Source organism: Mariprofundus sp. NF (assembly GCF_013387455.1).
Classification (GTDB): domain Bacteria; phylum Pseudomonadota; class Zetaproteobacteria; order Mariprofundales; family Mariprofundaceae; genus Mariprofundus.
On the sequence record NZ_VWNC01000003.1, the window covers coordinates 1 to 57,671 of the forward strand.

The 57,671-nt window shown below is 49.3% G+C and carries 51 protein-coding genes and 1 tRNA gene (1 of these 52 running past the window's edge); 16 read left to right on the top strand and 36 right to left on the bottom strand.

Features of this window, described 5'->3' with window-relative positions; genetic code table 11:
* From F3F96_RS05275 to F3F96_RS05285, 3 genes are all read left to right on the top strand, one after another.
* On the top strand, positions 1-116 hold a 116-nt coding region (locus F3F96_RS05275), incomplete at its 5' end, for an IS3 family transposase (protein ID WP_176962213.1).
* 63 nt (positions 117-179) lie between these two features.
* Positions 180-719 carry a serine protease gene (locus tag F3F96_RS05280; RefSeq protein ID WP_176962214.1) on the top strand — a complete coding sequence of 180 codons (540 nt, stop codon included), beginning with the start codon at positions 180-182 and terminating at the stop codon, positions 717-719.
* A gap of 414 nt (positions 720-1,133) precedes the next feature.
* Positions 1,134-1,322 (top strand): hypothetical protein, encoded by a 189-nt coding sequence (locus F3F96_RS05285; RefSeq protein ID WP_176962215.1) that lies wholly within the window; start codon positions 1,134-1,136, stop codon positions 1,320-1,322.
* 646 nt (positions 1,323-1,968) lie between these two features.
* On the opposite strand, the gene F3F96_RS05290 is transcribed toward F3F96_RS05285, so the two are convergent.
* The 3 genes from F3F96_RS05290 to F3F96_RS05300 form a co-directional block, all read right to left on the bottom strand.
* A complete protein-coding gene (locus F3F96_RS05290) occupies positions 1,969-3,681 on the bottom strand; it encodes an AAA family ATPase (protein ID WP_176962216.1) in 1,713 nt (570 codons plus the stop codon).
* A gap of 75 nt (positions 3,682-3,756) precedes the next feature.
* Positions 3,757-4,275 (bottom strand): hypothetical protein, encoded by a 519-nt coding sequence (locus F3F96_RS05295; RefSeq protein ID WP_176962217.1) that lies wholly within the window; start codon positions 4,273-4,275, stop codon positions 3,757-3,759.
* 230 nt (positions 4,276-4,505) lie between these two features.
* Entirely contained in the window at positions 4,506-4,694 is a 189-nt protein-coding gene (locus tag F3F96_RS05300; RefSeq protein ID WP_176962218.1) for a hypothetical protein, read from the bottom strand.
* 749 nt (positions 4,695-5,443) lie between these two features.
* Here F3F96_RS05300 and F3F96_RS05310 point away from each other — a divergent pair.
* Complete coding sequence (locus tag F3F96_RS05310; protein ID WP_176962220.1) at positions 5,444-6,910, top strand: DUF6602 domain-containing protein; 1,467 nt, start codon at positions 5,444-5,446, stop codon at positions 6,908-6,910.
* Between the two features lie 76 nt (positions 6,911-6,986).
* Here F3F96_RS05310 and F3F96_RS05315 read toward each other — a convergent pair whose 3' ends face one another.
* The 12 genes from F3F96_RS05315 to ccoN form a co-directional block, all read right to left on the bottom strand.
* Positions 6,987-7,919 (bottom strand): restriction endonuclease, encoded by a 933-nt coding sequence (locus tag F3F96_RS05315; RefSeq protein ID WP_176962221.1) that lies wholly within the window; start codon positions 7,917-7,919, stop codon positions 6,987-6,989.
* Positions 7,920-8,120: 201 nt separating this feature from the next.
* Positions 8,121-9,314 carry an integrase arm-type DNA-binding domain-containing protein gene (locus tag F3F96_RS05320; RefSeq protein ID WP_176962222.1) on the bottom strand — a complete coding sequence of 398 codons (1,194 nt, stop codon included), beginning with the start codon at positions 9,312-9,314 and terminating at the stop codon, positions 8,121-8,123.
* 181 nt (positions 9,315-9,495) lie between these two features.
* Positions 9,496-9,572, bottom strand: a tRNA-Met gene (locus tag F3F96_RS05325).
* Positions 9,573-9,604: 32 nt separating this feature from the next.
* Positions 9,605-9,784 carry a cbb3-type cytochrome oxidase assembly protein CcoS gene (gene ccoS / locus F3F96_RS05330; protein ID WP_176962223.1) on the bottom strand — a complete coding sequence of 60 codons (180 nt, stop codon included), beginning with the start codon at positions 9,782-9,784 and terminating at the stop codon, positions 9,605-9,607.
* Positions 9,785-9,788: 4 nt separating this feature from the next.
* Complete coding sequence (locus F3F96_RS05335; protein WP_176962224.1) at positions 9,789-10,316, bottom strand: hypothetical protein; 528 nt, start codon at positions 10,314-10,316, stop codon at positions 9,789-9,791.
* Positions 10,313-12,775, bottom strand: coding sequence for a heavy metal translocating P-type ATPase (locus F3F96_RS05340; RefSeq protein WP_176962225.1), 2,463 nt, complete (start codon positions 12,773-12,775; stop codon positions 10,313-10,315). Before F3F96_RS05340 ends, F3F96_RS05335 begins: the two co-directional genes overlap by 4 nt.
* 16 nt (positions 12,776-12,791) lie before the next feature.
* On the bottom strand, positions 12,792-13,289 hold the full coding sequence (locus F3F96_RS05345) for a FixH family protein (RefSeq protein WP_176962226.1): 498 nt from the start codon (positions 13,287-13,289) through the stop codon (positions 12,792-12,794).
* Between the two features lie 9 nt (positions 13,290-13,298).
* The gene (ccoG, locus tag F3F96_RS05350) at positions 13,299-14,723 is read right to left on the bottom strand and encodes a cytochrome c oxidase accessory protein CcoG (RefSeq protein ID WP_176962227.1); all 1,425 of its coding nucleotides are present in this window, start codon (positions 14,721-14,723) and stop codon (positions 13,299-13,301) included.
* Between the two features lie 276 nt (positions 14,724-14,999).
* Entirely contained in the window at positions 15,000-15,866 is an 867-nt protein-coding gene (gene ccoP, locus F3F96_RS05355) for a cytochrome-c oxidase, cbb3-type subunit III (RefSeq protein ID WP_176962228.1), read from the bottom strand.
* Positions 15,853-16,065: a CcoQ/FixQ family Cbb3-type cytochrome c oxidase assembly chaperone gene (locus F3F96_RS05360; protein WP_370465505.1), complete on the bottom strand. Its 213-nt coding sequence runs from the start codon at positions 16,063-16,065 to the stop codon at positions 15,853-15,855. The genes ccoP and F3F96_RS05360 overlap by 14 nt, the downstream gene beginning before the upstream one ends.
* Complete coding sequence (gene ccoO, locus F3F96_RS05365; RefSeq protein ID WP_176962229.1) at positions 16,058-16,699, bottom strand: cytochrome-c oxidase, cbb3-type subunit II; 642 nt, start codon at positions 16,697-16,699, stop codon at positions 16,058-16,060. The genes F3F96_RS05360 and ccoO overlap by 8 nt, the downstream gene beginning before the upstream one ends.
* Before the next feature lie 12 nt (positions 16,700-16,711).
* Positions 16,712-18,139: a cytochrome-c oxidase, cbb3-type subunit I gene (ccoN, locus tag F3F96_RS05370; protein ID WP_370465506.1), complete on the bottom strand. Its 1,428-nt coding sequence runs from the start codon at positions 18,137-18,139 to the stop codon at positions 16,712-16,714.
* A gap of 158 nt (positions 18,140-18,297) precedes the next feature.
* On the opposite strand from ccoN, the gene F3F96_RS05375 reads away from it, so the two are divergent.
* Positions 18,298-18,942 (top strand): hypothetical protein, encoded by a 645-nt coding sequence (locus tag F3F96_RS05375; RefSeq protein WP_176962231.1) that lies wholly within the window; start codon positions 18,298-18,300, stop codon positions 18,940-18,942.
* Positions 18,943-19,221: 279 nt separating this feature from the next.
* Here the strand turns inward: F3F96_RS05375 and F3F96_RS05380 are convergent, their stop codons facing one another.
* The 4 genes from F3F96_RS05380 to F3F96_RS05395 all read right to left on the bottom strand — a co-directional run bounded on the left by F3F96_RS05380 (position 19,222) and on the right by F3F96_RS05395 (position 21,291).
* Positions 19,222-19,404, bottom strand: a complete 183-nt coding sequence (locus tag F3F96_RS05380) for a hypothetical protein (RefSeq protein WP_176962232.1) — start codon at positions 19,402-19,404, stop codon at positions 19,222-19,224.
* Positions 19,405-19,482: 78 nt separating this feature from the next.
* Positions 19,483-20,229: a sensor histidine kinase gene (locus F3F96_RS05385; RefSeq protein WP_176962233.1), complete on the bottom strand. Its 747-nt coding sequence runs from the start codon at positions 20,227-20,229 to the stop codon at positions 19,483-19,485.
* A gap of 106 nt (positions 20,230-20,335) precedes the next feature.
* The gene (locus tag F3F96_RS05390) at positions 20,336-21,100 is read right to left on the bottom strand and encodes a sulfite exporter TauE/SafE family protein (RefSeq protein WP_176962234.1); all 765 of its coding nucleotides are present in this window, start codon (positions 21,098-21,100) and stop codon (positions 20,336-20,338) included.
* Positions 21,100-21,291: a hypothetical protein gene (locus F3F96_RS05395; RefSeq protein WP_176962235.1), complete on the bottom strand. Its 192-nt coding sequence runs from the start codon at positions 21,289-21,291 to the stop codon at positions 21,100-21,102. Before F3F96_RS05395 ends, F3F96_RS05390 begins: the two co-directional genes overlap by 1 nt.
* A 210-nt stretch (positions 21,292-21,501) precedes the next feature.
* Here F3F96_RS05395 and trpS point away from each other — a divergent pair, with 210 nt between their 5' ends.
* The 8 genes from trpS (at position 21,502) to F3F96_RS05435 (ending at position 30,899) form a co-directional block, all read left to right on the top strand.
* Positions 21,502-22,533: a tryptophan--tRNA ligase gene (gene trpS / locus F3F96_RS05400; protein ID WP_176962236.1), complete on the top strand. Its 1,032-nt coding sequence runs from the start codon at positions 21,502-21,504 to the stop codon at positions 22,531-22,533.
* Between the two features lie 8 nt (positions 22,534-22,541).
* Positions 22,542-23,291, top strand: a complete 750-nt coding sequence (locus tag F3F96_RS05405) for a ScpA family protein (protein ID WP_370465507.1) — start codon at positions 22,542-22,544, stop codon at positions 23,289-23,291.
* On the top strand, positions 23,288-23,914 hold the full coding sequence (gene scpB / locus F3F96_RS05410) for an SMC-Scp complex subunit ScpB (protein WP_176962238.1): 627 nt from the start codon (positions 23,288-23,290) through the stop codon (positions 23,912-23,914). Before F3F96_RS05405 ends, scpB begins: the two co-directional genes overlap by 4 nt.
* 214 nt (positions 23,915-24,128) lie before the next feature.
* On the top strand, positions 24,129-25,097 hold the full coding sequence (locus F3F96_RS05415; protein WP_176962239.1) for a pseudouridine synthase: 969 nt from the start codon (positions 24,129-24,131) through the stop codon (positions 25,095-25,097).
* A complete protein-coding gene (locus tag F3F96_RS05420) occupies positions 25,094-25,771 on the top strand; it encodes an endonuclease III domain-containing protein (RefSeq protein WP_206675278.1) in 678 nt (225 codons plus the stop codon). Before F3F96_RS05415 ends, F3F96_RS05420 begins: the two co-directional genes overlap by 4 nt.
* 56 nt (positions 25,772-25,827) lie before the next feature.
* The gene (gene uvrC, locus F3F96_RS05425) at positions 25,828-27,669 is read left to right on the top strand and encodes an excinuclease ABC subunit UvrC (RefSeq protein ID WP_176962240.1); all 1,842 of its coding nucleotides are present in this window, start codon (positions 25,828-25,830) and stop codon (positions 27,667-27,669) included.
* A 73-nt stretch (positions 27,670-27,742) separates the two neighbouring features.
* On the top strand, positions 27,743-29,248 hold the full coding sequence (locus F3F96_RS05430) for a phosphomannomutase (RefSeq protein WP_176962241.1): 1,506 nt from the start codon (positions 27,743-27,745) through the stop codon (positions 29,246-29,248).
* A gap of 142 nt (positions 29,249-29,390) precedes the next feature.
* Positions 29,391-30,899, top strand: a complete 1,509-nt coding sequence (locus F3F96_RS05435; RefSeq protein ID WP_176962242.1) for a DUF4080 domain-containing protein — start codon at positions 29,391-29,393, stop codon at positions 30,897-30,899.
* 149 nt (positions 30,900-31,048) lie between these two features.
* On the opposite strand, the gene F3F96_RS05440 is transcribed toward F3F96_RS05435, so the two are convergent.
* The 7 genes from F3F96_RS05440 to F3F96_RS05470 all read right to left on the bottom strand — a co-directional run bounded on the left by F3F96_RS05440 (position 31,049) and on the right by F3F96_RS05470 (position 42,072).
* Positions 31,049-31,900 (bottom strand): GNAT family N-acetyltransferase, encoded by an 852-nt coding sequence (locus F3F96_RS05440; protein ID WP_241697678.1) that lies wholly within the window; start codon positions 31,898-31,900, stop codon positions 31,049-31,051.
* Between the two features lie 42 nt (positions 31,901-31,942).
* The gene (locus F3F96_RS05445; RefSeq protein WP_176962243.1) at positions 31,943-32,956 is read right to left on the bottom strand and encodes a dihydroorotate dehydrogenase-like protein; all 1,014 of its coding nucleotides are present in this window, start codon (positions 32,954-32,956) and stop codon (positions 31,943-31,945) included.
* Positions 32,953-36,546: a pyruvate:ferredoxin (flavodoxin) oxidoreductase gene (gene nifJ / locus F3F96_RS05450; RefSeq protein WP_176962244.1), complete on the bottom strand. Its 3,594-nt coding sequence runs from the start codon at positions 36,544-36,546 to the stop codon at positions 32,953-32,955. The genes F3F96_RS05445 and nifJ overlap by 4 nt, the downstream gene beginning before the upstream one ends.
* A 124-nt stretch (positions 36,547-36,670) precedes the next feature.
* Complete coding sequence (locus F3F96_RS05455; RefSeq protein WP_176962245.1) at positions 36,671-37,414, bottom strand: hypothetical protein; 744 nt, start codon at positions 37,412-37,414, stop codon at positions 36,671-36,673.
* On the bottom strand, positions 37,411-37,974 hold the full coding sequence (locus F3F96_RS05460) for an RNA polymerase sigma factor (RefSeq protein ID WP_176962246.1): 564 nt from the start codon (positions 37,972-37,974) through the stop codon (positions 37,411-37,413). Before F3F96_RS05460 ends, F3F96_RS05455 begins: the two co-directional genes overlap by 4 nt.
* A gap of 100 nt (positions 37,975-38,074) precedes the next feature.
* Positions 38,075-39,889, bottom strand: a complete 1,815-nt coding sequence (locus tag F3F96_RS05465; RefSeq protein WP_176962247.1) for a VWA domain-containing protein — start codon at positions 39,887-39,889, stop codon at positions 38,075-38,077.
* Positions 39,890-40,086: 197 nt separating this feature from the next.
* Complete coding sequence (locus tag F3F96_RS05470) at positions 40,087-42,072, bottom strand: ATP-dependent helicase (protein ID WP_176962248.1); 1,986 nt, start codon at positions 42,070-42,072, stop codon at positions 40,087-40,089.
* 91 nt (positions 42,073-42,163) lie between these two features.
* Between F3F96_RS05470 and F3F96_RS05475 the strand changes: the two genes are divergently transcribed.
* Positions 42,164-43,525 carry a phosphomannomutase/phosphoglucomutase gene (locus F3F96_RS05475; protein ID WP_176962249.1) on the top strand — a complete coding sequence of 454 codons (1,362 nt, stop codon included), beginning with the start codon at positions 42,164-42,166 and terminating at the stop codon, positions 43,523-43,525.
* 7 nt (positions 43,526-43,532) lie between these two features.
* On the opposite strand, the gene fliS (F3F96_RS05480) is transcribed toward F3F96_RS05475, so the two are convergent.
* The 9 genes from fliS (F3F96_RS05480) to F3F96_RS12545 all read right to left on the bottom strand — a co-directional run bounded on the left by fliS (F3F96_RS05480) (position 43,533) and on the right by F3F96_RS12545 (position 53,435).
* Complete coding sequence (gene fliS / locus F3F96_RS05480; RefSeq protein ID WP_176962250.1) at positions 43,533-43,937, bottom strand: flagellar export chaperone FliS; 405 nt, start codon at positions 43,935-43,937, stop codon at positions 43,533-43,535.
* A gap of 126 nt (positions 43,938-44,063) precedes the next feature.
* Entirely contained in the window at positions 44,064-45,821 is a 1,758-nt protein-coding gene (locus tag F3F96_RS05485) for a tetratricopeptide repeat protein (RefSeq protein WP_176962251.1), read from the bottom strand.
* A 137-nt stretch (positions 45,822-45,958) separates the two neighbouring features.
* Positions 45,959-46,291 (bottom strand): hypothetical protein, encoded by a 333-nt coding sequence (locus tag F3F96_RS05490; protein WP_176962252.1) that lies wholly within the window; start codon positions 46,289-46,291, stop codon positions 45,959-45,961.
* Positions 46,288-46,731 carry a flagellar export chaperone FliS gene (gene fliS / locus F3F96_RS05495; protein ID WP_176962253.1) on the bottom strand — a complete coding sequence of 148 codons (444 nt, stop codon included), beginning with the start codon at positions 46,729-46,731 and terminating at the stop codon, positions 46,288-46,290. The genes F3F96_RS05490 and fliS (F3F96_RS05495) overlap by 4 nt, the downstream gene beginning before the upstream one ends.
* 111 nt (positions 46,732-46,842) lie before the next feature.
* Entirely contained in the window at positions 46,843-49,185 is a 2,343-nt protein-coding gene (gene fliD / locus F3F96_RS05500) for a flagellar filament capping protein FliD (RefSeq protein ID WP_176962254.1), read from the bottom strand.
* Between the two features lie 6 nt (positions 49,186-49,191).
* The gene (locus F3F96_RS05505) at positions 49,192-49,557 is read right to left on the bottom strand and encodes a flagellar protein FlaG (RefSeq protein WP_176962255.1); all 366 of its coding nucleotides are present in this window, start codon (positions 49,555-49,557) and stop codon (positions 49,192-49,194) included.
* 66 nt (positions 49,558-49,623) lie between these two features.
* Positions 49,624-50,790, bottom strand: a complete 1,167-nt coding sequence (locus tag F3F96_RS05510; protein ID WP_176962256.1) for a flagellin — start codon at positions 50,788-50,790, stop codon at positions 49,624-49,626.
* A gap of 154 nt (positions 50,791-50,944) precedes the next feature.
* Positions 50,945-53,026, bottom strand: a complete 2,082-nt coding sequence (locus F3F96_RS05515) for a glycosyltransferase family 41 protein (RefSeq protein WP_176962257.1) — start codon at positions 53,024-53,026, stop codon at positions 50,945-50,947.
* 277 nt (positions 53,027-53,303) lie between these two features.
* Positions 53,304-53,435: a hypothetical protein gene (locus F3F96_RS12545; protein ID WP_255461223.1), complete on the bottom strand. Its 132-nt coding sequence runs from the start codon at positions 53,433-53,435 to the stop codon at positions 53,304-53,306.
* A gap of 93 nt (positions 53,436-53,528) precedes the next feature.
* Here F3F96_RS12545 and F3F96_RS05520 point away from each other — a divergent pair, with 93 nt between their 5' ends.
* Positions 53,529-56,537, top strand: a complete 3,009-nt coding sequence (locus F3F96_RS05520) for an FkbM family methyltransferase (RefSeq protein ID WP_176962258.1) — start codon at positions 53,529-53,531, stop codon at positions 56,535-56,537.
* A gap of 289 nt (positions 56,538-56,826) precedes the next feature.
* Entirely contained in the window at positions 56,827-57,222 is a 396-nt protein-coding gene (locus F3F96_RS05525; RefSeq protein WP_176959212.1) for a hypothetical protein, read from the top strand.
* A gap of 62 nt (positions 57,223-57,284) precedes the next feature.
* Here F3F96_RS05525 and mnmA read toward each other — a convergent pair whose 3' ends face one another.
* Positions 57,285-57,671: the 3' end of a tRNA 2-thiouridine(34) synthase MnmA gene (gene mnmA / locus F3F96_RS05530; protein WP_176962259.1), read on the bottom strand. Its footprint extends 738 nt past the window's final position; only the last 387 of its 1,125 coding nucleotides appear in the window; its start codon lies off the right edge, out of view; the stop codon is at positions 57,285-57,287.

A 57,671-nucleotide genomic window follows, 5' to 3' on the forward strand; every position in this document is an offset into this window, starting at 1 on the left:
ACATCTTCGACTACATCGAAATGTTCTACAATTCAGTCAGGCAACATGGTTATAATGGCAACTTGTCGCCAATCGAGTTTGAACGGCGATATTATGAAGAGCTCAGAAGTGTCTAGAGAATCGGTAGCGATTCAGATGCATCAAATAGAAACAATATTGATGAATCTATAGTAAGAGTAGTGACACCTGAGGGTGGCGGAACTGGGTTTTACATTAATAAAGATGGATTACTCATCACTAATGCTCATGTCATTGAAAGCTACAATGAAGTAAGAGTTGAATCATTTGCTGGTGGACATTCGATATCATGCCCTGTGGTAAGAAAAGTAGATGACTATGACGTAGCACTAGTTAAATGTGATACTGTTTCTCTGCCAGTTCGCTTACCATGGAAAGGATGGGTGCAACGAGGAGAGTCCGTAAATGCTATTGGAGCGCCATTTGGTAAGCCAGCGATTCTCACTAAAGGTGTTGTTAGCAATCATTTGACAGAAGAAGAGTTAATTCGAAGTGATGTAGAAATTCATCCAGGGAATAGCGGCGGACCTCTGTTTAACTCAAAATGGGAAGCTATAGGCATTACTACGTCTAATTATGCAATCCCCGTAATGGGGCTAGAAGGGGAATCAGTAGATGTGACCGTACCAGGGATAACTAAAGCGATCCCAATACTGCGTGCCCTTAAAGTCTTAAATATAAAAGTCCATCACCGCAAATGAGCCGGCAGTGTAGAAATCCACAATGCTCTTGAGTGCTGGATTCGAGTGCAATCTGCACCAGCAAGTGTCTTCACAACATTTCCTAGTATTTATTGATGCCAGCAGCCTCAATGCTTATTTGCCAGCAATGATCTGAACATTGAAACAGGTGCATTAAAAATATCCCCTAGCTGCCATTTGCCAGTAAATTTAATCTGACATCATTTTCATAAACCGTTCTAGGCAGTACTACCCCAATCAAGGGTGAAGCCTGGCAATTCAGACCCATGGTTTTTTGAGCGTTTTCGGCGACCTTAAAAGGCACCTTCAATTGTTCGTTGTAAAACGACCCTATCCCTATCTTAACGGGTAAATAAAAAAGTACCCGTTACAATTACCCGTTAACTTTACCCGTTCCAGTTTGAAAAATTGGATATGGAAGCCATTCATGACTTTGCTGGCACCTTCAGACAAGCAGGTGCTGGCAAAGCCTCATACCCTCTAAACCCGTTGAAAAATAAAGTGCCAGCACTCGATCCACGACCGCTGGTAAAAAGTGCTGGCACTTTCAGACAAGCGGGTGCTGACAAAGCCTCCTGCCAGCTAATATTCGTTGAAAAATAAGGTGCCAGCACTCGATCCACGACTGTTGGTAAAAAGTGCTGGCACTTTCAGACAACCAGGTGCTGGCAAAGACTCCTGCCTGCTAATATTCGTTGGAAAATAAGGTGCCAGCACTCGATCCACGACTGCTGGTAAAAAGTGCTGGCACTTTCAGACAACCAGGTGCTGGCAAAGACTACTGCCTGCTAATATTCGTTGAAAAATAAGGTGCCAGCACTCGATCCACGACTGCTGGTAAAAAGTGCTGGCACTTTCAGACAAGCAGGCGCTGGCAAAGACTCCTGCCTGCTAATATTCGTTGGAAAATAAGGTGCCAGCACTCGATCCACGACTGCTGGTAAAAAGTGCTGGCACTTTCAGACAAGCAGGTGCTGGCAAAGCCTCCTGCCTGCTAATATTCGTTGGAAAATAAGGTGCCAGCACTCGATCCACGACTACTGGTAAAAAGTGCTGGCACTTTCAGACAAGCAGGTGCTGGCAAGGACTCCTGCCTGCTAATATTCGTTGGAAAATAAGGTGCCAGCACTTTGTTTGTGGCATTTGCTGGCACTATTTCTATTTGGCGCCCATTGAAAAGTCCTACAGCATCAAAAAACGTTGGGAAATGAGGTGCCAGCACATGATTATTGTAAAAAGTGCTGGCAGCTTAATTAAGAATAAACCCGATCCCATTTTGAGATTTAGAGTCGCCCTTCATGCCCAACATTTGAATGGCTGCCAACACATCTGTGTCTTTCAGCTCTAACTGTTCTGAAGTGACCTTTTGTCCTTCAACGCGATTAGCTACTAATGAAATGGACCTCATAATGATCTGCTGCATCCCTCTGATTGAGATCCCATCTACTGACGCAACTATAAAAGGGATATCACCACCTATTTCAGAAAAAAAACACTTGCCCCACCCCTGCTTATTTTCTGCCAGTAAATCTTCATACAAGATCGATGAAATCTGGATTCTTTGCTCTAAGCTTGGAGAAGAAACATTGATAACGTGTGCTCTATCTCTAATCGGTTCAGGCACTCTTTTAATGTTATTTGACGTAGCTGCCCAATTTATGAAACTCGCATCAATTTCAAAGTCGTAGAATTCATCCCTGAACCGTTTAGCACTCATCCGTTCCAGTAAAGTATACAGCGGTTGGGCTGGCGGAAAGTTGTTTGCCCCCTCAATCATTTTATCAATCTCATCCATTATAATTAAACAATTTGGCATCCGGTTTTCTATAAGAAGGTTTGCAACATGGCCCGGCTTTCCCGTCCCCCACCCGCGTGATTGACCAGAAATATCAAACCCATTTGTCAGCTCCGCAGCGCCGATGATCCTATGCTTAACTCCAAACTCTTTAGCCAAATAGTGTAGCGCCGCAGTCTTCCCTACCCCTGGTGGACCATCAAAGATATACATTGAATCAAAGAGTTTCAGAGGTGCTTTAGAACCACCCAACATAGATAGACATAAATTCATTTCGATTTCGTCGGCCAGAGTCGAAAGGTGCGGAAACCTTAATCTGAATTTGACCAACACATCTTTGTAGTTTTTTGGAACCGTTGCTAAAGAGGCCCTGCCGTTAGTGGTGAGCAGGTCTTCTAACAAAGGTATGTAGGCCTCATGATTTTTCTTTTGTGAGTTTCTCAATAAATCAACCAGCTTTTTAACTTCTTTTGAATCACAAAGCTGAATAGAGGGCTCTTTACATTTAACCTTCCTATGAGCAATTGAGGTATCCTTACGAGATCTGAACCCTCCCTGAAATTGCCTCTTATTTTTCACCTCGGATTTGCACCAAAGACATTCTAACTCATACATAAACAATTCATATTCTGATAATATCGCATCATAAATAAGGTCTGTTTTCCCCTTATATTCCGAATTCTTAATTTCTCTTACCAAAAATGATTTATAGCTTTCAAAATTATCTCTGAAAGCATCAAGCAAATTCATATAGGCTCTATCACCTTTAGACACAGTATCTGCAGTAATCCGTTTAGCTGAGATGCTAACTAATTCACTTGCTTGCATTACTACAAAAAGCGATGCAATGGGATAACATCCCTCACCGTCCCATAGAGTTTCTAGCCTCGTATTGAGCATATGCATCCGGTCTTTAAATATCTTTTGGCATAAAGCTTTTGAGGCTGAATCAAAATCATGTTTTAAACTGATATACAGACGGTTTGGAATCAGGGAGGGAAATTCATTCATAACCTGATCATTAACTAGGAATCCATCATCCATTTTAGCAATCTTCTTTATGAGCTGGTCCATGATTTTATTCTGCTTAATCACTGCAACTCGATTCACACGCCTCAGCCTTTCAACGTGTTTGATGAATTCATTTAATTCCTGCTCATAAGACATAACATCTCCCTTACGCAATTAAGGTACAATAAAGCATTAAATTACTACTGGTTGCAGGTGCCTCGGCTATAAAAATCAGCCTGATGTGGCTAGTCTGAAAATCTCCATCCGAATACGGACATCGTTATCCGCCTTATGCTCCGGTAAAATCACATTCCTTAAAGCCTCTTCCTTTAACTGTCGTCTCCACTCACCGCACTCCCAAGAAGTAGAGCTTGGTATTGAATCGGGCCTTTCCTCATTGATTCGAAGCCAAAAATCACGCCACTGTAGTTTTTCTTGAACTCCTGAAGCCTCGAATAACCGATGGCACCAAAAAGAGTCGTAGCTGACGGCATCTGAATAAACCAATCGCTCTGAGAGCTGCTCTAGCATCACAGAAGCCACATAAGACACATCATGACCATGCTCAATTAAAAATGCTCTAGGGATGCCATGAACCAACTCAGATTCCGAATTCCACCAGTCCCATCCCTCCGCAGTCTCAGGGTTAAGCAAAAATGAAGTGACTTTCTCTCCGATGTTCCAGGCCACCTGAATGGGATAACTTTCTTCCTCAAGACCTGATGCTTCAAAATCAAGAATAGTGATCACGCAATAACACCTCCGCCCATATCTTCCAAACAAGGAATAACCAAAATGATTTCTATGTTATTAATTAATGTTGGTAGAAACAGAAACTAGGCCATTGGTTCCTGTTAGATCAGTATATCAAACTAAGCGGGAATGTCAATCGTAAGTTATTAATATATAAAGTATTTTAAGGCACACAAACCATTCACTAGTTACCCACAATTTATCCAGAACTCAAACTGCATACTTAATCATAGCCATTGAAAACATTCTGAGTGCAACTGATATGCGGCATCATAAATTGAGTCAGCAACTTCATCCGAAATCAATTGATTTGCGTCAATTAAAACAGTGTCCAAATCAACCCCTTTACTTATAGCCACATCTAACAATAAAACGTCTGTATCCGGCATTAAGTCATCAAAATCAAAGTTGTTCATTTTGCTCCTTCACTCTCGCGATCAACGCCCGTATATCCTGAACTCTCCAAGCAGTAACTTTCCCATCAATCGTATCAGTCAATTTATATGGCCTTGGGTATTTCTTCGATTTCACCCCTGCCCACCATGTGGATTTTGAAACGGGAAAAACAAGAAGCACTTGTTTGAGCCGCATGAACCCTTCACTGGGCATCTCATACATTTTCCCACTCCATATCGATATGGGTGGCAAAAAGGCACTTCATGCTGAACAGCAACACCTCAAAATTAAGGGTTGATATTATATGCTGTGGATTATTGTGTGGATTCAAGCGGTCAATTAAGGAGAGGAACTCTCTAACCACTGCCAACACACAGGATGTATATCGCGCTTTTTTCATAACGCGCAGAAATATATACACTAATTTTGTAAAACCTCAACGGGATTAGGTTTTACAAAGCTGAAATGATATCTTTTCCTTTCAATTGCAGGTCGTAATGAATGTGACAGCCCATTGTGATAAAGTGGCAGGCTAGCGTAGCCCAAAGTGCACTCTGCTGTTACTGCTATCACCTCCACCGAATTCTTAATGTTCGCTTTCGCCAAATGGACAATCGGCAATCATTCAATATTGATTTATCATTTGCCTTCATGAGTAAGAAGTAATTACTTGCTTCAATTTTTATATAATAACGAAAAGAAGGTATATATAGTAGGGTATACTTGGAACTGCCAGTAGAGCCAGTATCAAAATACCTAAGGAGATCAGATGGCTTTTAAACCAAAGGAGGGAGATGTATTTATCTGTGAAAAGGGCAGCTATGCTAATGTTCGACTTTACCGGACATATAAGAACGCGGGGAAATTGATTGCGTATTATTATGCTCCCCCAAAAAAGCCTGATGATGATCGCTATATAGAATCCTTAATTGATGATCTCGACGGCCCATTTTTTCCAAGTTTTAGTGCTTATGCTATTAGAGGGAATATTCCTTGTGGACTTGATTCTGAACTAAATAGCTATATTAACATTGAAACCTGCCTAAAGAAGATTATTAATGACGCAAAATCTAACCGTATTGAGCTCACATTGGCGGAATCGCGAATTTCAGAATTGACAGGTGAAACCTCGCAAAGGATTTCTGTAGTGCTTAAACTACTGATTGCGGAGAAAATTCAATATCAATTCAGCTCCACCAAACAGAAAGAGTTCATTGAGTTTACAGAAATAAAAATCACTTCGGAAAACAGTAAGAGTTATTACGGATCGCTTGCAAAGGAAATTGCTGTCAAAAGTGAGCAAGTATCTCTCTTAACATCTCATGGCCAAACAGCGGGAAACTATAGGGAGCACATACTTCGGTCACTTCTCAAAAAACACCTTCCTTCGCGTTTTGGCATTGGTACAGGCTTCATTGAAGGTATATCGAGACAGCTTGATATCATTATATATGACAAGGCTAATTTCGCACCCGTTTTCCAAGAATCAGATTTGGTCGTTGTTCACAAAGAGGCTGTCAGAGGAATTATTGAAGTGAAAACCACTTTAGATAGTCAAAAGCTTAGAGATTCATTACAGCTTTTTTATGACATATTTAGATCTGGAACATTTCACCCTAAACTGCCAATATTTAAAGGAATTTATGCTTTCAACACGAATTATGAAAGTACGGAGAATGTTGCCAAGGCAATAAGACGATTTCATATACGACCATACTTTGAAAAAACTATACAAGCCAAAATAACTCGTGATATTCAATATCTATATCAGGAAATTTCGACTGTTTGCGTAATTAATAAGCACTTCTTGTTTACAAAATACTCCCGATTCGGGGAACGTGATAATGGAAACATTGTGCCCACATTATATTCAATTTCAGAAGAAAACGGATTGGATATCCAATCCGCTGCATTTATTGCTTCAATCTTTGACTATCTTGATGGAGATTTTTATTCAAAGAGAACGGCGCAAAAAGGTTTTAACCAATTGATGTCTACTGAATCGGTAAAACTTAAATTTGAGAATTATATTGCTAATCAAGATTGGGTTCCTCGAACTGCCACCCCTGGCGAACATGACTTTAGTCAAGGTGCAATCGCATCCAGGTTGGATAAACTTTCATTGTGGTTTGAGGGCGAAACATCTGCTTCTGAATACATTAAGGATATTGAAAGCAGTGGTTCTGGCGAGGCATTACGACCACCTCCATTCAGCTCCAAGCCAGCGGACAAATAAAGACATCAACAATCCAGTTCTGTCCGGAAGAGGACATTCGGTAAAATTATCTAACGATCCGGAAACTAGCTTCTTGTTAGTTTATTTCTTTAGATGCTCCCAACGAAATATGCATTTCACCAGTTTCATTGATTTTATGAAAAGCCATTTCAACAGGCAAACTCTCAATGTTGAAATTAAACCCTACTGAACTGGCTATATGTTCATCGTGCGAGGTATTCTCATAGTTGTTTATTGTTGAAATAGGCACTTCTTCTATCGTTACTGATAAATCACCAGTAAATAATATTTCTGCGATACGTATTCGACCGACTTCTGACTCCACCACGAAATGACTGTCGTCACTTTCAAATATTACTCTTAGATTTATTTCCTTTGATGCGCCATCCGTATTTAAATCATCGTATAGATTACCTGTTTTATTCACAGCAATTTGCATTGCTTCGCACACCGTTACATGTTGATCTGTCTCTGTTGAAATAAGAATCGGATCACTGGGTTCGACGGCGACTAATCTTTTTTCTAACGCGATCCTATATTTATCAGGAATATCTTTATCAACTAATAAAACCGCATTTTTTAGAATAGCCCCCCGTCTTGTAACCGTCATTTTGTTCGGTAAAAACCAATCACTTATATCTTCCAGATGTGATTCAGTAACGGTGCGTAGTTCTATGCCAGCCTCTTTAGCATATATCGTAGCACTATCTGCAAACCCAGTTGTAGAAACGGCTATAACCTTATTAAAGCCAAATCTATCTCTTCTACCTACTAGTTGTTCAATCCATGCACCAGGAGCGGCACCATGAGAAGGGCGATCTCTACACTCAATAAGCCATTTTAAATTGGTTGAGCCAACCTTCCCTTCTATTTCGATGTCAAACTCTGCTATTTGTACACCATCATCATTAAACACCTTTTCATTCGTTGAAACACTTATCCCCTGAGGTAGAAGAATCTTTTCAATTTGGGCGACAAATCCTTCAAGCAACTTTCCAGAATTCGACATTATCGCCCCCTTTTCTATTTTCAGATGAGTGAGTATCATACATAAATAGCCATTCGTTCCCATTTAACATCACCAATGACCGATTTTGGCTGCCTAAAGTGGTCATTCGTTTAACCACGGCAGGGTGTCACTTTGAATCACAGTTGGGCGCCAACTTTTAGGTTCAGTCTGCATTCAGTCTACGACTGGGCTTTGAGCTAATTAACTAGGCGTATCTCTCAGCTTATCAAGATAATCTGCCCAGAACTGCATCATCGTTTTTCTCTCCTCTAGATGCTCGGCATAATTATATGCTGCTTTTACTTGGTTTCGTTCCAAGTGTGCTAACTGGCGTTCAATCACATCACTAGGCCAGCCTTCTTCATGTAGACGTGTTGAGGCCATAGCTCTAAAACCATGGCCACAAATCTCATCCTTTTCATAACCCAATCTTCTCAAGGCGGCATTGACTGTGTTTTCTGACATAGGACGATCTTTAGTACGAATGCCTGGAAAAACATATTTGCAATGCCCTGTAACAACATGCAATTTACGCAGAACAATAATCACTTGTTCAGCTAATGGTACCAGGTGACGATCATCCATTTTCATCTTCTGACCAGGTATAGACCACATGCCTGCATCAAGATCAAATTCAGACCATTCAGCATGCCGTAACTCCCCTGGTCGCACAAATAAATACGGTGCCATACGCAATGCGCAAGTAACAACAAAGGTTCCTTCGTAACCTTCTATAACTCTAAGCAACTGCCCAATCTGCTTAGGCTCAATAATTGTGGCCATTTTTTTTGATTTTCTTGCAGTCAGAGCATCTATCAAATTAGTAGTTGGATCATATTCAATGCCATGTTTTTTTCCATACTTTACAACTGCGAATCGAAAAACTCGGCTACAAAGGCTTTTCACCTTATGCATAGTTTCAATATATGATTGTTTCTCAATCTTCTCTAGCATCTCTAAAACCATTGGAGAATCGACTTGAGCTATGGGGTAGCTCCCAATTACGGGAAAAACATACATCTCTAAACGACGCCAAATTTTTGCAGCATACTCGTCAGATAATTCGTTTGATTTCTTTTGATGCCATTTAGTTGCAACCTCCTTAAATGTAGGGCAATCAACTGGGCCATTCTTTTTTTTCAGAAGAACTGGGTCCTCACCATCATCAAGTTGCTTTCTTGCGGCGTCTTTTTTCTGCCGAGCTTCTTTTAAACTTACCTTCGGATACACGCCAAGTGCTAATGTCTTACGCCTTCCATTATAAGTGTAGTCCAAACGCCAATACTTACTTTTGAGGGTAACTAAGAGATACATGTTGTCACTATCGGCAAGTTTTATTTGTTTCTTGCCTGCAGGGACCTTTGATTTTTTACATTTAATATCTGTTAAAGCCATGATCACCCCCTAGTATGATAACGGTATAAATATCACCCTATCATCAAATACCGTTGGATATACCGTACAACTCAACGGTATTTGATTGGATTCAATTGGACTGCATTGGACACAATGTAATAAAAAAAGCCTGCAACCACAAGGGTTACAGGCTTATATTGGACCGTATTGGACACTAGTTTGGTGGCGCTTCAGGGACTCGAACCCCGGACACCCGGATTATGATTCCGGTGCTCTAACCAGCTGAGCTAAAGCGCCTTCTGATGAGGCGCGGATTATAGGAAGCCAATTCACTTTGGCAAGTCATCAACTCGATCTTTTTTCTCCGGCATATCATCATCATCGAGAATACGGTGGGCAGGCCCCTCCATATCATCATATTGACCACTTTTTACAGCCCAGAAAAAGACCAGGACACCAACTAGGCCCAATACAATCATGGCGGGAATCAATCCGAAAATCACATCCATAGCTCTATCCTGCAGTCTCCGGGTCTATTCGAATAGCCTCATATTTCTCCGGTGGTGTAAATTTAACTGCAAGCCAATCCGGTACTTTGCCACTGTTGATCAGGTGATAACCTCCTGCTTCGAGCACCACAGTTGCCATTACTGCCAGCAGTGTGGGCACAACGGCTACCCGTGAAATAGCCGTAAACATAATCTCGGCCATTTTTGCATCATTGGCACTTAAGCTGATCAGCCAGGCCACAGCCACCAGAAGTGCGGTCACAACGTAACCGATCATCAGAAACTGACAGCGCCTGAATGAGAGACGCCAGTGCATCTCGACAAACCAGTCGTCCTGTTTGCGGGAACGCCTGTAGATATAGGCTATGACAGCCAGAGAGCAGAGCAGCGGAATCAGAAATCCGTACATGCCCACATCCAGCACTATAGCTGCCGGTGTTAGCAGTAAATTAAAGAGCAGGATATTTAGTACAAACAGGTTATGCGGAACACGTGCTCGGCGCTTCTCCTCTTCGCTGATCTCAAAATTCATGTTGAAGAGCTCCCTACTCGCCTGCGAATCAGAATAGCGTTACCAATCACCAGCAGTGAGCTGATCGGCATGGCAATCGCTGCAAAGACCGGGGTCACCATCGCAGCCATGGCGGCCGGCACCAGAATCAGGTTATAGGTCAGTGAAATACCGATATTCTGACGAATCGTGGCGAGTGTTCTCTCTGCCAGCGATATGGCAAAACCGACACGACTCAGATCACTACCAACCAGCACGATATCGGAGCACTCCATCGAGACATCCATGCCCGACCCCATCGCCATGCTGACATCTGCACGTGCCAGTGCAGGCGCATCATTCACCCCATCACCGATCATCAACACCTTTTCTCCCTGCTGCTGCAGAGCACGGATCTCTGCCTCTTTATCTTCAGGCATCAGCTCCGCTTTTACCACCATCTCACCCAACTTCACTTTCAGACTATTACCCGCCTCTCTGGAGTCACCGGTCAAGACAGTAATACCAAACCCCTGCGCTCTAAGCAGTGCCACCAATTCAGGCGCCTGATCACGGATTCGATCCTGCATATGAATCAGTCCGGCCAGCACTCCATCCACGGCCACAAACAGGGCCACACCCATACCTGACTCAATCTGTTGCTGCTGGCTCTGCATAAACTCATCAATCTCGGCACCGGCACGTAACATCAAGCGAGCATTACCGATCACCACAGCCCGCCCATCCACCTCACCACTCACGCCCAGTCCCGATTCGGAGATAAATGATCTGCAGCTTAAGCGTGCAGTTTTGTGTTCAGCGCAAATTGCGGAAGCCAGCGGATGGCGCGAATGGCTTTCAACAGCGGCAGCCAGAGAGATCAATCGTTCAGGCTCAAAACCGTTGCTCGTTGAAATATTTGCCACCCGCATCCTGCCCTCGGTAAGTGTGCCGGTTTTATCAAACACCACATGTGTGATTGATGCCAGTGACTCCAGCGCCTGACCATGACGAACCAGTACACCGCGTTTGGCTCCAACTCCTACACCAACAGCGATACCCATCGGTGTCGCCAGCCCCAGGGCACATGGGCATGTGATAATCAGCACCGAGACTGCAGCCAGCAGAGCTGTATCAAAATCGTCTCTAAGCCAGTAGAGGAAGGTGATCAATGCCAACCCCAGGGTTATGGCAACAAACCATGGCACAATGCGATCTGCAAGCTGCTGCACCGCTGCCTTGGAGCCCTGAGCCTCCTCCACCAGAGCAACAATACGGGCAAGCGTGGTATCTGCACCAATCAAGCTGACTTCAACAGTCAGTGAGCCATCGACATTGATCGAACCGGCCACCACAGAAGCGCCCTTCTCTTTTTGCAATGGTCTGGACTCGCCACTGAGCATCGATTCATCGACATAGGATTCACCAGACAAAACAACACCATCAGCAGGCACCTTTTCTCCCGGCCGTACCAGTACCCGATCACCGACCTGCAATTTACGCACTGATATACGCTCTTCTCCCTCCCCACCATCCACCAATCCATCAAGCAGACGCGTAGCAAGTCTGGGTTGCAACTCCAGCAGACGCAGAGCGGCAGAAGATGCATTACGTTTGGAGAGCCCCTCCAGATATCGGCCAATGAGAATCACAAACAGGAATGTAACGACCGTATCAAAATAGACTTCACCGCTTGCCTGCACCAGAACCCAGCAGGAGTAGGCATAGGTGCTCAGTGAACCGATGCTGATCGGCAGATCCATGGTCAACCGCCACTGTTGCAGCCCCAGCAGTGCAGAGCGGAAAAATGGCCAACCGGAGTAGAGCAGCACCGGCGTGGCGATAAAGAAGCTAACCAGTTGGAAGAACGCTTTATGCCCCTGATCAATACCTGAGAAATCACCGGCATAGAGTGCAATAGAGATCCACATGATATTCATCGCACCGAAACCGGCAAAAGCCATGCGGAAGAGCAGTGAGCGGTTTCTACGCTGCAGCGATCCTTCAGCTGCTTCGGCATTAAACGGGGCAGCTGCATAACCCAAACTGCCCAGCCGTACCATGATGGCAGAGAGTTTCACGTTATTGCTATCCCAGCGCAGATTCAGACGCTGATGCGCCAGATTCACCTCGGCCAGATCAATACCGGGCATGGCTGCAAGCCCCTTCTCAATTAACCAGACACAGGCTGCGCAGTGAATACCCTCCACCAGCAGATGTGCCTGCTTTCTTCCCTCGCCAAAATCACGTACAAATTCGCTCTGCAACTCAGGCAGATCATACTGCTCAAGATCAGCGACCTGCTCAGGTGGTGGTTCCTCAGCGCTCTGGTAGTTCAGGCGGGAGTAAAAAGCGTCCAGACCCGATTCATGAATCACCTGACAGACTGTCAGGCAACCCACGCAGCAGAAGCTGTGCTTTTCTCCATTAATTTCGACCTCACATCCCGAATGTTCCGATACCGGCAGGCCACAGTGGAAACAGGGGGTTGTCTGACTCATAAGCGTGAGTTCTGGATCAGTTGCCTACAAATATGCGTTGCACCACATCAAACTGTTTTCCATCTGCCTGAATCTGGGCAATCAGATCCCAGGTTCCCGGCAGAGGAAAACTGGCAACGACACTAAAAGAGCCGGGATCACGCTGTTGCATGGTTAGCTTGAAATCAGCGTTGGCATCACTTGGACGGTAAGCGTAGAGAGTGACTGAAGCGCTGCTGACAGGTTTACCACTCTCCATCACCGCATAGAGGCGATAGGTCTGGGACTGCCCCACCACAGGCTTGTCCGGCGTCATCAGATTCAATCGCCACTGCGGCAGATTCTTCTGCTCAGGTGTTTTGTTAAAGTAGTTGCTGCCCTTCTCATAATAATCTTCAGAGACAAGACCCGGACTGGTTTGACCGGCAATCACCGCCATCCATATCGTGGCTGCCAGCGCAGCACCCACCAGCCCCAGAATACCGAGGAACCACGGGTTTCTGAAATCCTCTTTCAAATGCAGTTCTGCTGCCATAAAACGCTCCTATCTGCCTTTTGGACCGACGAACACCGAATCATAGGTTACGGTAATATCCGGCTGTGTGATACCCTGAATGGTTAACCGCACATCGCTGTTTTCCTGCTTCAGGCTGTCGCGATTCGCGAGCAGGAAGATACTGAACGGTACCAGTTTACCGGCTTTCAGGGTGATATCTCTGAAATATGCCTCATCCACCAGTCGGATATTTCCTGAAGCGCTCTGCACCGTCAGGCTGACGCGCTGATCGGTCTCAAGTTTATTCACAGCCTTGATGGTATACTTATTCTGAATCGAACCGTCAGACATACGCATAAACAGCGGCTGGCGAGAGTGTACGATAGATAGCTCAACCGGTGGAATGGTTGCCAGACCATAGATAATACCAGCTACGGCCAGCATGAAGATGGTGGTATATGTAATCACGCGTGGACGCCGGAACAGTGGCGGAAGCTTCTCCCCCTCCATCTCCTTCTGCGAGAGATAACGGATCAGGCCTCGGGGTTTACCCACCCTGTCCATAATCGAATCACAAGCATCTATGCACATGCCACAGGTGATGCAGCCTTCACTTAACCCTTCACGAATATCCACGCCGGTCGGGCATACTCCCACGCACACCTTGCAGTCGATACAGTCTCCATTGGCGCTCTGCTGCTTGCCTTTCACCTTACCGCGCGGCTCGCCACGGTGGTAATCATAGGTTGGCAGAATCGAGTCCTTATCCACCATCACGCTCTGAATGCGTGCATAGGGGCAGAGCCAGAAGCAGACCTGCTCGCGCATAAAACCGGCAAGAATGTAGGTGCCAGCAATAAACAGACCCAGCACAACCCAGCCGACAAGTGAAGCAGAGAGGGTGAGGTAGTCATGCCACAATGCAAATGCGTTGGTAAAATAGGCGGAAAAGGTGATGCCTGTAAGTGTTGCAATCAGAATCCACAAGCTATGTTTTATAACTTTTTTGCGAATTTTATCTGCTGACCACGGCGCCTTATCAAGCTTGCGACGCTGGATGGCATTGCCTTCGATCTTATCTTCAATAAAGGTGAAAATATCAGTCCAGACGGTCTGGAAACAGAAATAACCACAGAACAGACGCCCTGCCACTGCGGTTACACCAAACAGCGTAATCGCCAGCATGATCAACACGAGAGAGAGCATCCAGATATCCTGCGGCCAGATGGTGATGCCAAAGAGATAAAATTTACGCCCGGGAATATCAAACAAAAGCGCCTGATGACCATTCCACTGCAGATAAGGGCCGATAAAGAAGAGCAGCCAGCTACTCATGCTCAACCATTTCAGATTGCGAAAACGACCCGGCATACGCTTGGCATGGATTGTCTCGCCACCGGTGTTTACATGGTAGTGCAACGTGTCGGCATAGAGATCGTCGATGTTGTTACTGACCGGCTTGTTTTCGCTCATGATCTCCTCCGCAGAAGTTTCAGGTAGCACACCCCTCCTCACTGCAGGAGGGATGACTTACCTGTTTAGCAATAAACAAATAGTTTGCTTGTTACTGTTCATCTTTTGAGTTGATGATTTTATAAAACCAAACCATCCCGTAGATCAGAATAGCCAATACGAAGACCATGCTGATGAGTACACCAATTTCTACTGCATCCATGTGACTCTCCTCTGAATCGTTTCAATCAAGCCAGACAGTTGCAGGGGAGAGGGAACCCTCCCCTGCTTTGGCCATTATTTACCACCGCCCATTGCATGAACCTTGATGGCCAGTATCTTGATCTGCTCAGGCGTCAGTTTGACTCCAAAAGCAGGCATGATCGCACTGCGTGTCTCAGCCACATCCTCCTGATTCACACCGTAACGGATGGTTCTCAGCACCGCTTCACGACTGCCGCCGAAGCGCCACACCTGATCGGTAAGGTTGGCTGCACCTGAATATGTGTCGTCATTAAGTGCACCACCTTTGGCGTTATCACCATGACATCCCATGCATCCAGCCTCTTCGAAAAGTGCCCAACCCTCTTGCGTCGCTTCACCTTTGGGCAGCGCCACAACAAAATCAGTCAGCTTTTCGATCTGATCAGTTTCCAGCATATCGGCATGAGCAGGCATATCAGCCATTCGCCCATCAGTAATGGTCTCTATGATCGTGTCGATATCGCCACCAAAGAGCCAGTCATCATCCGCCAGCACAGGGAAGAGCCCTTCTGCACCCTCACCACCGGCACCATGACAGGCCGCACAGCTATCGCCGTAGACCGCCTTGGCCGCCGACTCGGCAAAATTACGCAGTTCAGCATCGGCCATAATCTCGCCAGCGCTCATCGCTTTGAGTTTGGCCATGTAAGGCGCTTTGATTGCCTCATTCTCGACCACCGCTTCCTTAAACTCTTTGATTTGAGTCCAGCCCAGCAGCCCTTCATTGGAGCCGTTGATCAGCGGAATGGATGGGTAGAGCAGGAAGTAGATGATGCACCAGATCCAGCCGATGTGGAACGAGATCAACCACCAGCGCGGAGGCGGATTGGTCAACTCGCGGATACCATCCCACTCATGTCCGGTATCCTGAGGTTTATTGGATTGATTATGCTTGTCCATGTCTCTCCTCCCGGTCGAGTTCCATATCATCTTCGTGATTGACGAAATCACGATGCTGTTCAAATTTATCGCGGTTAGCTGGCTTAAGAATGGTGAAATAAGCCGCTATCATGAGACCTGCAATGACCAAAAGAATGGTCAGTCCGGTCCAGTCGGTGGTGGTCATAGCAGACCAGTCGGTCGAGAAGAAATCACTCACGATAATCCCTCCCTTCCTGGAATTTCACCATCGTTCCGAGTACCTGCAGATAGGCGACAATGGCATCCATCTCGGTTTTGCCTTTCACCGCCTCAGCAGCACCGGCAAAATCAGCCTCTGTATAGGGCACTCCGACTGCAGCCAGTGCACGCAGTTTGCGCTCGGTCAGGCTATGATCGACAATGTTTTCAGCCAGGAACGGATAGCCGGGCATCACCGATTCAGGTACCAGCGAGCGTGGAGCTTTCAGATGCTGGATCTGCCACTCATCAGAGTATTTACCACCCACACGGGCCACATCAGGGCCAGTGCGTTTGGAACCCCACTGGAACGGATGATCAAATTTCGACTCCGCCGCCAGTGAGTAGTGACCATAACGCTCTTTCTCATCACGGAACGGACGAATCATCTGTGAATGGCAGAGGTAGCAGCCTTCACGCACATAGATATCGCGCCCCTCCTGTTCCAGAGCGGTGTAAGGACGAATGCCGTCCTCCTCCTTGTTGAGCTTTTCAATGGTGTTATCGAGATAGTAGAGCGGCACGATCTCGACAATACCTGCTACCGATACCACCAGTGCAATCATGAGGAGCAGAGCCCAGACATTTTTTTCGAGTTTTTCCTGAAATGACATCTGAATACCCCCTTAAGCCTTAGCTGCCGCAGCTGCAGAAGCAGGCTGACGGGAACCACTGATTGTCTTGATAATATTGTAGAGCATGATGAGAGAGCCCAGCAGTACCAGCACACCACCAATAGAGCGCAGTGCATAGTACGGATGCATCGCTGATACGGTTTCAGCAAAGGTGTAGACCAGATTGCCGTAATCGTCTGTGGCACGCCACATCAGCCCCTGCATGATACCCGATACCCACATCGCACAGATGTAGATGATGGTGCCGATGGTATGAATCCAGAAGTGTGTATTAACCAGACTCACCGAGTAGATCTCGCGACCCCAGAGTCTGGTAACCATATGGTAGATCGCACCGATGGAGACCATCGCTACCCAACCCAGAGCACCGGAGTGCACATGACCAATGGTCCAGTCAGTGTAGTGAGAGAGTGCGTTAACGGTCTTGATCGACATCACAGGGCCTTCGAAGGTGGACATGGCATAAAATGCCAGTGAGACCACAAGGAAGCGCAACACATAATCGTCACGCAATTTGTTCCATGCTCCAGAGAGGGTCATCACACCATTAATCGCGCCACCCCATGATGGAATGATCATCGCCATCGATACGGCCGCACCGAGTGAACCGGTCCAATCCGGTAGTGCTGTGTACTGCAGATGATGCGCACCGAGCCAGACATAACCGAATGAGAGTGCCCAGAAGTGCAATACAGAGAGTCGATAGGAGAATACCGGACGATTGGCCTGTTTCGGTACGAAGTAATACATAATGCCGAGGAAACCGGCAGTCAGGAAGAAGCCCACCGCATTATGGCCCCACCACCACTGAATCATGGCATCGTGAACACCGGAGTAGATGGAGTAGGAGTGTGTAAGGGTAACCGGAACAGCCAGCGAGTTGACCACATGCAGGATGGTGATCATCACCATCATCGAGAGGAAAAACCAGTTGGCTACGTAGATATGGGATACCTTGCGATTGACGATGGTCATGATGAAATTAAAAGTGAAAGCCAGCCAAACCACTGCAATAGCAACATCAATAGGCCAGATCAGTTCGGCATACTCCTTACCCTGAGTCAGACCCAGCGGGAAGGTAATAACGGCGGAAACGATAATCGCGTTCCAACCCCAGAAGGTGAACCAGGCCAGTTTATCACTCCACAGACGCACGTGACACGTTCGCTGCACTATATAATAGGCTGTCGCCATCAAGGTTGAACCACCAAAGGCAAAGATAACGGCATTGGTATGCAGTGGTCTTAACCGACCAAAGCTGATGTAGGGATTATCAAAGTTAAGTTCGGGAAATGTAAGCTCCCAGGCAATAAAATCTCCAACCAGCGCACCTACCACAAGGTAGACTACTGCAGCCAGGGAGAACCATTTTACAACGGTAAAGCTGTACTCTTGTTCGTCGGGTTTTTCTCCAGACACGGCTATCCTCCTATTCTTTCTCATAAAATCGTGATGCAGATCACAATTAGCGCAACATAATATTATTATTTTATAATATTGTCAATAACTGATTTTAATGTTACTATGTCGCTACCGGTTAGGATAACAGGGTTATGAGAGCAAAAAGAGAGGACATAATGTCGCACCCAGAGAAAAAACCGATCAAACATCTTGGACTGAAACTGTTTGCGGCAACGCTTCTACTTACAGCTGCACTGTTTGTATGGACTAGCTCCAACCATAAAAGCGATCACCTCTCACAGGAGACCTGGGTAGATGCTGGCGGTCAATTGCATCTGCTTGGAATCACACTGGGTAAAACCGTACTGCGAGATGCAGAGATCGCTCTGAAGAGCCGCAGTGATATCGCCCTCTATATATATCCTGAAGAGCATGCCGAAGCTGGACTGAAACTGGAGGCGTATTTTCCGGCCATTGCCGATCACAGCAAGGTAATCATGGAGTTGCATGCAGATGAGATAATCCTGAAACAGATTCAGCAACGCAGTACCCTGCCCCACCTCTACCCCAACAAGGTAGCGCGCATGAATCTGCACCCGGAAGACCTGGGGCTCGCCCAGCAATTGATTGTGAAGAATCTAACGCTGATCCCCAGCATCACGATCACACCGGAAACACTTAAAGGCCGCTTTGGCGAACCTTCAACGATTAATAGCAGCGAAGATGGTACGACCTACTATCACTTCGCTGCCATTGGCCTGAAAGCCACACTGAAAGCTGAGGATGCAACACATCTCTATTTTACAAATCCGAACCAGTAAATAGACCAGAGCGCCTTGTGACAGGCATCGCATCGTTGGCAAAGCCAGTGCAATAACGTTGGCCCATCTTTATTAAAGGAGCCAACTCATGGATCACTCATTCACTAAAAAAATTCGCCCTGTTCTGATAAAAAACAGCCCTGTAGTCATAGCCACAGCGCTCTATCTTGTGATTTTCACAACCAATATTTAATTACTATTGAAGAGATAAATGCAGCGGTTAGAGCAGGAGCCCCCTACCTTTTGTTCTTGATCTACAGTATCTATTAATTAATGGGTCTAGCTGCTCTTGATTCCTTTAATGACCTCATCGGTGCCAATCCTCAACTTCAGCCAGCTGGCCCACTTTTCGGCATCGTCCCGGCTTGTAAAAATGGCAGACTGAAGTGAATGCTTGCTGGATCGAACCTCTGCCTGATAGCGGAGGGCGCCGTTCTCTTTGAGTTCCGTAATCGTGATCATTCCTAAACTCCTCCATGGCGAGAGTAACCATTTGAATGACAGGCACAAAAGCAATCTGCATATGATAAAGCAAGATCACTACATATTCAGTTCAGGCATCAGGGGAAGCAGAATGATAAATTCTGCACCTTCACCCACCGGGCTTGCCACTTCCATGGTGCCACCATGTTTCTCCACAACATCAAAAACATTAGCCAGGCCAAAGCCGTTTCCGTCCTCTTTAGTGGTAAAGGTAGGTTCACATATCTGATTGATAACATCAGCAGCGATACCCGGACCGTTATCTTTCACCCTCAACTCAGCCCAGGGATAGTATTTATTCAGAGACACCAGAATCGAACCATGATTACCGTGACCTATCGCTTCAATCGCATTTTTAAGAAGATTTAACACCACCTGATAGAGCTGACCATGATCACCGAGAATGTGAATAGCCTCAGCCGGGTGCTGCCAATCAATAGTAATCTCTGCTGGAATCATCGGTCTGGTAAGTGAGATCGATTCATTGATCGAATCTGCAATATCAACAATGCCAAGGTGATCTTCAGAGTTGTTGGCAAAGGTAAGAATGCGCTCAATCAGACCATTGGTGCGTTCAATCGTTTGATCAATGGCATTGAGATGACTGTGAATAGATCGATCATCACTGCGTCTCTTGATCATGGCTGATGCTGTGACAACAATATGCAGTGAATTACGGATATCATGAACAATGGCTTGGGTAAAATGGCCCAGAGAGCTCATCTTCTCAGCATGAACTTCGTGTCTGTCCTCACTCTTCTCTTCACCCTTAGCCGGTGAACTGATGCGCTTAATCACTGCCATCTCCCCCAACATCCTGCTGAATGGACGGACATGTTTACATAAAACTGCTGTTTCTACAATGACTAAATTAGCATATAAATCTTTACTAAACAGTGAATTACGATGACTAGCTAATGTGATTTATTCCACGATCTGGCATGGGCTTTTGCTGAGTTGAAGAGGGACTCATCTCATGCGTGGCGGCATCGTGCCCTGCTCCGCCACCATGCAGCATATGCATCAGGCTTGTGCCACGCACCATGGTGAACAGCCCGAGAAGAATGACCAGAATACCGAGCAGCTTCATCACCAGGGAGCGCCTGTTGGCGGCAAGCAGATTCACCAGAGCCGGTGCCGCCATCATTGCCGGAATAGTACCCAGACCAAAGGCCAGCATGGCAGAACCGGCTTCAACCACACCGCCGGATGCGACACTTAAACCCAATGCTGCATAAACCAGACCACAGGGTAGAAGCCCATTGGCCAGTCCAATCGCATACCAGCTTACCGGCGTACCTTTGCCGGCAGCCGATCTTATTCTTCTGACCAGCCCTAAGCCCCCAATCGCACGGGCACCCAGACGAGCAAAAGGATCAGGCATCCAGCCCGCCAGATTCAGGCCAAAGGTGATCATAATCAGTCCGGCAAACAGCGTTAAAAAAAGTTGAATCTGATCAAAACTGCCCAGCTGTTTCAGAGAGAAACCGATCAAACCGCTAATCACGCCCAACATGGTATAGGTGGTAACGCGGCCAAACTGATAAGCGCTCAAGCCTGACCACCACACTTTTGGACGGGTCATGGAGAGTGCGGAGACAAGTCCGCCGCACATGCCGATACAGTGCATACTGCCAAAGAAACCCACCGAAAAGGCGATGAAAAGCAGCGCCATCAAGACTCCGACCTATTATGAATCCCTTTAAACAGATCTCTGGTCACAATCACCTTCTGCAACCAGTTTGCCCATTTCTCAGCTGCTTTGCGTGTGGTGAAACAGCCACACTGGTGGGAGTGCTTGTTGAACCAGACATGCGCCTGATAGAGGCAATTTTTGTTCTCTTGCTGTTCCCTGACAAATAACATGACTGGCTCCTTGATCTCTTGGATAATTATATTATCATTTGATTATATGTCAAGTGCCAGATTGTCGCAGCAGCGTGTTCAAAGCATCCGGATTCGACGATGCAACACCCATTGTTACAATGGGACTGCTGCTTTGCTATCGTTCGCAGAGATGGTTGAGACATTGCGGAATCAATGGATCAAGACTTCAACGTTCACGAGGGGATAAGATTGAGCACTTCTGACAATCCACAGAACAAACCTAAACGTATTCTTTCCGGCATGCGCCCGACAGGAAAACTGCATCTGGGGCATTATAAAGGTGTACTGGAGAACTGGCTGACACTGCAGGAGCAGCATCAGTGTTTCTTCTTTGCTGCCGACTGGCATGCACTGACCACCGATTATGCCAATCCATCCATCGTTAAAGATACCATCTGGGATATGCTGATCGACTGGTTGGCAGTCGGTGTCGATCCGGAAAAAGCGGTTGTATTCATTCAGTCAGAGGTGCCTGAACATGCAGAGCTGCATCTGCTCTTCTCGTTCATGACGCCGCTCTCATGGCTGGAGCGCGTCCCTACCTACAAGGATCAGATTGAACAGCTCAGAGAAAAGGATCTCGGCACCTACGGTTTCCTCGGTTACCCGCTGCTGCAGGCTGCTGATATCCTGATCTACCGCGCTGATGGTGTGCCGGTCGGAGAGGATCAGGTGCCGCACGTGGAGCTTACGCGTGAGGTGGCTCGCCGCTTTAACCACCTCTACCGCCAGGGTATCCCTCCCCTATTCCCTGAACCTGCTTCAATGCTCATGCCAGCTGCCAAACTGCCCGGCCTTGATGGACGCAAGATGAGCAAGTCGTATAACAACACCATTGAGCTGGGTGAAACCTGGAAGGTGACCGAGAAGAAGATCAAAACCATGCCGACTGATCCGGCCCGGGTGCGCCGCGATGATCCGGGTAATCCTGAGAACTGTCCTGTCTGGGATTTCCATAAGGTCTACTCCAGTGAAGAGGAGCGCGAATGGGTCAAAGATGGTTGCACCACTGCAGGCATCGGCTGCATCGACTGCAAGATGTGCATGCTTAAACACCTTGAGGAGGAGTTGCAGCCGATCCGCGATCGCCGTATCGAGATTGCCTCCCGCCCCGATGACCTCAAAGATATCGTACGTGCTGGCAATGAGCGGGCTCGCCATGAGGCCTCCCGCACCATGGAGAAGGTACGTAAAACATTGAAGATGGGTTATCGCGTATGATTCAAGGGGTGCAGACGCCTCTGATCCAGGAGGAAGAGAAGCAGTCTGCACTGCCTCCGGTTCAACTTGATCAGTTTGAAGGGCCGCTGGATGTGCTGCTTCACCTGATTCGCAGTCAGGAACTCGATGTTTTCGATATACCACTGGCTATGATCACCCGGCAATACCTCGATATTCTCGAGGCTCAGGAGGAGCCTGATCTGGAGGTTGCCGGTGATTACCTGGTGATGGCCAGTACGCTGATGCAGCTCAAATCTCGTATGCTCTTACCACGCCCTGAAATCGATGAAGAGGGTAACGCCATTGATCCGCGTGCCGAACTTGCTGCGCAGCTGATCGCTTATGAGCAGTACCGTATGCTGGCTGAGGAGCTCAATGAGCGGCCGCGTCTGGGGCGAGATGTGTTCGTCCGCTCCATCTTCCCTGAAGCTGATGAGGTAGAGCGCCCGCTTCCCGATGGTGATTTGGACGCCCTGCTACTCGCCTTCAGAGCAGTGCTTAAACGTGTAGGCGGTGAGGTGCGCCATCAGATCTTCTCAGAGACGATGAGTGTGCGTGAACGTATGACCACCGTCCTTGAGCGACTGCGCGCAGGCGGCATGCAGCTGGATGAGTTGCTAGCTGGCGAACCCGGCCGTGAAGCGCTGGTCACCACTGTGCTTGCGATCCTTGAGCTATGGCGTCAGCAGACCATTACTGTGATCCAGAGTGAGAACTACGGATCTATTACCCTGATTCCCAAGGAGAGCATGCAATGAACAGTGACACACTACAGCAGCTGACCTCTCAGATTGAGGCGATGATTCTGGCAAGCGATGAACCGCTTAGCCTGCAGAAATTACGCAGCCTGCTTGGCGATGAGATTCAATCCTCTGACATCCGCGAAGCGATCACTGAACTTGAAGCTCATTACCAGAGTCGCGGTATCCGACTGCAAAAAGCAGCCGGTGGCTGGCAGTTCCGCACCGCTCCCGAACATGCCGAACTGATCCATAGTATGTGGGAGATAAGACCGCAGCGTCTCTCCCGATCAGCCCTTGAAACACTGGCTATTATCGCCTACCGCCAACCCACTACGCGTGCGGAGATTGAAGCGTTAAGGGGTGTAAAAGTATCCAGCCAGATGGTTGCCACCCTGCAGGAGCGCGGCTGGATCAAGGTGATTGGACGTAAAGATGTACCGGGGCGCCCTCACCTCTATGGCACCGGAAAACAGTTCCTCATCGACTTTGGACTGGAATCACTAAAGGATTTGCCGGAATCGGCGCAGTTGATGGATGAAGATGAGATCCAGCAGATGGTGATGAAAAATATTGAACAACCAGGGCCTGATAACAGTGATTCCGATCAAACCGTTGCAGTCGAAAATGAAGCCAGTTAAGGCGCAAGGAGAGTAGTTTGGTACATCCAAATAAACGACGAGCAACGCAGAATGGCTTCATTTGCGACGCAACCCTGCGGGACAGGCTATTGTTGCGCCCTGCCACGTTATTTCTCGCTAATGTGCCTTCAGCACACTGCGCTCAAAATGCCTTGCATGGCATCAACAATGTCCATGTCGGTTTGACCGGAATCGCTGTCATCAGGCCCCAATCATGAAGCCAACGAAGAAGACACAGCAGACCAAGAAACCAACCAGGCAGCCTGAAGCCAAGCGAAACACCAGAGCCTCCAAACCAGCTGAGCCAGGAAGTAAGGGCAGAGCTAAGCCGACAGAAGTGCGTGGCAAAGGCAGGCCATCTGAAGCGCGAGGCAAAGCGCGGCCTCAAGGCAAATATCAGAACAAAACCAAGCCAGCCAAGAATCTGGATCCGGTAGCCGCTAATCCAAACTCCGGTGAACGCATCAATAAATATCTGGCCCGATGCGGTCTCTGCTCAAGGCGTGAGGCTGACCGCTGGGTCGAGGCTGGCCGTGTCACCGTCAATAATGAGCTTAGCAAAGAACCGGGCCTGTTGATCCAGCCACGGGATATCGTCTGTGTGGATGGTAAACCGGTTGCAGTGCAGGAAAGCTTTACCTATATCCTCTACAACAAACCGATGGGCCAGCTCTGCACACGCCGTGATGACAAGGGGCGCGCCCTGATCTACGACACCCTTGATGTTGCCCCTAATGTGCAGTCGGTCGGCAGGCTCGATATGGACAGTGAAGGGTTGCTGCTACTCACTGATGATGGCGCACTTACCCGTGCACTGACCCACCCTGCTGCCAAACTGCCGCGTGAATATCGCGTCCGTGTCGGTGGTCAGGTCTCCATGGAGACACTGGAGAAGCTGCGCCGCGGTGGTTTTGATATCGGTGATGGCGATAAGAGTGACAGCTGGGAAGTCACCGTAAGCTCTGAAACCAAAGGCCATACATGGTTAACTGTGGTGATCACTCGAGGTCGCTATCGGGAAGTTCGCCGCACTCTTGAAACCGTTGGTCATGCCGTTCGTCGATTGATCCGCACCCGTTTCGGCCCCATTCGTCTGGAAGAGGGTATGCCGCGCGGCAGCTACAGAACACTCAATCGTGCAGAGGTCAGAAAACTACTTGATCGCACCAACATGGACCTTTGAACGATCATACTCCACTGCAGATATTTGAAACACTGTTAACGGCCTACGGCTACCAGCTATGGTGGCCGGCAGAGAGCCCTTTTGAGATGATGGTCGGTGCCGTGCTCACCCAGAACACCAACTGGAAAAATGTTGAGCAGGCTATTGGCAACCTGAAAGCGGCAAACATGCTTGATGCAGCATCGATTGCATGCGCTGACCACGAACAACTGGCTGAGGTGATCAGACCATCCGGTTTTTTCAACCAGAAGGCTTGCCGACTGCAGCTGTTTTCACGCTTTTATATTGCACACGGAGAGATTTCCGGCCTGAAAAAACAGCCGATGGCTGAAATGCGGGCACAACTTCTCGCCCTCTCCGGCATCGGCCCTGAGACTGCTGATTCGATGCTGCTCTACGGGCTGGAAAAACCGATTTTTGTCGTGGATGCCTACACCCGGCGCATCTTTACGCGTCTGGGCCTGCTACCCGAGAAGATCGATTACGATGGCATTCAGAACTATTTCCATCAGCAGCTTGAACCTCAACTCTCACTGTTTCAGGAGTACCACGCCCTGATTGTTGAACATGCCAAACGCCACTGCCGCAGCCAACCTGTCTGCGACAACTGTCCGTTACACGCCTGCTGTGCAAGCTCAGGCTCAACATCAATGCAGAACAGTCCCAATAGCTGAATGCAGCTTGCCAGCAAAGGTGTGGCGGAGCTGGCAGCAGAAGCTAGGCTCTGAGCATGTGGTTTGAATCCCCTGTCCCCCTCTCATCGCTGCCGCGTGAACCCGGTGTTTACCGTATGCTCGATGGTGAGCGCAAAGTGCTCTATGTCGGTAAAGCGCGAAACCTGAGAAAGCGGCTCTCCAGCTACTTCCAGAAAAGAGCCGATTCACCGCGCACCCAGGCGATGGTGCAGCAGATTCGTGATCTTAATTTCACCGTCACGACCTCTGAAGCTGAAGCACTGATACTTGAACACAATCTGATCAAACAGCTTAAACCGCGTTACAACGTGCTGATGAAGGATTCAAAATCCTATCCCTATATTCTGCTCAGTGATGAGAATTATCCCAAGCTGCACCTCTATCGCGGCAAACGAACATTGGCTGGAGAATATTTCGGCCCGTTCCCACATGCCGGCGCCGTACACGCCACCCTGCATGTGATGCAGTCGATCTTCCGCATTCGCGATTGTGAAAATGGTGTATTTAACAACCGCTCTCGCCCCTGTATGCAGCACCAGATCGGTCGCTGTTCTGCCCCCTGCTGTGATCTGGTCAGCCAGTCTGAATATGGTGAACAGGTCAATGAGGTGCGCCGTTTTCTCAAAGGTGAGGATGAGGCGTTGCTGAAATCGTGGGAGTCGGAGATGCAGCACGCCTCTGATGCCATGGACTTTGAGCAGGCCGCGCTACTGCGTGATCGCATCCGGGCCCTGCGCTCCATTTTGGCCGGCTCAGAGCAGAGTTCGCTACCGGAGAGTGCCGATGTCATCACCCTGATCCGCCATACTTCCGGCGTTTTGGCCAGCATCGGTGTACGCCGCTCCGGCCACGATCTGGGCACCCATACCCTGCGCATTGCTCAGGCCGTGGATGCTGAGGATAGCGAAATTCTGCAAACGCTGCTGATCGAGCGCTACCGGGATGATCTTCCACCGCATGAGATCCTAGTCAGTTGCTCGGAGGCTGAATGCAGCGAGCTGCAACGTCTGGTTCGACTCCTGCATCCAAAATGCAGATCTGTGGTCAACCATCCCCAACGCGGTGGACGCAGACAGTGGCTGGAGCAGGTTCTGCACTCAGGTCGTCAAATGCTGACAAGCCGGCGCAGTGAAGATCAGCAACCGGCATTTCAGGCGCTGACTGAACTGCTATCACTCGATATTGTCCCTGAACGCATTGCCGCTGTGGACAACGCCCATCTCGGCGGCAAACAGACAGTTGCCGCCATCACCTATGCCGGTTGGCAGGGGGCTGAAAAGGATCTCTATCGCCGCTATAAACTCGATGGCATCTCAGCTGCCGTTGATGTCAAAGAAGGTGATGATTATGGAGCGATGCAGGCGGTTTTAACCCGCTTCTTCCGCGCCATCAGTGATGAGTCGATCACCTGCCCCGATCTGATGCTCATTGATGGTGGTCGCGGCCAGCTGGGTATCGCCATTGCCTGCGCTGCCGATGCCGGTCTTCACGATCTGAAGCTGCTTGCTGTCGCCAAAGGCGATTATCGCAAGATCGGCGAAGAGACACTCTGGCCGGGTTGGTTAGAGAGTGGAGAAGCTGGTATCGGCTCTCCCTTGAAACCGGGCCGTCACTCCCCCGCCTTGATGCTGATTGCCCGCGTTCGCGATGAAGCTCACCGCTTTGCCGGTGCATATATGCGCAAACGTAAAAAACAGAGCATGTTCAGCTCGGCGCTTGATACCATCCCCGGCATCGGGCCTGCCAAACGCGCCGCACTGCTCAAACATTTCGGGGGTATCGAAGGGGTGAAAAAAGCAGGACGGGCGCAGCTTGCTCAGGCACCTGGCATCTCTGACGGACTTGCCGAACGCATTTTTATCGCGCTACATAAATAACCCTACTGTAAAAAAAGAAACTGAACGCCTATACTCGCAAACCTATTTTCGGGGATATCAGGAGCGAGCAGCTATGAGTGACACGGGTAAAGAGACCATCCAAATATCAGCATTGATGGAGAGCAGTGGTGTTAAGTTCGGCACCAGCGGCGCCCGTGGCCTGGCTGATGATATGACCGACATGGTCTGTTACGCCTACACAATGGCTTTCCTGCAGTACCTTCTTGAAAGTAAGCAGATTACAACGGGTGATGCGGTAGCCATTGCAGGTGATTATCGGCCAAGCTCTCCGCGCATCATGGCGGCTGTTGCCAAGGCTGTCGTTGCTGTTGGTTGCGAGCCGACCAACTGTGGTTTCATACCTACCCCTGCTGTTGCCTGTTATGCGATGAAGCGAAACCAGGCCAGTATTATGGTCACCGGCAGCCATATCCCGGATGATCGTAACGGCATCAAGTTCTATAAACCTGCCGGTGAGATTCTTAAAGCTGACGAGCAGCTTATGTGCAGCCGCAGTATAGAGATCGGCGAGGGTCTTTTCGACTCGCTTGGCAGTGCACTTATCGCCTCCCTGCCTGCCGAACAACCGGATGCCTACAGCGAATTTGTGCAGCGCTACCTCAACTTTTTCCCGGCCGATTGTCTTAATGGATATAAAATCGGCGTTTATGAACACTCCAGCGTTGCCCGCGATATCCTCGCTGAAGTCATTGAGGGGTTGGGGGCTGAGGTCGTGCGCCTGAACCGATCCAAAAAATTCATCCCTGTCGATACCGAAGCGATACGCCCTGAAGATGTGGCGCTGGCACTTGAGTGGTCACAGGATTTTAAGCTGGACTCTATTGTCTCCGCCGATGGTGACGGCGACCGGCCCCTGGTTTCTGATGAGAACGGTGAGTGGTTGCGCGGTGATGTGGCAGGCATTCTCTGTGCCCACTATCTCGGTGCCCGATCTGTGGCAACGCCTGTATCGTGTAACAGTGCCGTCGAGAAAAGCGGCTGGTTCGAGCAGATCGAACGCACCCGTATCGGCTCCCCCTTTGTGATTGCTGCGATGGACGCACTTGTTGCCAACGGTAGTGAAAATGTAGTTGGTTATGAGGCCAATGGTGGCTTCCTGACCGCCACTGATATTAGCCTTGATGGCAGAAGCCTGACTGCCCTGCCTACCCGTGATGCGGTCATTGTACCGCTTGCCATTCTGATGCTGGCAAAATCGTTCAATGGCAGCTCTATTTCAGAGCTTCTTAAACAGCTGCCACAGCGTTTCACCAGCAGTGATCGTCTGAAGAACTTCCCGACCGAACTCAGCCAGCAACGACTCAAGCCACTAACCGGAGAGAATATAGACAGCAACAGGCATGAGGCAGAAGCGATCCTTGGCGACCTGTTCGGTGATGTAACCGCTATCGATAACACCGATGGCGTGCGCATCACCTTCAGAAGTGGAGAAGTAGCTCATTTGCGACCCTCCGGCAATGCACCTGAGCTGCGCTGTTACAATGAGGCGGACTCTGAAGAGCGGGCTGTTGAGATGAACAAAACCTGTCTTGAGATCCTCGAAAGCTGGCGCGAATAGGCACGTTCACCACGAAGCACACGAAGATCACAAAGAACAGAAAAAAGCGTACCCCCTCGTCTGCTTCGTGAACTTCGTGGTCTTCGTGGTAAATGACAGATCATCAGCTGTCAGTTATGTCGGAACAGGTTAGCCTTCGTCAGTGCCTGATATCATCCTGACCACACTCAATGCCCGCTATACCCATAGCGCCATCGGGCTGCGTTATCTCTTCGCCAATCTTGGTGATCTGCAGGCCCGCGCGGTCATCCAAGAGTTTGTTATTAACGACAATATTCAGGATGTAGCTGAAAAGCTGCTCAAAGATAACCCCGCCATCATCGGCATCGGCGTCTACATCTGGAACGCAGACCAATGCCGTGAACTGCTGGAGACAATCAAAAAGGTATCACCACAAACCATCGTGGTGCTTGGTGGCCCTGAGGTGAGTTACAGCCCGTTTCGCGTCAATTTTGATGCGGCTGATTATATTATACAGGGCGAAGGTGATATCGCTTTTGGTGAGCTCTGCAACGCCATTTTAAATGAAAAGACAGTAGACGTGCGCATCATCAAAGCAGCCCCGGTAAACCTTGATGCGATTGAACTGCCCTACCGCTACTACAGTGATGAGGATGTGGCTAATCGCTATATCTATGTTGAGGCATCACGCGGCTGCCCCTTCCTCTGTGAGTTCTGTCTCTCTTCAATTGATAAAAAGGTACGCCCGATCTTTCTCGACAAGCTATTGGATGAGTTCGAACTGCTCTGGCAACGCGGCGTACGCAGCTTTAAATTCATCGATAGAACCTTCAACCTCAATGTGTCAGTTGCCAACCGCCTGCTCGACTTCTTTCTTGCCAAACAGCCCCCATACTTCGTCCATTTCGAGGTGATCCCCGACCATTTCCCTGTCAGCGTGCGCGAGCGCATAGGCCGTTTTCCTCCCGCCTCACTACAGCTGGAGATCGGTATCCAGACGCTCAATCTTGAGGTGGCCCGCAACATCAAACGCAACCTGAAACTGGAGAAGATCGAGGAAAACATTCGCTTTCTTGAAACAGAGACCAGCGCTCATATGCACCTTGATCTGATTGTGGGCTTGCCCGGCGAACCCCTTGAAAGCTTCGGCAGTAATCTGGACAGGCTCTGCGCTATGACCCAATCCGAGATTCAGATCGGTATCCTCAAAAAATTATCAGGCACTACCCTTAATCGCCACGATAAAGCGTTCGGCATGGTCTACAGCGACCGCCCGCCCTACGATATTCTCAAGAACAACGAGCTTGGTTTTGATGATATCCAGCGCATGAAACGCTTCGCCCGTTTCTGGGACCTCTTTTATAACAGCGGCAACTTTAAACACTCCATCCCGCTGTTATGGCCTGAAGGCAGAGTATTCGAAGGTTTCTACGCCTTCTCCGTCTGGGTTTATGGTGAAACCGCCTCCACCTGGAAAATTTCCCTCGACCGCCTTGCCCTGCTGCTCTTCCGTTATCTCACCGAGGTAAAAGCTCACGATGCCGAACCGCTGGCCACACTGTTGATTGGTGACCTGATGAAGATTGAAGGCCGCAATATGCCCAACTTTCTCAAGCCCTACCGCCAGGTCGCCCCCGAATCCAAACAGGTTCTATCCGCCCACAATAAACGCCAACTACGGCACATTTAAAACGCTAAAAGATAGCGCCCCTATTTCTCTTCAGTAAACAGATCACTTTAATCCACTTTATTAGACTTTATCTATAACCATTCGAATAATAATAGCTTTCAAGAGACATCGCATTCAAGAACATATAGTTAAAAGCCGACAACCCCACTTTATCCGAGTTCAAAGCTGGTAATGCCGTAGGTGCGTTCTAAAGAGATGTCCGGTGCTTTCTTCGTGTACATGCGCGCCGTTTCAAAGACCCGCTGCATGCCATACTCCTCTACCAGTGCAACTGCTTGCGAATTGCACTCGGGTACATCCAGGAAAATCGGCCCCGTGACTTTGTTGCACAATGCCCTGAACAGAGCTTCAGCAAATACTTTTGAGTCTGCAAACAGGGGGCCAATTTTGTAACCATTATGACACTGTCGAATAACACCGTAACCAGCAAGATCATCACCGCACATCAGTGCAACTCCAGCACTGTGAGGTTGTGCGATCCAACCGCGTAAAAAACTGCAGCGATCCTCCGCGAAAAAAGCCCGGTCGTAACGTGCTAGAAGATCGGTGGCAACCATATCCAATGGAACCAGCGTGACATCATCAATCGAAGGCTCCGCTACAGGAGTATCCAACTGGTAACGAATATTTCGGTGCGCCAGACTAAAACCTGACTTTCTATAGTTATCCTGCTGATCAACCACACCATCGAGCCCGACATTTCTGCCCTCAAGGCTGGCAACTGCAGCATTCCATATTTTCTGACCATAACCGTGCCCACGCCATTCAGGTTTAACGATATAGAAACCCATGAAGCCGAAGGTATTGCCATATTTTACCGCTGAAATCATTGCGATGGGTTCTTCATCCATGAGGCCAAGCAGATACCCGTCTGGATCAGCGACATAGAACGGTTCCGCATCATCCAGACCCGGATTCCAACCTTCTGCAGCGGCCCACTCTACGGCAAGATTCATCTCCTCACGTTTCATCGAGCGAATTTTAAATCCTGAGTTACTCATATCTCGCTCACGAAGGAACCACGACTTCATAAAAGTCCCAATCTAACGCCAGACGCCATCGGGTGAATCAAAGCTGTTGAGCACCTTGATATAGTTGGAGCGTTCAAAGGCTGCGGGATCCGTGGCTTTGGCGTGGCTTACACTGCCCTTAAGCTGGGAGATTGAGGCGTACTCCTTCTCCTCCATCCACTGTTCAATCCCTTTCAACACTTCACCTAGATATTCGGGGCCGTGATGCAGCAGCGCTGAGCACATGTGTGTCACATCGGCTCCGGCCAGCAACAGTTTGATGGCATCATCTGATGTGTGAACGCCGCTGGTCGCAGCCAGTGTCATATTCACGCGACCGTATAACATGGCGATCCAGCGCATCGAGAGGCGTGATTCGACTGAGCTTGAGAGTTTCAGGCTCGGAGTTACAGCCAGTGTTTCAAGATCGATATCGGGCAGGTAATACCGGTTGAAGAGTGAGACGCCATCCGCACCTGCCGCCTCAAGTTTTTTGACAAAGTTACCAACCGAACTGAACTGGGAAGAGAGCTTCATGATCACCGGAATATCTACCTGCTTCTTCACCTCAGAGAGTATATCCACATAACGGCTCTCCACCGCATCGGCCCATTGGGTCATATCGGCAGGCATGTAATAGACATTGAGCTCCAGCGCATCGGCTCCGGCCTGTTGCAACTGTTTGGCATGGGCAGTCCAGCCGCTTGGGGTGGTACCGTTAAGGCTGGCAATCACCGGAATTTCAAGCGAACCTTTTAACCCCTCCAGCTGTTCGAGATAGGATTCCAGATGGGTTTTATAACTATCCTCGGCAGGCAGATAGCTGGATGCCTCGAAATGGCCGATATCCTGATGATGCATCAGATGATCCAGCCGCTCCTCATCGGCATTCACCTCCTCCTCAAACAGTGAGTTCATGACAATGGCTGCTGCTCCGGCATCTTCGAGACGTTTGGCAGCGTCCGGATCACGTGCCAGAGGCGATGCAGAGGGCACCAGCGGATTTTTCAACCTCATGCCAAGGTAAGTGGTGGATAGATCAGTCATGACTTCTCTCCTTGGCTCTCAGCGTCTGCAAATGAGAGGCTGGCCAACTGTTCATAGTGGTGAAATCGCTCCAGCACGCCTGTCTGTGCTCGCTGCATCAGCTCATCGGCTGCTTCAGGGTGGGTACGCCAGAGCATCGAGAAGCGCGCTTCGGTCTGGGCAAACTCTCTGTAGGGGATCGATGGTTTCTTCGAATCAAGCTGTAGCGGATTTTTACCCTCCGCCACCCGGCGAGGGTCATAACGCAGCAGATTCATATGGCCACTGTTTACTGCTAGCTCCTGCTGTCTGATGTTATGCGAAAGATCGACACCGTGGGCGATGCAGGGGCTATAGGCGATGATCAGTGACGGGCCATCATAGGCTTCCGCCTCCATAAATGTTTTCAGCGTCTGCAGGTCCTTGGCACCGAACGCGACATGACCGACATAGACATGTTCATAAGCCATGGCGATCATCGAAAGATCCTTTTTGGGTACCGGTTTACCACCTGCCGCAAACTTGGCCACCGCCCCTATCGGTGTCGACTTGGACATCTGACCACCGGTATTGGAGTAGACCTCGGTATCGAGCACAAGAATATTCACATTACGACCACTGGCCATGAGATGATCCAGGCCGCCAAAGCCGATATCATAAGCCCAGCCGTCACCACCAATCGTCCAGACACTCTTCTTGACCAGATAATCGGCGACCGATTCGAGATTGCGCGCCATCTCGCTGTTTATACCTGCCAGGCTCTCTTTCAGCAGTTCAACACGACGACGCTGCTCGTGTATTCCCGGCTCATCCGACTGGTCGGCCCCACTAAGTGCTGCGACCAGTTCACCGTCGAGCTTCAGTTCAGACTCTTTGAGCATCTGCAGGGCATAATCGCGATGGGCATCAATGGCCAGTCGCATACCCAGGCCGAACTCGGCATTATCCTCAAACAGGGAGTTGGACCACGCAGGTCCCCTGCCCTCCGCGTTGGTGCTGTAGGGGGTGGTCGGCAGATTACCGCCATAGATCGAGGAGCAGCCGGTGGCATTGGCGATTACCATACGATCACCAAAGAGCTGGGTGGCCAATTTGATGTATGGCGTCTCACCGCAGCCGACACAGGCTCCTGAGAACTCAAACAGCGGCTGGGCCAGCATCGCCCCTTTCATGCCGTTCCAGCGAATGGCTTCACGGTTGTATTCAGGCAGTGAGAGGAAATAATCCCAGTTCTCACGCTCCTGCGCTCTGAGCGGTGGTTGCTCAGCCATATTCAGCGCCTTATGGCTGGCGTTGCTCTTATCCCTGACCGGGCAGATCTCCACACAGAGGCCACAACCGGTACAATCCTCAGGGGCAACCTGATAGGAGATACGACTTCCCGCCTCGAACTCGCGCCCTTTCACCGGCACATGTTTGAAACTCTCCGGGGCATCAGCCACTACATCTTCACTGAACACCTTAGAGCGAATCGCCGCATGCGGACAGACAAACGGGCATTTGCCGCAGTGGATACAGATATCCTCATCCCAGACCGGAATTTCAAGGGCCAGATTACGTTTCTCGAAAGCCGCCGTACCCAATGGCCAGGTACCATCGTTGGGAATAAAACTGACCGGGATGGCATCGCCACGTCCGGCAATAATCTCTCCGGTAATATTTTTGACGAAATCGGGAACATCACCGACAACGGCTGGCTGCATCACTGAACCACTGGTTACACCAGCTGGTACTTCAACCCGATGCAGATGGGCAAGAGAGGCATCAATAGCGGCAAAGTTGCGCTCAACAATCTTCGCCCCCTTACGACCATAGGTTTTCTCAACCGCTTCCTTGATTTTGGCAATCGCTTCATCTTTCTCCAGCACACCGGAGATGGCGAAGAAACAGGTCTGCATGACGGTATTGATGCGACGTCCCATACCTGACTCAGTGGCTACTGAGTATGCATCAATGACATAGAACTGCAGTTTTTTATCAATAATCTGCTGCTGCATCTTCTCGGTCAGATCATGCCACACCTCCTCATGAGAGTGTGGCGAGTTAAGCAGGAATACTGCGCCCTCAGCGGCATGGGCCAGCATATCGTAACGTTCAAGGAATACCGGCTGATGACAGGCGATAAAGTGTGCTTCATCTTCACCGATCAGATAGGTGGATCGAATCGGATCAGGGCCAAAACGCAGATGCGAGATGGTGACCGCCCCCGCCTTTTTTGAGTCGTAAACGAAAAAGCCCTGCGCATGCAGATCGGTTCCTTCACCGATGATCTTGATCGAGTTTTTATTGGCTGAAACTGTACCATCCGAGCCAAGGCCGTAGAACATGCAGCGGGTAACATTGGCATTGGCAACCAGACTCATCTCACTCCACTCCAGACTGGTATGGCTGAGATCGTCATGGATACCGATGGTGAAATGGTTCTTCGGAGACTCTTTAGCAACCTCATCGAACACAGCTTTGATCATGCCCGGCGTAAACTCTTTGGAGGAGAGACCGTAGCGGCCACCGATAATGCGTGGCATGAGTGCAAAACGATCACCGCCACAACCAACATGTTCAGCCAGTGCGGTGACAACATCCTTATACAGCGGTTCACCATCAGAGCCCGGCTCCTTGGTGCGATCCAGCACAGCGATCCTCTTCACACTGGCAGGCATCGCTTCAATCAGGTGTGTGGCAGAGAGTGGTCTATACAGGCGCACCTTAAGCAAGCCCACCTTATCACCACGGTTGACCAGCTCTTCTACCGTCTCAATCGCCGCCTCTGCGCCTGATCCCATCAGAATCACAATCGACTCGGCATCGGCTGCACCGTGATATTCAAACAGGTGATACTGCCTGCCGGTCAACTCGCCAAACTGATCAAAACACGCCTGCACAATCTCCGGCATCTCCTCGTAAAATGGATTAACCGATTCACGCCCCTGAAAATAGAGATCGGGGTTCTGACTGCTGCCGCGCAGTACCGGTGCATCGGGGGTTAAAGCACGCTTGCGATGAGCCCGAACCAGCGCATCGGGAAGCATCGCATGTAAAATTTCATCGGATGGGACAACTGCCTCATTGACCTCATGCGAAGTTCGAAAACCATCGAAGAAATGGATTACAGGAATGCGTGCTTTCAAGGTTACCGACTGGGCAATCAGCGCGAAATCCATCACCTCCTGCACCGAGTTGGAGGAGAGCAGTGCAAAACCGGTCTGGCGTACAGCCATCACATCGGAGTGATCACCGAAGATCGAGAGTGCCTGTGCAGCAATAGAGCGCGCCGCCACATGAAACACTGCACTGGTTAGCTCACCGGCAATTTTGTACATATTGGGGATCATCAGCAGCAGGCCTTGTGATGAGGTAAAGGTGGTGGTCAGAGCACCGGACTGTAGTGAACCGTGCACCGTACCGGCAGCACCGGCCTCACTCTGCATCTCGATCACTTCAGGCACAGCGCCCCATAGGTTTTTGCGCCCCTGATTCGACCATGCATCACTCATCTCACCCATGCCCGATGATGGCGTGATCGGATAGATGGCGATCACCTCATTGGTACGGTGGGCAATATAGGCTGCCGCCTCATTACCCTCGATGGTCACCTTATGCTTCTCCGCCATGCCCGCCTCCTGCTCTGAACCAGTCAGGAGTTTAACGAAACCGACGTAATTTGCATGTACCTAAATGATAATCATCCTGAATAGATACAGTTTTGATTTTTTGAAAAATCAGGCCACCCCTGCACTACTTCTCCAGAGCAGCAGTGATATCTTCAGGCAGTGGACATCTCGGGCAGGCAATTCTGAATGCCTTCAGGCTCTCTTTAGCTTCAGCCATTTCACCCTGCTGGATCAATTCACGGATATGTTTTAACCAGTCACCGATCTGCACATCAACCAAATCTTCTGAATCAGTTTTGGAACGGCTTCGCACAGCATCGGTTTTGTTCGTTTCTTCGATGCTCAAACCTGCCCCCTGATTCCCGGAGTCAAACTGTGCAGGTGCTGACCTGAACCGCTCTCTGGCGGCTGGCATGGCCTCCTTTTTAAGCGTCGATTTGGCTTTGGCTGGCTGCGCAGCTTCTACCGGAGTCGGTGATGCAGGTTGATGACTTGCTGCCGGTTCAGATAGCGCTTTTTCCTCTACCGCCTGTTTAGTCGGGAGTGGCATCTCATCCTCTTGCGTTGCATGACCCTGCTCCTGCACAGGCGCCGTATCCATCATCACTTCGGGCATCATCACTTCAGGATGCTCCTGCTTCGTCTGAATGATGAGGGAGACGGTAAGCATGGCGATGGCAACAGAAGCGAGCGGCATCTTCCAGCCGAATCTATCCCACACCCTCTTTTTCTCAGGTTTGGCTACCGCCTTGCGCGCTTGCGCGAGGATGGTCGAGTCGAGCGCCATTGGCGGCTCATCAATACGGCTCTGCCGGTAGAGATTGGAGAGATGATCATCATGAAATTCGTCATCATGTTTATCGTTCAATGTTCACCTCCCATACATAGTCTAAGTTTGACCAGTGCATAACGCATACGACTTTTCACCGCCTCGCGCCCTGCTCCGATAGAGGCGGCAATAGCATCAAGGGCAAGGCCAGCCTCCTCCTTGAGAAGGAACACCTGTCGCTGCGGTGGTGGTAACTGTTTCAGGCAGTGCATCAGCCGCTCTATCTGCTGGTTGATATCAGCCTGCTGTTCAGGCTGTTCAAAAGAGGCTGCCACCGCACAATGCTCTGAATCATCATCAACAAGATACTCATCCCACTTGCCCTGTTTACGGTAGTGATCCACCAGCCGGTTATTGGCGATGCAGTAGAGCCATGTGGAAAATTTGGCAGTGGCTTTATACTTGGCTCGGGCATTGATCACATTCACCCAGACATCCTGATAGAGCTCTTCAGCCACCGCCTTTGATTCACATGAGCGCAGCATAAAACGGTAGAGCGCAGCTTTGTGACGGGCATAGAGCGTGGCAAAGGCATCAGCGCTGCCATCTCTATAGCGGAGCATCAGCTCCTTATCACCCGGTTCATTGATATAGGACATCAGCAGAGAATGTAGCGCCTGCCCCTGTGGGAAGGAAGGTTTGCAAATTGAGGGGGAAGTGGAGATGGCAGACCAGCAAGCTGGCCTGCCAACTTCTCGCCTACTCGATGATGATGCCATCACCACTGCTGTGATGCGGTGGATGCGTCAGTTTCACATGCGCAGCATCCAGTGCAGCCGCTGTACGAACCAGATTCAGGAACTCACCACGATAACCACTGTCATCACGCCCTTTGGCATGGCGTACCAATTTCACAACAGCGTCGTAGTCCATCTTCTCTGCATAGGCTCCACCGCGCAGCAGTTCGCCAAAGGCGGCTACAGCTGCCGAGAAGCGGAAGTTGCTGGTCGCTTTAGTGATACTCTTTTTGATCATACGTCTGTGCAGCGGATATTCGATCAGCTGACTCTTATCTGCATCGGGCTGTTTGTAGCGCAGACGCAGGAAAGCAAGTTCACGGGTTGAAGCTTTTGTAGTCTTTGTTGCTGAACCATAACGCAAAGGATCAATAACCCCTTTGTCACCCTTAAGCGTGATCTCATAGAGTGCTGTAACACTGTGCCCCGCACCGATCTCACCGGCATCGACGCGATCATTATTGAAATCTTCGCGTTTAAGCATGCGATTTTCATAACCGATAAGCCGGTATTCAGAGACTACTTCGGGATTAAACTCGATCTGGATTTTCACATCTTTGGCGATAGTCATCAGTGTCGAACCCACCTCATCGATGAGCACCTTGCGTGCCTCATTGATGGTGTCGATATAGGCGTAGTTACCATTACCTTTGTCAGCCAGCTGCTCCATCAGATGATCGTTGTAGTTGCCACCACCAAAGCCGAGGGTGGTGAGTGAGATACCCGATTTTCGTTTCTGCTCAACCAGATCGATCAGTGATTCGAAGTTGGTGGTGCCAACATTGAAATCACCATCGGTCGCCAGAATCACGCGGTTGATGCCGCCCTTGATAAAGGCCTGCTCAGCCATGGCATAAGCCAGACGGATGCCTGCCCCGCCATTGGTGGAACCACCGGCCTGCAGACCATCCAGTGCCGAGGTGATACGCGCTCTCTGATTACCGGCGGTCGGTTCAAGCACCACACCGGATGCTCCGGCATAAACCACCAGTGAGATACGATCTCTGGATGAGAGCTGGCTACTGAGCATCTTCAGTGCTGATTTAAGCAACGGCAGTTTATTACTGCTAAACATGGAACCTGACACATCAACCAGGAATACAAGGTTGGAGGCAGGCAACTGACTGCGATCCATCTCATAACCTTTAATACCAATATGTAAGAGCTGCTTCTCACTGCTCCACGGCGCAGGCGCCACTTCAGCAGTCACACTGAAAGGCTGCTTGCGACTATTCGGTGTTTTATAGTCATAGGAGAAGTAATTGATCATCTCCTCGATACGTACGGCATCCTGAGGCGGCAGTCGCCCCTCATTCAACATACGACGAATATTGGCATAAGAGCCTGAATCGACATCAATACTGAAGGTGGAGACCGGATCGCTACTGACCAGCTTCACTCCATTGCGATCAAGATGGGCATAGTTCTCCCGATCAACAAGTTCAGATGGAAAGCGGATATGGCCCGGCATACCCGCCATCGACGCGATCATAGAGCGCTGTACGCCGCTAGTTGCCATGGCTGAGGCATAGGTTTCCTTCTTTGCTTTCAAACGTCTGTGCGGCGGTTGTGCGGCATCAGCAACGGATGCTGTAACTCCTTCATCCAGCTTAACTTCACTGGCAGGCTGCCCCTTACCTGCAACCGCCTCCCTCTCCTCAACGTTGATCCTGTTTTCTGAGCTGGAATCGGTTGTTTTACTTGTATTGCACGCCCCCAGTAGCAGGGCTGAAAACATGGTGGCTGTAATGAGCAGCACTCTCTTTTTGATTAACATCGTGATCTCCTCTCGTTCAATGGTTTCAGGCTTGGCCTGTAGATATAAACGCAGGAGATTGGAAAAGGGGTTAAACGGGATTCACACGAGATTCAGCAAGTGACGCACATTGCGATTCGGGGACATGCGATTCGGGTCAGGTCTACTTTTGTACCATCAAGATATTTGAAGCAAGCTTCTTCTCATAAGAGAGGGTACTATTTTCCAGCCTGACGTTCCAGATTTCTGCGCATGGCGGCCATGAAATCTTCGGCCTCTTCCTGCGCCGCTTCGCTATCTTTATCGCGATCCACCCAGCGCATGACTGACTGATCCGGCTCTTTGAGGAATGGTGAAGGTGCACACTTCTCCTTCTGACCGAAACGTTTGCGCACGCGGGTGTAACTCAGCGTAAGGAAGTAACGGGCTCGGGTCATCGCCACATACATCAGGCGACGCTCCTCCTCCATGCGATTCTCTTCCAATGCGCTCTGATGCGGGAACATGCCATCCTCGACACCAACCACATAGACATGATCAAACTCCAGTCCTTTGGAGCCATGTACGGTCATCAGTCGCACCTGACCGGAGGGATCATCATCCTTCTTATCGGCCATAAGGAAAATATCCTGCAGGAAGCTGGAGAGATCGCCGCCCTTCTCACTATGCATGATCCACCAGCGGCGCAGCTCCATGAGGTTACCCATGCGCATCTCAGCCTTCGCCTCATCCTCCGCTTCAGCCCGGATAGCTGCTTCGAGATGGGTCATATCCAGCGTGGCATCAAAGGCCTCATCTGCTTCACCATGTTTAAACTGGAACTCCAGCGCTACAATCAGATCACCGAACTCATGCAGACTATGTGCCTTTTTATGCTCAAGCTCATCGTGCTGGCAGGCCTCCAGCAGTGAACAGCTGTGCGCCATGGCAAACTGTCCCAGCTCACCGAGCGCTTTATCACCAATACCGCGGCGGGGCCGGGCAATAGCGCGCATAAAAGCGAGATCATCATCAAAGTTGGCGATCAGGCGCAGGTAAGCCAGCAGATCCTGAATCTCGGCACGGTCGAAAAAGGAGAGGCCACCAGTAATATGATAAGGGATCTTCTCCCGGCGCATCGCCAGCTCAATCTCTCTGGCCTGATAGGAGGCACGATACAACACACAGAAATGATCCCAGTTGCTGCCGCACTCTCCATCATCAGCGCGCATGCGCGCACCCTTGATATCGGTAGCGACCCGCTGCGCCTCCTCTTCAGGGTTGGGGGACTCCCAAACGCGAACCGGTTTGCCCTTGCCCAGATTGGAGCGCAACGATTTACCGAGCCTCTCGGTGTTTTTAGCTATCAGTGAGTTCGATGCATCAAGAATGCAGCCGGTAGAGCGATAGTTCTCCTCCAGCTTAATCACAGTGAGTGTCGGGTAGTCACGATCAAGCAGGAAGAGGTTTTTCACCTCCGCCCCGCGCCAGCCATAGATCGACTGATCATCATCCCCCACCACGGTCAAGTTACCCTTCTCAGGCACCAGCAGCCGCACCCACTCATACTGCACACGGGATGAGTCCTGATACTCATCAACAAGAAAATGGCGGGCCCGTGAACGCCACAGGGCGCGCACTTCATCATTTTCACCAAGCAGGGTAATCGGCAATACAATCAGATCATCAAAATCGACCGCATTCATCCGCTCCAGAAGCAGATCGTAACGCTCACGAATGGCAGAGAGCTGATTGTCATGCGCCTCAATCAATCCGTTTTTCAGCGATGATATACGTGAGATCAGACGATCCACCTGATCGGCATCGGCTGGCAGCTTCATATCCGAGAGTACCGATTTAAGGGCTGACTTCTGCTCGGCTCCGGCAAATACCGAGACATTGGCACGCCGATTGAGCAATTTGGCATGCTCACGCACAATCGCCAGCCCCAGTGCATGGAAGGTACAGATGCGCAGCTTCTCGGCCTTTTTACCCAGACGCTCTGCCAGACGCTCACGCATCTCTTTGGCCGCCTTGTTGGTAAAGGTCACGGCAGTGATCGCATCTTCAGGCACATCCCGCTCAACGAGTGTTGCAATGCGCTCGGTAATCACACGTGTTTTTCCCGATCCGGCACCAGCCAGCACCAGTAGTGGGCCACCACGGTGATGGACGGCGCGATACTGCTCATCATTAAGCTGATTGGTTGACGGATTGTTAGCCATAGGCCGCGCAGCATAGAGAGGCGCAACCACTTCGCAAGTGCAACATTTAAGAAGAGGGATTAGTCTTCACTGACATTGGGAGGGGACCCTTTTGAGCAAATATTTTCCACATCACGTGTTTCGCGAATATGATATTCGCGGCATCGCAGAAACAGACATCAACGAAGAGTTGGCTTACCGGCTGGGCAAAGCCTATGCGGCTATGCTGCCTGCCGGTGAATCCCGCCCGGTGATTGTTGGCCGTGATGTGCGCCTCTCCGGCCCCCTGCTGCAACGTGCACTGGTGCGCGGACTGACTGATGCGGGCCTTGATGTGCTGGATATCGGCATTGTCCCTACCCCGCTGGCCTATTACGCCGTCTATACACTTGATGCAGCCGGAAGTGTGCAGGTAACCGCAAGTCATAACCCCGGTGACTATAACGGGTTTAAGATGATGATTGGCAAATCAAGCCTCTACGGCGACGAGATTCAGGAGATTAAACAGCTGATTCAGCAGGATTCCCCTGATGCAGAGAGTCCCGGCAGCTACGCTCAGAGCTGCATTATCGACAGCTACATCGATTTTGTTGTCAATGACTGTCCGCTGGCTTACCCGCTGAAGGTGGTAATTGATGCGGGCAACGGCCCTTCAGGCACCATTGCCGCCCCGCTCTACCGGCGTCTGGGTTGTGAAGTGATCGAACTCTACTGTGAACCGGATGGCAACTTCCCCAACCACCACCCTGACCCGACCATTGAAGCTAACATGGCTGATCTGGCCAAGACCGTTCGCCGGGAAAAGGCAGATCTGGGCATCGCTTTTGATGGTGATGGTGATCGTATCGGCATCGTTGATGAAAATGGTGAGATGGTCTGGAGTGATATGCTGCTACTGCTGCTATCGCGTCACCTTCTCAAAGCGTATCCGGGCGCCACAATCATCTCCGAAGTAAAATGTTCGCAGCATATGTATGACGGCATTACCAAGGCCGGTGGCAAGCCGGTGATGTGGCGTACCGGTCACTCACCGATCAAAGCGAAGATGAAAGAGACCGGTGCCCTGCTGGCCGGTGAGATGAGTGGCCATATGTTCTTTGCCGACCGCTTCTTCGGTTTTGATGATGCCGCATATGCCGGTGCCCGTGTGATGCAGATGCTCACAGCCTGCAAAGCCAGTTTTGCTGATCTGTTAACCGGTATTCCGAAATCGGTTGCCACCCCTGAACTGCGCGTGGAGTGCAGTGATGCACGCAAGTTTGATCTGGTGCAGGAGGCCGTTGCCCACTTCAGGGCAGAGGGTTTCGAGATTATCGATATCGATGGTATGCGCATCCAGTTCAGTGATGGCTGGGCACTGCTACGTGCATCCAATACGCAACCGGCACTGGTGCTGCGCTTTGAAGCAGATACCCATGAGCGCTTAGCAGAGATGCGGGCTCTGATCGAAGGGTGGCTACTGGAGAACCAGTAACTGCTGATCAGGCGGCCTGTTGTTGCCTCTGAATTGGAACAACCCTGTTCTTCTGAGCCGAGAGTTCGCTCCAGCCTTCACGAAGTTTCTGAACCAGTTGAATGACCTCATCAACATGTTCCGTTGAGCCACTGCACAACCCTTCGGTAAGCCTGTTCATCATATAGACATAGAGACTGGCCAGCCCCTGGGCAACTTGCCCGCCCTCTTCCATATTCAGACTGGTGGAGAGCTCGATTAACGCCTCCATCGCCCGGCTTGTGTGTTTGGCTTCAGCCATCATATCACTGGCCTGAATCGCCAAACGTGCCTGCCCGAGTGATTTAAAGAGTGATTCATAGGTGAGCAGAACAAGACCCAGTGGCCCTGCTCCGTCAATCTGATTGCCTTGATACGTTTGATATCCGCTCATAGGTGCCTCCTTGCATGATTCAACAGGTTGCGCTCATCGACAACCATCCTTCTACTACAAGAATGTATCGCAGAGAAGTGGGCAGACTTTAGTTGGATTTACGAAAAACAGTGACTCACAGTAGGTCTATTGACCTGATTGAGTATCACACCATGTTTGCCATGCAGTTTTATAGGCATCTTCCAGTTGCAAGGTAAAACGCTCGCCATTACATAATCTCTGTTGCAAAAGATCCCGCAAACTAAAACGCAACTGCTGCAGCCGCACCTGATCCATAGCCAAAGCTTTGGCGACAGCGATATACTGTTCAGAACTCGATGCAGCCAGTGTCTCTAAATCCAGATTTGATAAAATACTGAGCCCTACCCGGCTTGCATGCAGATCACCATACAGTGTGACCATTGGCACGCCCATCCACAGCGCCTCAAAACTCGTGGTTGTACCGTTATAGGGAAAACTATCCAGCGCTATATCAACTTGATGATAGAGAGCCAGATGATCCTGCGGTGATGGCATACGCCCATGCAGTATCAGACGATTGGCACCCACGCCATGTTTTCGAAAGGCTCGCAACAGTTGGCGCTGTATCTCTTTATCAGTCAATGCACTGTTTTTAAGTAACAGGCGAGAGGCTGGCACAGCCTTGAGAAGTGCACTCCAGCATTGAATAAGCTCAGGCTGAATCTTGGCCATGGCGTTAAAACATCCAAAGGTGATATATCCTTTTGCTTCATTGGGTGGCATCTCAACATCGGGTGCTTCATGTGGCGCAGAAAAGCACAAAAAGCCATCCGGCAAACGCAGCAGAGCTTCCGAATGCCAGCGCTCATTACCCGCAGGGTCTGCCCAGAGATCAGTAATCCTATAATCGATAGATGAGAGGCCTGTAGTATTCGGATAACCGAGGTAGGTCATTTGAACCGGTGCCGGTTTCTCGGCAAAGACAAGCAGCCGCTGAATAGAGGTGTGCCCACCTAAATCCACGAGAATATCGATACCATCTTGACGAACCTGTTGTGCCACTGCCTCATCAGGCAGATGGCTTACATCACGCCAGACATCAGCCGATTCAATAAGGCGCTGGGTAACATCATCGGCTTTGAGCACGCTGGAGTAACAGAAAACCTCAAATCTGTCGCGCTGATGCTGCCTGAGCAGAGGTTCAAAAAAATAGGCCACAGAGTGTCGATAAAAATCAGCCGAGACATAACCGATGCGTAAACGCCTGTTTTGATCCGGGCTGTTCACATAAGAGCTCGGAGATGGCATTGCCCTTCTGGCATAGCTTGCAGCAAACCGCAGGTGCTCATCAAGGAGGCGCTGCCCATCGGTAATATGGTAATTCAGATTAAACAGATAATTACTGGCTATGCTCACATGATTGGGATGCTGCTGTTTAGCTCGCTCCAGCAACGCTTCCGCCTTAGCTGTATGGCCTTGATCCCGAAACAGAATGGCCAAATTAAGTTTAGCCCCGTCAAAATTCGGATTGAGAACCAGTGACCTTTCAATGGCTTTCTGAGCCTGTACAAGGTTTCCTTTTCGCTTAAGCGCATTACCAAGGTTAAAGTGGGTATCGGCAAGGCGCGGATTCATTTTGATCGCCCGACGGTAGGTTGCTATACCTTCATCCAGACGTCCCTGGGCACACTGCACACTACCCAGATGATTGCTAAACATAGCTTCACCAGGCCGCAAAGAGACTGCAACCAACAGGTACTGCTCAGCCTCAGCCAATTTTCCCTGCCTATATGCCAGAAGCCCTAGAAGATGGCGCCCCTGCGCGAAACTCTCATCTTCAGGCGCAATGCTCTGGCAAATCTGCTCAACCTCATCGAAACGATTTTGGTTAAACAGTTCAATAGCATTAGAAATCGCTGTCACTAAAGATCTCCCCTCGCTCCGAATAGACCATATTGAGCACTACCCACTATAGGATTAAGAGACTTCTGAACAAGCTCGAATTTGTTTCTGTGAGGGTTTTTCGTAAAGGCAGAAATCACTAGTTAGAGCAGTTACGTTTAGCTTTCAAGTGCCTCTTTAATCATCTCTACCTTTCTCATGCCTTTCTCGAGTGATTCGATATCGGACTCTGCCGTGCTGATTTGCGATGATAACTGACGCTGAGTGCGCCGGAACTGAAGATTCAGGTTTTTTAATTGACTGACAAGGTTGTCATCCAGATCTGAAAGATCGTCAACAATGGAACGAAGGCGATCCATTTCATGGTTAACGCTTCTGTTTCTGTCTCCAAGTTTTGCCCAGTTTCGTCCACGCATGCAGCGATTCAACCCATCCAGAGCCTTCAGGCAACTGGATATCTGATCCTGAACGGCGTCAGGAGACGTTTTCACAGACCATATGCCATCGCGGGCTGGAATGAATTAGCCGACACCGGCTGGCGAGCCACTGACTGAGCTGACTTTTTTTCATGCTGATCAGCAAGCTCCTGCCAGCCATCACGCAGAGTCTGGGCAAGTGTCATCACTTCATCCACGCCCCTTGCTGAGCCTGAGCACATATTTTCTGTCAGGGTGTTAATCATATAGACGTAGAGTCGAGCCAGGCCAATGGCAACATCACCACCCTCTTCCACATTCAGCGATGATGAGAGCTCAATAATGGCCTCAAGTGCACGCCCGGTATGTTCGCCTTCCTGATTGAAATCACCTGATTCAATGGCAAGCTGAGCACGGCCCAAAGCCCGGTTGAGCGCATCATAGGTTAATAGTACAAGCCCTAGAGGTCCTGCCCCGTCAACCTGATTTCCTTTATATGCCTTATAACCTGTCATATAAGCCTCCGTGCGTTGTTATGTTTAAATTGACGTTCATCGTCAACTGTTTGCTGTATATATCTATCGGATTTTCTAAACCAAACTAAAGTCTAAAAGTCACTTTTTTTGTTAATTTCCAGCATTTTGTGCATCAATGATTGCAGTAATAAAATCTCCTGAAGCCTGCAGGCCGGAAAGTACCTGCTGCATCTGTGTGAACTGTCTGGTAAGCGCCTCACGCTGACTGGCCATTAACTCTTCCATATTGGCTATACGATCAGACAGCGTTGTATAGATATCCATACTCGCCTGTTCCCTGTTCTGGAAAAGACCGGTAATCGGATTGGTAAACAGGGAGAGCTGGCCATCAAATCTGGCACCAATACCGATACCAACGGTCAGGTCGATAACACCTGTCGTTGCTCCGGTATAGTAGACACCCATGCCATCGACAATACCATCTGAGCCTTGCAGCAGCTGTCCTTTACCTGTTGCAGAGAGGCCATTAATCGTACCTTCTACATCAAGACCGACTGCTGCCTGATCGGCAATACCCAGGCCATCGACACTCTGAGCAATGGAGAAACCACTTGATGAGCCATATGCTGCAGATTGAATTTTCACACCATTGCCCGATACAACAGCTTCCATATTCATCGCATAACGACCTTCAGTCACCACAGAATCTGTGCCGAAAGCGAGTGTGCCACCACCCTCGTTATTTGCGGTCAAGGCGATAGATAACTGACTGTCACCCGACTGAATATCTGTAATCTGGATGTTTCCATTCACATCAAGCGATGCAACCACCTGCTGATTGTAAGCACTCTGAATCGCTGAAAGCAAACCTGATATGGTATCTGAAATCGGATCCAGCACGGTATAGGATGAATTCACAGCCAGACCAGTACGGGTCGTACCGGTAATCGACACCGTATCCCCTACAGCCACACCCAGAGCCAGATCATTAAATAGATTCGAGGCAGTGGCCGGTGAACCACCCACTGTCAGTGCAGTACTCAGTTTGTGCTGCTCTGTTGCCACACGCTGAAACTCACTGTTCAGTGCAGTGATAATCGCTGACTGCGTCTGGCCTGCAGTCAGATTCACTACTGCCTGACGGGCACTGTTGGTTTCAGTCAGCGTCACCGTCTGATCAGAAGCAAGCGCCACGGAAAGATCGGCCGAACCGGTAACAGATGCCTGCGTTGCTGCCTGGGTAACATTCACCGAATAGGTGCCGGAGGTGCTGTTATCACCATGAATCAGAAACTGCATGTTGATATTGGTGCTGCTGCCATTGGCCACAAACAGATCGCGAATGGTGTTCGGATCGCTGGCGACAATGGGGGCAAACAGGTTGTCATTGATCGATAGCTGCCCGTACTGATCAGGCTCTACGCCAATGCTGACCAGACTATTGCGATCCGATGCCAGACCCGGAACGGTCTGCAACAGTGTGGCAGAGAGTGAATTCTGCAGGTTTCTCAGCAGCGCTTCACCTGATAACACACCACTCTGTCCGGTTGCTTCATCGAACTGGAACTGTTCATTGATCAGCGTCTGTACGCTGTTATAACCATCCACAAATGACTGAACACTATCTCTCAACGAGGTCTCATCCACACCAATGGTCATATTGATCGATACGGTCGGATCCGACTGTTTAAGGGTAAAGGTCACTCCGGAAAGAACATCTGAAATCGTATTGCTACTGCGCGTCAATGTTAACCCATCAACGGAGATCTGAGCATCCTGTGCGGTCTGTACGGTTTGACGCTGATTGGCCTGACCCACAGCACCAAGTTGGAGGTTGGCCAACGTACCTGCGGCATCAAGATCTACTCCACTTAACGTATAACCCGTGGCCCCGGTTGCATCGGCAACCAGTGTCAGACGGAAATCACTGTCTGATACTTTAACAACAGATGCAGTAACGCCTGTTGCTGCTGCACCACTGTTGGCCTGATTAATATTTGCTGCGATATCCTGCAGTGAGTCTCCCACTGCAACAGTGACGGTAGCGCCTTCAATATCAAAAGTGCCGCTAAGATTCAGTGCTGTGGAATCACTTGTCGCTGCTGTGCCTGTATTGTCTTTTACTGCGGCTGATGATGAGAGCCGCTCTGCCTGTGCCAACTGCTCAACGATGATCGTGTGCTGGCCGGCTGAAACTGAATTGGTACCGCTAACATCCAACAAGGTGCTGGCTGTAACTGTTGCCGAGTCACTACTCAGACTGGCGGTGTACCCGAAAAATTCATTTTTATTGGCCATGCTTGTGGCCGTATTACGGAAATTGGAAAGTGAATCGCGAATATTGGTAAGAGCTTCCTGTTTGGCCAGCTCATTTTCCTGCTTACTCTGTGCAAGTGAGATCTCCAGTTTTTGAAACGACAGCAGCCCTTCTACTGCTGCTGCCGTGTCAAAACCAGCGATGCCAGTAACTTGACTTGAAATTGTATTAGCCATGTCTGTTTAGGCCATTTTATCCAGCAGCAAACCTACCATTTCTCGCATGGCAACTTTATGCTGAATAAACTCTTTGGATGGGATTTCGCGAACAACTTTGCCGCTATTCTTATCCGTTACCTGAACATACAACATTCCAAGTCTCTGTTCGTAACCAAATGAAATGTCTTCATTACTACCTGCCATTTCCTGGTTTACCTGACTAACTGCCTTCTGAACTTCCTGCTCAGTCACCTTTTTCTCGGCAGCTTGTACATTCTGTTCGCTCGAGACGGGGGCTTTTGTCGGTTGGACGGCCGGCCGAACTCCAGCTTGTCCCATATTCGGCGAAGAAAGCACTAGGCTTGATTGCATCTGTTCTATAGCAGCCATGTCTTTAACCTCCTTGCCTTTTTATGGGCTTGCCTCCCCCCGTAGGGGGAGGTTTTAGCCAGTCTCTTACCTGAACAGTGAGAGTACATTCTGTGCAGCCTGATTAGCCTGCGCCAGCATTGAAGTACCAGCCTGAGTCAGGATCTGGTTCTTGGTGAAGTTCGCCATCTCAGCAGCCATATCCGCGTCCCTGATAGATGATACTGATGCAGTTGCCTGCTCAATACTAGTTGCCAGGTTAGCAGCTACGAATGAGAGCTGGTTCTGAGTCGCACCCAGATCAGCACGTTTGGTTACCAGACTACTCAAAGCATTGGCCAATTCACCGGCATAGGCAGTTGCACCACCCACTGAGGTAAGAGCATTGGTACCAGAGATACCCAGACCAGCAGTGGTATAGCTGTTACTGAATGCCACAGATACCTGGTTATCCACACCAGTTGCTGCACCCACCTGGAATACAGAAGATGCACCTGTATCAGTCACCAGAGTACCGGTAGAAGCAACGGAGCCAGTGCCTGCCCCTGTTGTTTTACCAACAATAGATGAGTTGATGGTAATATCAAAACCACCGACTGAAACAGTTTGCGTTGCCTGATCTGCAGGCAGTGTTGCAATAGTTACAGCTGAAGTGGTGGTTCCATCAAAGATTTGAATTGCATCACCAGCCTGGAAGGTATTGGTAACACCGGTCTGATCCAGATACGTAATAGTAAATGCGGTGTTTGAAGCGGCACCATTTACAGCAATACTGGAAATACCGTTGGTGGTGGTATCATCAACAGTTGAGACACCAGTGATTGCTGTACCTGCAGAGCCATTCAACAGTTTAGTACCGTTATACTCAGTGTTGGCAGCGATCTTGTTGATTGCAGACTCGAGTTTACCGCGTTCTGCGTCGAGTGATGCAAGTTCGCCACCGTTATTGGCAGACATCGCCTGTGTAGCCAGAGACTGCAGACGAACTACCATGTTCTGAATCTCGTTTACACCCGCGTCAGCAGTTTTCACCATGGCCTGGGCCTGGGTGGCATTCAATGCCGCTGCTTTCAGACGAACGTTCTGAGAATCCAGTTTGGATGAAATAGCAAAACCTGCAGCATCATCGGCAGCCGAGTTAATACGGAAACCGGAAGACAGACGCTCCAGAGATTTGTTCATGTTCATGCTATTGGTGTTGAGGTGTTTAAGGGCCGTTACAGCCGCATTATTGGTTTGGACGGATAGTGCCATTTTATTCTCTCCTTAGTATGTAGTTAACGTGAACGACTTCCTGCCCTGTCACGGTGGGGATCTTCCCCTACAAGTTCTGTTCCTCAGCCCTTGTGATAAAGTGTATCGGAGAGAAAAATCCGCACTTTAATTTTTTTCTACTTTTTTTTTCATATCACCCATCCCCGGATTCAAGCCACTGCTGCCACATTGCTCGGAACTGCCCTTCCAGTGCAACGGTCAGGCTTTCTGCATCACACAGCTCTGAATCCATCATCTTACCTCTTAGCGTAGCACGAACCTCTCGTAGCCTTGCCCTGTCTGCAGCCAGATCAGCGACTATATTTATATATGCATCTTCATCGTCCGCAATAAGACTCTCAAGTCCTACCCTACTTACTAGCGTAGATCCGACGCAGCCAGCATGCAACTTACCAGCCCGTGTCACCACAGGCACCCCCATCCAGAGCGCCTCACAGGTTGTTGTGGTGCCATTGTAGGGAAAGCTGTCCAGAGCAATGTCTGCCAGTCTGTAGTAAGACAGATGCTCTTCACAGCTACTGGCCCATGTGAAAATCTCGATACGCTCAGAAGCAATGCCCTGATCCGCGAAGAGTTTAAGGAGATGGTCGCGCACCCCCTCATCCTTGAATGAGAAGTGTTTCACCATCAATCGTGATTCCGGCACAGCATGCAACAAGCGTGACCACAGCTTGATAACTTCAGGGCCGATCTTGGCCATATGGTTAAATGAGACAAAACGGATAAAACCGGCCTCATCCACTGGCAGAGCAGAGACATCGGGAGAAGACTCATAAGGTGTAAAAGCGATAAAGCAACGGGGCAGACGGATTAACCGCTCGCTATGGAACGCATTACTGTATTCAGGATCTGCTATCTGATCTGTTATACGATAGTCCATCACCTGCATGCCTGTGGTGGCAGGGTAACCCAGATAGGTCACCTGCAGAGGTGCAGGCTTTCTGGCAAAGAGTTGCAGACGGTGATGGCTGGTATGCCCTGAGAGATCAATCAGGATATCAATCTGATCACTGCGGATCAGTTGGGCTGCCGCCTCATCTGAGAGATGGCCAATCTCACGCCAGTTGTCGGCAAAGCTGCGAAGCACCGCTGTACGCGCATCAGGCTTTAACAGATTGGAGTAACAGCTGATCTCAAACTGCTGCCCATCATGATGTTTCAACACTCCTTCAATAAAATAGGCGACGGAGTGGTTGCAGAAATCGGAGGACACATAACCGATGCGTAGCCGCCGCTGCGCTGATCGCTCATTGCTGAACTCAAGCTGCTGCAATAGCGGCTTACCATGCATCTCATCCCAGCGCAGGTGCTCTTCCAGCAAAACAGTACCATCGGTTATCGTGCAGTTAAGTTCAAAGAGAAGGTTGGAGTGGGCCTGCATATAGGATGGATTGAGTTCAATCGCTTTGCGGTAGCAGTTTAGTGCCTGCTGCTGCTCGCCCTGATCTCGAAGGTCATTGCCGAGATTGTTCCACGCCTGATGAAACTCAGGCATCAGCTTCACACTCTGGCGGTGGCTAGTCTCTGCCTCGGAGATCTTGCCTTGCGACCATAAAACATTACCAAGATAAAAGAGCGCACCGGGATCTTCAGGTGCAGCATTTACAACCTCTCTAAAACAGGATTCAGCCCCTTCATGTTTACCCTGCTCAAGCAGCACCTGCCCCAAGCCAAACAAAGCCTGCAAGGTACCACCATCCAACTCGAACAATATTCGAAGCTCAGCTTCAGCGGCCTGGAAATCCCCCATCTTTCGACAGAGATCGGCAAGATTCATGCGTGCCGAATGGAAATATTTATCCCTTACAAGCAGCTTGCGATAGAGATCAACTGCAGAGCCATGCTCACCACTATCCCTATAGAGATTGGCCAGGTTATACAGTGTATCAAAATGCTCCGGATCAAGCTTTAGAGCTTGCTTATAACTATCACGCGCTTCACTAATTCGACCAAGTTGGCGATAGACGCTGCCCTGAGTATTTATAAAACTCATCTCTTCAGGCATCAGGTTCAGAGCCTTATTCACACGTAGAAGAGCATCTTCCAGATTGCCCATCTGCATGGCATTGGCTGCTACAAGATGCCAGACATGTGCATCGTCCGCTTCACTTTCAAGCAACTGCTGACAAGCAGACTCCAGATCTTCATGTTTGCCGCTATTGTATAGTTCAATCAATCTGCCGAGTGATATATCCATCAGACCTCGAAACGCCATGCATAGCATGCTCTATCTAGTATAATTTCAATGTAAGCAGGTTACATGCCACTGCAGCACAAAGAGGTTAGCTCCAGCATCATGGACACCGGCACATAAATGGTCTCATACTTGCTTATGATAGAACACAAAAGGAATGGCATGGGATAGCTTGTAATCCTCCAGCAAGTTAGAACATCTGATATTTATCGATGACAATGCACTCAATTCAGGGGTAACGATGCAAGTTAATCAGCAGACACAGAAAAAAACAGCAGAGCAGCTCCACGAGCTAATTCTAAATGGGCATATTCAGAAAGCTGATGAGCTTCTCGGCCAGCTTGGTGAAGAGATAACCGATCTCAATCTTTTGCTGGAAGCTGGTAAATGCCGCTATTTTCAGGGTAGGCACATTGAGTCTATCGAGCACCTGGAGAAGGCTTATCAGATAGATGCAAACAACAGTGACATCCGCCAGATGCTCTGGTCCTCCTATCGTGACTGTAGAAAATACAGAGAGATGTTGGAGCTCACTACTGAAATCAGTAAAAACATCCTTTCAACCAGCGAACTACTGATGGTCTTCCGCTCCTATCTCGGTGTTTGTGACTGGCATAAAGCACGTGAATATCAGGCAGAGATCATCGCCTTGGGTAAAGATGGTAAAATTGATGCCAATATGCTTCCTGCGCTTCTGATTGAGACCTGTGCCCTTCCAGATATCGATCAGGCGTCAGTTCGTGACCTGCACCGTGAGTTTGGCACCGCCCTGTTTAATGCAAGAAAACACGATATTCCACAATCCTATCCCGCAAAAAATAAGATTGGGGGGCGGCTGAAAATCGCCTATATCTCTGCAGATCTTAATCAACACCCCGTTGGTTGCTTCATCAATCACATCATCAGCTCGCATCTTCGCGATCAGTTTGAAGTTTACTGTTATGCCCACCTGGTCAGAAGTGATGATATTACAGAACATATCAGAGCCAATGTTGATCATTTTAAGGATATAACCAGCCTTTCCGATGCCCAACTGGCAGGTCAGATTCATGCTGATGGCATTCATGTTGCCATAGATCTAGGGGGATTAACGACAAACACACGTATTGCAGCGCTTGCACATCAACCTGCTCCCGTACAAATCACCTATCTCGGTTATCCCAACACAACTGGACTCTGTACCATTGATTACCGCATCACAGATAATTTTGCTGATGAAGATAGCGATCAATATTATGTCGAGAAACTGCTTCGCATGCCTCAAAGCTTTATCTGTTACGGTTTTGACACCACCAAGTTCGCCTCTAAACAAACCCCGGCAGAATCAAAAGGCTACATCACATTTGGCTCCTTTAATCATGTCAGAAAACTCAATCCCGAAGTGATCGCAACCTGGTGTGAGATCCTGCATCGCGTTGAAGACTCAAGGTTGACTCTCAAGGCCAAAGAGCTGAGCGATGAGATCATAAAAAATAATATTCTTCGCGAATTTGAGGGTCATGGCATAACGGCTGAACGACTGCATCTACAAGGATTCACCGAACGCTATGAAGACAACTTCAAGATGTATCATGATATAGATATTGCCCTGGATACATTCCCTTATAATGGCACAACCACAACCTGCGATGCGCTCTCTATCGGTGTGCCTGTCTTAACTCTGGTGGGTAAAAGCCATGCCCAGCGTGTATCCTACTCCATTCTTAAAAACATCGGATATGAAGAAACCATCACATATAGCAGAGAGGAGTACATAGAAAAAGCGGTCCAGCTCAGCCAAAACCCTGCGGGCCTGTCTGTCGTTCGATCTTGCCTCTCAATGCTGTTCAAGCACTCCATCATGCAAAACTCGGAAGCATTTACACGGCAACTTGAGACACTCATCTCTGAGGCATGGTGCCAGAAAACAGGACTACCTCTTCCTGCTGCCTTCCAGGAAGGATATATCAAACCAACAGATATAAGTGAAATCTCTGAGACTCAAGAAGCCAGAAAAATTCGCAAGCTACACATTGGTGGTCAACAGGCACATCCTGAATGGGAGATCTTTGACGCCAACCCTTCTGCACTGGTTGATCATGTCGGCAATGCCAATGACCTTTCGAGATTTGATGACAATACCTTTGATGCGCTCTACTCCTCACATGTTCTGGAACACTTCAGTTATCAGGGGGAGCTAACTCAGGTATTAACTGAATGGCATCGCGTACTTAAACCCGAAGGTACGATCTACGCCAGCGTTCCCAATTTGGAAGTACTGTGTGAGCTATTCCTCGATAAAGAGAATCTCTCACCAGAGGATCGTTTTATGGTCATGCGCATGATGTTTGGTGGCCAGATCGATGCCTATGATTTCCATAAGGTGGGGTATAATTCTGAGACTCTGGCCAGTTACCTGTTACAGGCCGGATTTAAGAATGTACGCATGATCAATGACTTTGGCATTTTCGATGATACAAGCAAGATGAAGTTTGCAGACCGACACATCAGCCTGAATCTTATCGCTGAAAAAGAGGCTTCGCCGCCATCGGATACCACCAGTGATGCATCAACCCAAGCCGCGACAAACACTTCTCCTGATGTCTCTACGAATACATCACCACAAACTGCTGCAAGTACTTCTCCGGAGGTCACTACTGATACGCCACCACAAGCGGCTACAGCCACTTCGGATATCAGGATACAATCAGCATCATGGCTAATGCAAACAACCAGCACAAAAGAGATTGTCATTGCCGAGGTCGGCGCTCGCATTATTGACGAAGAAAGCACTGAAGCACCTGAGCTCTTCCACAACCTACAACAAGCCAGAATCATCGCATTTGAACCGGATGTTGAGGCATGTGAAAAAATCAATACTTTAACAACAGGTCGCGCCGCAAAAATCATTGCCTATCCTTATGCGCTAGGAGCTAAGAAAGGACCTCAAACGCTCTATGTCACTAACGAGGGGATGTGCTCCAGTCTTTACAAGCCCAATGAGGCATTGCTTCGTCTCTATCAAGGACTGGAAGTATCCTATCTGAAAGAAGAGGTAGCAATTGAAGTTATAGCTCTGGATGAGTTTATGAAAGTTGAGAAAATTACCGATCTCGATTTCATGAAAATTGATGTTCAAGGCGCAGAACTGGATGTATTCAAAGGCAGTGAACAGGCTCTGAAAGGTGTTATAGGAATCTGTACAGAGGTCGAATGGTCTGAGCTGTATGAAGATCAGCCGATGTTTGCAGATGTGGATAGTTATCTGAAAAGTCATGGATTCCAACTGCACCACCTGCTTGGAGTGGGCTCCCGTCCAATGAGAGGAGAACAACTACCTGGCCACCAACAATACTTATGGTCTGATGCTATTTATTTCCCGACATTACAACGTATTCAAACATTGCCATCTGACAAATTAATCAAGCTAGCTGCCATGACTATGATGTATCAGGCCTACGATCTCGCTGCCCATACACTCAAACGTTACGATGATATAAATAAAACAGAGCTGGCTTCAATATTCTGCAATGCCCTACAGCCTGCCAAGTAGATTCTGTCTACAGCTACCCACACTACCTTTGCACCTTAGCCGGAGATTCAGTCAGCTAAGGTGCAAAGTATTATGGTCCAGGATAAACCCTGGCCGGCTGAACCGGCCGACAATAATGTAAAATATTTTCTAAAGTCGGTCTATCGGCTACCGATATGTATTTCTGAAGGCCCAAAAGGCCCACGGTGGTACATGGACTCCTCCGTTCACAATTTAACACAGGGATATGATATCCCGCTTTACTGACATGATGTCAGCACATGTTATTAGACGTGAGAAGGAGAGAACCATGATCATTTTACCCGTTTCCACACCTGCCGTTGCCATTGACCAGAACACCGTCAATCAATCACAACAAAACCAGTCCCAGAGTCTGCAGGATGCACGTAAAGCTACCGATACGGTACAACTCTCTGCTGAAGCACGGAAAATGGCTGGCTCCGAATCCAACTACACTGCAACAGCCCCTGCCACCCCACCAGCGGTGGCCACACAGGAGGCATCTGCCTCAGCCAATAGTGTGTCGCTTGCAGCTGAGATTCAGAGCACTCCGACGCCTGCTCACATTGCCACGGATAATGAAGTAACCGAAAAAGTGGCAGACAGTGAAGTGGCCGAGCAGCAGAGGCCAGTCAATGCCGCGACCGGCAAACAGGAGACGACCAAGATCGACATCGTCGCCTGATCTAGTCCGATCTAGTTCTTAACGGGGTATTCGTTAGCAGGGTTTTCTCTCCCCCCCCCTCCCTATAAAATTCTGCTGACGATGCCCCCACCTAATAGTTCATCTCCAGCATAGAACGCAGCCACCTGACCGGGGGCTGTTGGTTTTTGTGGCTCATGAAATTGAATATGCAGCGCATCTCCTGTTTCACTTACTACACATGCCGCTGGCTGCATCTGATAACGCACCTTGGCAGTCACAGCTTCACAGGTATGCGGCTTGCGAATCCAGCTGATATCAGCCACCTCTACCTCGCGAATCACCGCATCCTCAGGATGCGCCACAACTACAATGGCTTTCACACCATCGAGCCCGACAACATGCCACGGACCATCGGGCAATCCTAAACCTTTGCGCTGACCCAGTGTGTAATGGGCAATGCCCTGATGACGCCCCAGCCTGTTACCCTG

What these genes read in the sequence shown, in the direction of transcription:
- fliS (WP_176962250.1), bottom strand. Translation starts at nt 43,937, where the DNA reads ATGAGCGGATATCAAACGTATCAAGGCAATCAGATTGACGGAGCAGGG.
- F3F96_RS05345 (WP_176962226.1), bottom strand. Translation starts at nt 13,289, where the DNA reads ATGGCAGCAGAACTGCATTTGAAAGAGGATTTCAGAAACCCGTGGTTC.
- F3F96_RS05335 (WP_176962224.1), bottom strand. Translation starts at nt 10,316, where the DNA reads ATGAATTTTGAGATCAGCGAAGAGGAGAAGCGCCGAGCACGTGTTCCG.
- F3F96_RS05525 (WP_176959212.1), top strand. Translation starts at nt 56,827, where the DNA reads ATGATCATTTTACCCGTTTCCACACCTGCCGTTGCCATTGACCAGAAC.
- F3F96_RS05315 (WP_176962221.1), bottom strand. Translation starts at nt 7,919, where the DNA reads ATGTCGAATTCTGGAAAGTTGCTTGAAGGATTTGTCGCCCAAATTGAA.
- ccoO (WP_176962229.1), bottom strand. Translation starts at nt 16,699, where the DNA reads ATGTCATTTCAGGAAAAACTCGAAAAAAATGTCTGGGCTCTGCTCCTC.
- F3F96_RS05395 (WP_176962235.1), bottom strand. Translation starts at nt 21,291, where the DNA reads ATGTTATTTGTCAGGGAACAGCAAGAGAACAAAAATTGCCTCTATCAG.
- fliS (WP_176962253.1), bottom strand. Translation starts at nt 46,731, where the DNA reads ATGACAGGTTATAAGGCATATAAAGGAAATCAGGTTGACGGGGCAGGA.
- ccoG (WP_176962227.1), bottom strand. Translation starts at nt 14,723, where the DNA reads ATGAGCGAAAACAAGCCGGTCAGTAACAACATCGACGATCTCTATGCC.
- F3F96_RS05385 (WP_176962233.1), bottom strand. Translation starts at nt 20,229, where the DNA reads ATGGCAGTGATTAAGCGCATCAGTTCACCGGCTAAGGGTGAAGAGAAG.
- F3F96_RS05465 (WP_176962247.1), bottom strand. Translation starts at nt 39,889, where the DNA reads ATGTTAATCAAAAAGAGAGTGCTGCTCATTACAGCCACCATGTTTTCA.
- F3F96_RS05340 (WP_176962225.1), bottom strand. Translation starts at nt 12,775, where the DNA reads ATGAGTCAGACAACCCCCTGTTTCCACTGTGGCCTGCCGGTATCGGAA.
- fliD (WP_176962254.1), bottom strand. Translation starts at nt 49,185, where the DNA reads ATGGCTAATACAATTTCAAGTCAAGTTACTGGCATCGCTGGTTTTGAC.
- F3F96_RS05415 (WP_176962239.1), top strand. Translation starts at nt 24,129, where the DNA reads ATGAAGCCAACGAAGAAGACACAGCAGACCAAGAAACCAACCAGGCAG.
- F3F96_RS05460 (WP_176962246.1), bottom strand. Translation starts at nt 37,974, where the DNA reads ATGTCCTATATCAATGAACCGGGTGATAAGGAGCTGATGCTCCGCTAT.
- F3F96_RS05380 (WP_176962232.1), bottom strand. Translation starts at nt 19,404, where the DNA reads ATGATCACGATTACGGAACTCAAAGAGAACGGCGCCCTCCGCTATCAG.
- F3F96_RS05375 (WP_176962231.1), top strand. Translation starts at nt 18,298, where the DNA reads ATGTCGCACCCAGAGAAAAAACCGATCAAACATCTTGGACTGAAACTG.
- F3F96_RS05445 (WP_176962243.1), bottom strand. Translation starts at nt 32,956, where the DNA reads ATGACTGATCTATCCACCACTTACCTTGGCATGAGGTTGAAAAATCCG.
- ccoS (WP_176962223.1), bottom strand. Translation starts at nt 9,784, where the DNA reads ATGGATGTGATTTTCGGATTGATTCCCGCCATGATTGTATTGGGCCTA.
- F3F96_RS05510 (WP_176962256.1), bottom strand. Translation starts at nt 50,790, where the DNA reads ATGGCACTATCCGTCCAAACCAATAATGCGGCTGTAACGGCCCTTAAA.
- F3F96_RS05430 (WP_176962241.1), top strand. Translation starts at nt 27,743, where the DNA reads ATGAGTGACACGGGTAAAGAGACCATCCAAATATCAGCATTGATGGAG.
- F3F96_RS05390 (WP_176962234.1), bottom strand. Translation starts at nt 21,100, where the DNA reads ATGGCGCTGCTTTTCATCGCCTTTTCGGTGGGTTTCTTTGGCAGTATG.
- F3F96_RS05440 (WP_241697678.1), bottom strand. Translation starts at nt 31,900, where the DNA reads ATGAGTAACTCAGGATTTAAAATTCGCTCGATGAAACGTGAGGAGATG.
- uvrC (WP_176962240.1), top strand. Translation starts at nt 25,828, where the DNA reads ATGTGGTTTGAATCCCCTGTCCCCCTCTCATCGCTGCCGCGTGAACCC.
- ccoP (WP_176962228.1), bottom strand. Translation starts at nt 15,866, where the DNA reads ATGGACAAGCATAATCAATCCAATAAACCTCAGGATACCGGACATGAG.
- F3F96_RS05470 (WP_176962248.1), bottom strand. Translation starts at nt 42,072, where the DNA reads ATGGCTAACAATCCGTCAACCAATCAGCTTAATGATGAGCAGTATCGC.
- F3F96_RS05310 (WP_176962220.1), top strand. Translation starts at nt 5,444, where the DNA reads ATGGCTTTTAAACCAAAGGAGGGAGATGTATTTATCTGTGAAAAGGGC.
- F3F96_RS05505 (WP_176962255.1), bottom strand. Translation starts at nt 49,557, where the DNA reads ATGGCTGCTATAGAACAGATGCAATCAAGCCTAGTGCTTTCTTCGCCG.
- F3F96_RS05515 (WP_176962257.1), bottom strand. Translation starts at nt 53,026, where the DNA reads ATGGCGTTTCGAGGTCTGATGGATATATCACTCGGCAGATTGATTGAA.
- F3F96_RS05290 (WP_176962216.1), bottom strand. Translation starts at nt 3,681, where the DNA reads ATGTCTTATGAGCAGGAATTAAATGAATTCATCAAACACGTTGAAAGG.
- F3F96_RS05300 (WP_176962218.1), bottom strand. Translation starts at nt 4,694, where the DNA reads ATGAACAACTTTGATTTTGATGACTTAATGCCGGATACAGACGTTTTA.
- nifJ (WP_176962244.1), bottom strand. Translation starts at nt 36,546, where the DNA reads ATGGCGGAGAAGCATAAGGTGACCATCGAGGGTAATGAGGCGGCAGCC.
- scpB (WP_176962238.1), top strand. Translation starts at nt 23,288, where the DNA reads ATGAACAGTGACACACTACAGCAGCTGACCTCTCAGATTGAGGCGATG.
- F3F96_RS05285 (WP_176962215.1), top strand. Translation starts at nt 1,134, where the DNA reads ATGGAAGCCATTCATGACTTTGCTGGCACCTTCAGACAAGCAGGTGCT.
- F3F96_RS05320 (WP_176962222.1), bottom strand. Translation starts at nt 9,314, where the DNA reads ATGGCTTTAACAGATATTAAATGTAAAAAATCAAAGGTCCCTGCAGGC.